The 56,273-nt window shown below is 71.5% G+C and carries 47 protein-coding genes, 1 tRNA gene and 9 pseudogenes (2 of these 57 only partly in view); 25 read left to right on the forward strand and 32 right to left on the reverse strand.

Annotated features, from left to right (window positions below; all coding sequences use genetic code 11):
* The 3 genes in view from WJ438_RS06430 to WJ438_RS06440 are tightly spaced (at most 7 nt apart) and all read left to right on the forward strand, a layout consistent with a single transcriptional unit that may run on beyond the window.
* Nucleotides 1–535: the 3' portion of a glycerol-3-phosphate responsive antiterminator gene (locus WJ438_RS06430; RefSeq protein WP_406729608.1), read on the forward strand. Its footprint begins 125 nt before the window's first position; only the last 535 of its 660 coding nucleotides appear in the window; its start codon lies beyond the left edge, outside the window; the stop codon is at nt 533–535.
* 7 nt (nt 536–542) lie between these two features.
* The gene (locus WJ438_RS06435; RefSeq protein ID WP_406724344.1) at nt 543–845 is read left to right on the forward strand and encodes a putative quinol monooxygenase; all 303 of its coding nucleotides are present in this window, start codon (nt 543–545) and stop codon (nt 843–845) included.
* A complete protein-coding gene (locus WJ438_RS06440; protein WP_406724345.1) occupies nt 842–1,981 on the forward strand; it encodes a zinc-binding dehydrogenase in 1,140 nt (379 codons plus the stop codon). Before WJ438_RS06435 ends, WJ438_RS06440 begins: the two co-directional genes overlap by 4 nt.
* A gap of 429 nt (nt 1,982–2,410) precedes the next feature.
* Here the strand turns inward: WJ438_RS06440 and WJ438_RS06445 are convergent.
* The 4 genes from WJ438_RS06445 to sucC form a co-directional block, all read right to left on the reverse strand.
* A tRNA-Leu gene (locus WJ438_RS06445) sits at nt 2,411–2,495 on the reverse strand.
* Between the two features lie 229 nt (nt 2,496–2,724).
* Nucleotides 2,725–4,266, reverse strand: a complete 1,542-nt coding sequence (locus WJ438_RS06450) for an aldehyde dehydrogenase family protein (protein ID WP_406724346.1) — start codon at nt 4,264–4,266, stop codon at nt 2,725–2,727.
* A gap of 86 nt (nt 4,267–4,352) precedes the next feature.
* A complete protein-coding gene (gene sucD, locus WJ438_RS06455) occupies nt 4,353–5,237 on the reverse strand; it encodes a succinate--CoA ligase subunit alpha (protein WP_406724347.1) in 885 nt (294 codons plus the stop codon).
* Nucleotides 5,238–5,248: 11 nt separating this feature from the next.
* Nucleotides 5,249–6,379, reverse strand: a complete 1,131-nt coding sequence (sucC, locus tag WJ438_RS06460) for an ADP-forming succinate--CoA ligase subunit beta (protein WP_406724348.1) — start codon at nt 6,377–6,379, stop codon at nt 5,249–5,251.
* Nucleotides 6,380–6,594: 215 nt separating this feature from the next.
* Here sucC and WJ438_RS06465 point away from each other — a divergent pair, with 215 nt between their 5' ends.
* The 4 genes from WJ438_RS06465 to WJ438_RS06480 all read left to right on the forward strand — a co-directional run bounded on the left by WJ438_RS06465 (nt 6,595) and on the right by WJ438_RS06480 (nt 13,255).
* Nucleotides 6,595–8,277 (forward strand): thiamine pyrophosphate-binding protein, encoded by a 1,683-nt coding sequence (locus WJ438_RS06465; protein ID WP_406724349.1) that lies wholly within the window; start codon nt 6,595–6,597, stop codon nt 8,275–8,277.
* 28 nt (nt 8,278–8,305) lie between these two features.
* On the forward strand, nt 8,306–9,547 hold the full coding sequence (frc, locus tag WJ438_RS06470) for a formyl-CoA transferase (protein WP_406729609.1): 1,242 nt from the start codon (nt 8,306–8,308) through the stop codon (nt 9,545–9,547).
* A 4-nt stretch (nt 9,548–9,551) separates the two neighbouring features.
* Entirely contained in the window at nt 9,552–11,747 is a 2,196-nt protein-coding gene (locus tag WJ438_RS06475; RefSeq protein ID WP_406724350.1) for an acetate--CoA ligase family protein, read from the forward strand.
* A gap of 122 nt (nt 11,748–11,869) precedes the next feature.
* The gene (locus WJ438_RS06480) at nt 11,870–13,255 is read left to right on the forward strand and encodes an OFA family MFS transporter (RefSeq protein ID WP_406724351.1); all 1,386 of its coding nucleotides are present in this window, start codon (nt 11,870–11,872) and stop codon (nt 13,253–13,255) included.
* 156 nt (nt 13,256–13,411) lie between these two features.
* Here WJ438_RS06480 and WJ438_RS06485 read toward each other — a convergent pair.
* The 10 genes and pseudogenes from WJ438_RS06485 to WJ438_RS06530 all read right to left on the reverse strand — a co-directional run.
* Nucleotides 13,412–13,665: pseudogene (locus tag WJ438_RS06485) on the reverse strand (sugar phosphate isomerase/epimerase); the annotation flags it as partial.
* 320 nt (nt 13,666–13,985) lie between these two features.
* Nucleotides 13,986–14,981 carry a sugar phosphate isomerase/epimerase family protein gene (locus WJ438_RS06490; protein ID WP_406724352.1) on the reverse strand — a complete coding sequence of 332 codons (996 nt, stop codon included), beginning with the start codon at nt 14,979–14,981 and terminating at the stop codon, nt 13,986–13,988.
* A 15-nt stretch (nt 14,982–14,996) separates the two neighbouring features.
* Nucleotides 14,997–16,199: a Gfo/Idh/MocA family protein gene (locus WJ438_RS06495; RefSeq protein ID WP_406724353.1), complete on the reverse strand. Its 1,203-nt coding sequence runs from the start codon at nt 16,197–16,199 to the stop codon at nt 14,997–14,999.
* Between the two features lie 80 nt (nt 16,200–16,279).
* The gene (locus WJ438_RS06500) at nt 16,280–17,329 is read right to left on the reverse strand and encodes a substrate-binding domain-containing protein (RefSeq protein ID WP_406724354.1); all 1,050 of its coding nucleotides are present in this window, start codon (nt 17,327–17,329) and stop codon (nt 16,280–16,282) included.
* A 17-nt stretch (nt 17,330–17,346) separates the two neighbouring features.
* On the reverse strand, nt 17,347–18,366 hold the full coding sequence (locus WJ438_RS06505) for an ABC transporter permease (protein ID WP_406724355.1): 1,020 nt from the start codon (nt 18,364–18,366) through the stop codon (nt 17,347–17,349).
* Entirely contained in the window at nt 18,363–19,880 is a 1,518-nt protein-coding gene (locus WJ438_RS06510) for a sugar ABC transporter ATP-binding protein (RefSeq protein ID WP_406724356.1), read from the reverse strand. Before WJ438_RS06510 ends, WJ438_RS06505 begins: the two co-directional genes overlap by 4 nt.
* A 155-nt stretch (nt 19,881–20,035) precedes the next feature.
* Entirely contained in the window at nt 20,036–21,217 is a 1,182-nt protein-coding gene (locus WJ438_RS06515) for an ROK family protein (RefSeq protein WP_406724357.1), read from the reverse strand.
* Between the two features lie 235 nt (nt 21,218–21,452).
* Nucleotides 21,453–22,130: a GntR family transcriptional regulator gene (locus tag WJ438_RS06520; protein WP_406724358.1), complete on the reverse strand. Its 678-nt coding sequence runs from the start codon at nt 22,128–22,130 to the stop codon at nt 21,453–21,455.
* Between the two features lie 148 nt (nt 22,131–22,278).
* Nucleotides 22,279–23,217 (reverse strand): beta-ketoacyl-ACP synthase III, encoded by a 939-nt coding sequence (locus tag WJ438_RS06525; RefSeq protein ID WP_406724359.1) that lies wholly within the window; start codon nt 23,215–23,217, stop codon nt 22,279–22,281.
* 226 nt (nt 23,218–23,443) lie between these two features.
* A pseudogene (locus tag WJ438_RS06530) lies at nt 23,444–23,636 on the reverse strand (MFS transporter); the annotation flags it as partial.
* A 282-nt stretch (nt 23,637–23,918) separates the two neighbouring features.
* Between WJ438_RS06530 and WJ438_RS06535 the strand changes: the two are divergent.
* From WJ438_RS06535 to WJ438_RS06560, 6 genes are all read left to right on the forward strand, one after another.
* Entirely contained in the window at nt 23,919–24,890 is a 972-nt protein-coding gene (locus WJ438_RS06535; RefSeq protein ID WP_406724360.1) for a 2-dehydropantoate 2-reductase, read from the forward strand.
* Nucleotides 24,887–26,824 (forward strand): molybdopterin oxidoreductase family protein, encoded by a 1,938-nt coding sequence (locus WJ438_RS06540; RefSeq protein WP_406724361.1) that lies wholly within the window; start codon nt 24,887–24,889, stop codon nt 26,822–26,824. Before WJ438_RS06535 ends, WJ438_RS06540 begins: the two co-directional genes overlap by 4 nt.
* 10 nt (nt 26,825–26,834) lie before the next feature.
* Complete coding sequence (locus WJ438_RS06545) at nt 26,835–28,667, forward strand: NAD(P)H-dependent oxidoreductase subunit E (RefSeq protein WP_406724362.1); 1,833 nt, start codon at nt 26,835–26,837, stop codon at nt 28,665–28,667.
* Nucleotides 28,664–29,524: a 2Fe-2S iron-sulfur cluster-binding protein gene (locus WJ438_RS06550; RefSeq protein ID WP_406724363.1), complete on the forward strand. Its 861-nt coding sequence runs from the start codon at nt 28,664–28,666 to the stop codon at nt 29,522–29,524. Before WJ438_RS06545 ends, WJ438_RS06550 begins: the two co-directional genes overlap by 4 nt.
* A 28-nt stretch (nt 29,525–29,552) precedes the next feature.
* Nucleotides 29,553–30,437 (forward strand): formate dehydrogenase accessory sulfurtransferase FdhD, encoded by an 885-nt coding sequence (gene fdhD, locus WJ438_RS06555; protein ID WP_406724364.1) that lies wholly within the window; start codon nt 29,553–29,555, stop codon nt 30,435–30,437.
* Nucleotides 30,438–30,664: 227 nt separating this feature from the next.
* Nucleotides 30,665–31,897 carry a DUF4185 domain-containing protein gene (locus WJ438_RS06560; protein ID WP_406729610.1) on the forward strand — a complete coding sequence of 411 codons (1,233 nt, stop codon included), beginning with the start codon at nt 30,665–30,667 and terminating at the stop codon, nt 31,895–31,897.
* Here WJ438_RS06560 and WJ438_RS06565 read toward each other — a convergent pair.
* Complete coding sequence (locus tag WJ438_RS06565; protein WP_406724365.1) at nt 31,833–32,912, reverse strand: bile acid:sodium symporter family protein; 1,080 nt, start codon at nt 32,910–32,912, stop codon at nt 31,833–31,835. The two genes, WJ438_RS06560 and WJ438_RS06565, sit on opposite strands and share 65 nt — an antisense overlap.
* Nucleotides 32,913–33,091: 179 nt before the next feature.
* On the opposite strand from WJ438_RS06565, the gene WJ438_RS06570 reads away from it, so the two are divergent.
* The 3 genes and pseudogenes from WJ438_RS06570 to WJ438_RS06580 all read left to right on the forward strand — a co-directional run bounded on the left by WJ438_RS06570 (nt 33,092) and on the right by WJ438_RS06580 (nt 35,624).
* A complete protein-coding gene (locus WJ438_RS06570) occupies nt 33,092–33,973 on the forward strand; it encodes a LysR family transcriptional regulator (RefSeq protein WP_406729611.1) in 882 nt (293 codons plus the stop codon).
* A 267-nt stretch (nt 33,974–34,240) separates the two neighbouring features.
* A pseudogene (locus tag WJ438_RS06575) lies at nt 34,241–34,713 on the forward strand (long-chain fatty acid--CoA ligase); the annotation flags it as partial.
* A gap of 42 nt (nt 34,714–34,755) precedes the next feature.
* Nucleotides 34,756–35,624 (forward strand): annotated as a pseudogene (locus WJ438_RS06580) (aldo/keto reductase).
* Between the two features lie 68 nt (nt 35,625–35,692).
* Here the strand turns inward: WJ438_RS06580 and WJ438_RS06585 are convergent.
* Both WJ438_RS06585 and WJ438_RS06590 read right to left on the reverse strand, forming a co-directional pair.
* The gene (locus tag WJ438_RS06585) at nt 35,693–36,574 is read right to left on the reverse strand and encodes a class I SAM-dependent methyltransferase (protein WP_406724366.1); all 882 of its coding nucleotides are present in this window, start codon (nt 36,572–36,574) and stop codon (nt 35,693–35,695) included.
* Nucleotides 36,575–36,744: 170 nt separating this feature from the next.
* Nucleotides 36,745–37,344: pseudogene (locus tag WJ438_RS06590) on the reverse strand (glycoside hydrolase family 6 protein); the annotation flags it as partial.
* A 38-nt stretch (nt 37,345–37,382) separates the two neighbouring features.
* On the opposite strand from WJ438_RS06590, the pseudogene WJ438_RS06595 reads away from it, so the two are divergent.
* A pseudogene (locus WJ438_RS06595) lies at nt 37,383–37,700 on the forward strand (cellulose binding domain-containing protein); the annotation flags it as partial.
* A 251-nt stretch (nt 37,701–37,951) separates the two neighbouring features.
* Here WJ438_RS06595 and WJ438_RS06600 read toward each other — a convergent pair.
* On the reverse strand, nt 37,952–38,710 hold the full coding sequence (locus WJ438_RS06600; protein WP_406724367.1) for a class I SAM-dependent methyltransferase: 759 nt from the start codon (nt 38,708–38,710) through the stop codon (nt 37,952–37,954).
* Nucleotides 38,711–38,715: 5 nt separating this feature from the next.
* Nucleotides 38,716–39,030, reverse strand: a complete 315-nt coding sequence (locus WJ438_RS06605; RefSeq protein ID WP_406724368.1) for a 4a-hydroxytetrahydrobiopterin dehydratase — start codon at nt 39,028–39,030, stop codon at nt 38,716–38,718.
* A gap of 181 nt (nt 39,031–39,211) precedes the next feature.
* Here WJ438_RS06605 and WJ438_RS06610 point away from each other — a divergent pair, with 181 nt between their 5' ends.
* Nucleotides 39,212–40,054, forward strand: a complete 843-nt coding sequence (locus WJ438_RS06610; protein ID WP_406724369.1) for a helix-turn-helix domain-containing protein — start codon at nt 39,212–39,214, stop codon at nt 40,052–40,054.
* Here WJ438_RS06610 and WJ438_RS06615 read toward each other — a convergent pair.
* The gene (locus WJ438_RS06615; RefSeq protein WP_406724370.1) at nt 40,036–40,461 is read right to left on the reverse strand and encodes a hypothetical protein; all 426 of its coding nucleotides are present in this window, start codon (nt 40,459–40,461) and stop codon (nt 40,036–40,038) included. The two genes, WJ438_RS06610 and WJ438_RS06615, sit on opposite strands and share 19 nt — an antisense overlap.
* A 234-nt stretch (nt 40,462–40,695) precedes the next feature.
* Between WJ438_RS06615 and WJ438_RS06620 the strand changes: the two genes are divergently transcribed.
* A complete protein-coding gene (locus tag WJ438_RS06620; RefSeq protein ID WP_406724371.1) occupies nt 40,696–41,559 on the forward strand; it encodes a helix-turn-helix transcriptional regulator in 864 nt (287 codons plus the stop codon).
* Here the strand turns inward: WJ438_RS06620 and dnaK are convergent.
* From dnaK to WJ438_RS06645, 5 genes are all read right to left on the reverse strand, one after another.
* On the reverse strand, nt 41,553–43,442 hold the full coding sequence (gene dnaK, locus WJ438_RS06625) for a molecular chaperone DnaK (RefSeq protein WP_406724372.1): 1,890 nt from the start codon (nt 43,440–43,442) through the stop codon (nt 41,553–41,555). The two genes, WJ438_RS06620 and dnaK, sit on opposite strands and share 7 nt — an antisense overlap.
* Nucleotides 43,443–43,566: 124 nt before the next feature.
* Nucleotides 43,567–44,325 (reverse strand): glycerophosphodiester phosphodiesterase family protein, encoded by a 759-nt coding sequence (locus tag WJ438_RS06630; RefSeq protein ID WP_406724373.1) that lies wholly within the window; start codon nt 44,323–44,325, stop codon nt 43,567–43,569.
* Between the two features lie 295 nt (nt 44,326–44,620).
* A complete protein-coding gene (locus WJ438_RS06635; protein WP_406724374.1) occupies nt 44,621–45,049 on the reverse strand; it encodes an OsmC family peroxiredoxin in 429 nt (142 codons plus the stop codon).
* Nucleotides 45,050–45,203: 154 nt separating this feature from the next.
* Complete coding sequence (locus tag WJ438_RS06640) at nt 45,204–47,228, reverse strand: phage holin family protein (protein WP_406729612.1); 2,025 nt, start codon at nt 47,226–47,228, stop codon at nt 45,204–45,206.
* Nucleotides 47,229–47,422: 194 nt separating this feature from the next.
* The gene (locus WJ438_RS06645) at nt 47,423–47,824 is read right to left on the reverse strand and encodes a hypothetical protein (RefSeq protein WP_406724375.1); all 402 of its coding nucleotides are present in this window, start codon (nt 47,822–47,824) and stop codon (nt 47,423–47,425) included.
* Nucleotides 47,825–47,906: 82 nt separating this feature from the next.
* Between WJ438_RS06645 and WJ438_RS06650 the strand changes: the two are divergent.
* Nucleotides 47,907–48,679, forward strand: a pseudogene (locus WJ438_RS06650) (MBL fold metallo-hydrolase).
* 56 nt (nt 48,680–48,735) lie between these two features.
* Entirely contained in the window at nt 48,736–49,362 is a 627-nt protein-coding gene (locus WJ438_RS06655) for a DedA family protein (RefSeq protein ID WP_406729613.1), read from the forward strand.
* A gap of 3 nt (nt 49,363–49,365) precedes the next feature.
* Here the strand turns inward: WJ438_RS06655 and WJ438_RS06660 are convergent.
* The 3 genes and pseudogenes from WJ438_RS06660 to WJ438_RS06670 form a co-directional block, all read right to left on the reverse strand.
* Nucleotides 49,366–50,627, reverse strand: a pseudogene (locus tag WJ438_RS06660) (aminotransferase class I/II-fold pyridoxal phosphate-dependent enzyme).
* Nucleotides 50,628–50,746: 119 nt separating this feature from the next.
* Nucleotides 50,747–50,893 (reverse strand): hypothetical protein, encoded by a 147-nt coding sequence (locus WJ438_RS06665; protein ID WP_406724376.1) that lies wholly within the window; start codon nt 50,891–50,893, stop codon nt 50,747–50,749.
* A gap of 114 nt (nt 50,894–51,007) precedes the next feature.
* A complete protein-coding gene (locus WJ438_RS06670; RefSeq protein WP_406724377.1) occupies nt 51,008–51,160 on the reverse strand; it encodes a hypothetical protein in 153 nt (50 codons plus the stop codon).
* Between the two features lie 185 nt (nt 51,161–51,345).
* Here WJ438_RS06670 and WJ438_RS06675 point away from each other — a divergent pair, with 185 nt between their 5' ends.
* Nucleotides 51,346–51,738: a DUF2795 domain-containing protein gene (locus WJ438_RS06675; protein ID WP_406724378.1), complete on the forward strand. Its 393-nt coding sequence runs from the start codon at nt 51,346–51,348 to the stop codon at nt 51,736–51,738.
* Nucleotides 51,739–51,831: 93 nt separating this feature from the next.
* Complete coding sequence (locus WJ438_RS06680; protein ID WP_406724379.1) at nt 51,832–52,374, forward strand: type 1 glutamine amidotransferase domain-containing protein; 543 nt, start codon at nt 51,832–51,834, stop codon at nt 52,372–52,374.
* Between the two features lie 46 nt (nt 52,375–52,420).
* Here the strand turns inward: WJ438_RS06680 and WJ438_RS06685 are convergent, their stop codons facing one another.
* Nucleotides 52,421–52,690, reverse strand: coding sequence for a DUF6158 family protein (locus WJ438_RS06685; RefSeq protein WP_406729614.1), 270 nt, complete (start codon nt 52,688–52,690; stop codon nt 52,421–52,423).
* A gap of 146 nt (nt 52,691–52,836) precedes the next feature.
* A complete protein-coding gene (locus WJ438_RS06690) occupies nt 52,837–54,489 on the reverse strand; it encodes an ABC-F family ATP-binding cassette domain-containing protein (RefSeq protein ID WP_406724380.1) in 1,653 nt (550 codons plus the stop codon).
* Nucleotides 54,490–54,679: 190 nt separating this feature from the next.
* Here WJ438_RS06690 and WJ438_RS06695 point away from each other — a divergent pair.
* Together WJ438_RS06695 and WJ438_RS06700 are read left to right on the forward strand one after the other, a co-directional pair.
* Nucleotides 54,680–55,500 (forward strand): annotated as a pseudogene (locus WJ438_RS06695) (class I SAM-dependent methyltransferase).
* A gap of 42 nt (nt 55,501–55,542) precedes the next feature.
* Complete coding sequence (locus tag WJ438_RS06700; RefSeq protein ID WP_279332595.1) at nt 55,543–55,713, forward strand: hydrophobic protein; 171 nt, start codon at nt 55,543–55,545, stop codon at nt 55,711–55,713.
* Between the two features lie 67 nt (nt 55,714–55,780).
* Here the strand turns inward: WJ438_RS06700 and WJ438_RS06705 are convergent, their stop codons facing one another.
* Together WJ438_RS06705 and WJ438_RS06710 are read right to left on the reverse strand one after the other, a co-directional pair.
* The gene (locus WJ438_RS06705) at nt 55,781–56,038 is read right to left on the reverse strand and encodes a gas vesicle protein K (RefSeq protein WP_109376648.1); all 258 of its coding nucleotides are present in this window, start codon (nt 56,036–56,038) and stop codon (nt 55,781–55,783) included.
* 77 nt (nt 56,039–56,115) lie between these two features.
* Nucleotides 56,116–56,273, reverse strand: partial view of a gas vesicle protein gene (locus WJ438_RS06710; RefSeq protein WP_406724381.1) — the 3' portion only. The gene runs 31 nt beyond the window's last position; 158 of the gene's 189 nt are visible here — the last part of the coding sequence; its start codon lies beyond the right edge, outside the window; its stop codon occupies nt 56,116–56,118.

The following is a 56,273-nucleotide window of genomic DNA, read 5'->3' on the forward strand; positions in this document are numbered from 1 at the left end:
CAAGGTGTGCATCGTCGCGTCGCTCACGGTGGGGCAGTTGCCCCAGGTCGTGCCGGCGCTGGGCCGGGCGGGGAAGACCGTGTTCGTGAACGTGGACAGCAGCCCCGGTCTGGCACAGGACCGGGGCGCGCTGGAGTTCCTCAAGAACATGGGCGCCCACGGCGTCGTCAGTACCCGGCTGTCGATGGCGGAGAAGGGCCGGCCGCTCGGCCTGCTGACGATGATGAAGGTGTTCGTCACCGACCGGTCCAATCTGCGCCGCTCCACGGACGCGATCTCGCGCGGGGCGCCGGACCTGGTCGAAGTCATGCCCGCCCCGATCATCGCCCGGATGAGCGCGCAGGCACAGCGCGCGATGTCCCCGTCGGTCGCCGCGGGCTTCGTGGAGACTCCCGCGGACGTGGCGCTCGCCCTGGCCCTCGGGTCCGTCGCCGCCGCCACGTCCGACCCCCGCCTCTGGCACCTGCGCCGGGACCAGCTGCCGCCGGTCCCGCCCGCCGCGATGAAGAGATCCGCCGCACCGTCCAAGGAGTAAGTACCCCATGTCATACGTCGTGGTCGCCCGCTACCGCACCAAGGAGGGCGAGGAGAACAACGTTCTCCCCCTGCTCGACACCATGGCCGCCGCCTCCCGACAGGAGCCGGGCAACCTCGCCTACCGCGTCCACCAGGGCACCGAGGACCCGCGGGCGATCGTGCTGTACGAGGAGTACGTGTCCGAGGCCGACTTCACCGCGCACTGCTCCACCCCGCACTTCCAGGAGATCGTGCTCGGCAAGGTCGTCCCACTGCTGGAGAGCCGTGACGTGCTGCGTTGCGTCCCGCGTCCGGAGGTGCGGGCATGAAGACCCGTGCGGTGGTGCTGCGCGGTGTGTCGTCCGCCCGCCCCTACTCCGAGACCCGCCCGGTCGAGGTGGAGGAACTGGAGCTGGGCGCTCCGCGCGAGGGCGAGGTGCTGGTCCGGATAGCGGCCGCCTCGCTCTGCCACTCGGACCTGTCGGTGGTCAACGGCGACCGGGTCCGCCCTCTGCCGATGGCGCTGGGCCACGAGGCGGTGGGCGTCGTCCAGGACACCGGACCGGGTGTCAACCGGGTCCGTCCCGGTGACCACGTGGCCCTGGTCTTCGTGCCGAGCTGCGGCTTCTGCGCCGACTGCGCGGCCGGACGACCCGCCCTGTGCGCACAGGCCGCTGCGGCGAACGGATCGGGTGATCTGCTGCACGGCCCGTCGCTGCTGACCGACGCCTCCGGCACTCCGGTCCACCACCAGCTGGGCGTCTCCGCGTTCTCCGAGCACGCGGTGCTGGCCCAGGAGTCGGTGGTGCCGATTCCGAAGGACATCCCGTTCGCGGTGGCGTCGATGTTCGGCTGCGCGGTCCTGACCGGTGCCGGAGCCGTCATCAACACGGCGGCCCTGCGCCCCGGCCAGTCGACGGTGGTCTACGGCCTGGGCGGCGTGGGCCTGTCCGCGGTCCTGGGTGCCCGCGCAGCGGGGGCGTACCCGATCATCGCGGTCGACCCGGTCCGGGAGAAGCGTGAGCTGGCTCTGCAGCTGGGCGCGACTCACGCCTGCGCCCCCGGCGAGGCGATCGAGGAGATCCGTGAACTCACCGGTGGTGGGGCAGAGTTGGCAGTGGAGGCGGTGGGGAGCCCCACGGTGATGGCTCAGTGCCTGGCCGCCGTGGCCCGGGGCGGCAAGGCCGTCTCGGTGGGCCTGCCCGCCCCCGACCGGGTGCTGGAGGTCCCGGCCCTGACGTTCGCGGGCGAGGGCAAGTCCCTGCTGGGCTCGTACATGGGCGACGCGGTCCCACGCCGCGACATCCCCAGGTTCCTGGACCTGTGGCGGGCCGGTCTGATGCCGGTGGAGCGGATGCACACGGGCACACTGCCGTTGTCCGACATCAACGCGGCGTTGGAGGAGCTGGCTTCGGGCCGGGCAATCCGTCAGGTCATCGACACGTCGGGCCTACTGGACGCCTGACGCGGTCCCGCGCCCGGCCGATGGCGCCCCTTCCGGTGGCGGGAGGGGCGCCATCGGCGCCTTCCCTCGGTGACCGGGCCGTGCAGGAGGCTACTCGGGTAGCTCGGCCGCGCTGCCCCGGTCTGCGGGAGGACGGGTGAGCCGCGCCGCCGAGCACCGGGTCAAACGGCTTTCAACGCCCTGTGGGTGGTGCTTTCCGTACCGTCCGCGCCGACCGTCGAAAGTGTAGTGGGTGAGAGCGGTCTGGTCGCGCAACAGGCCCGAGGGGTCACTGAGAGTCCCGAAGGCATTGCACGGTGCATTCATGCAGCCGACGCCGACGAGAAAGACCCACTTTACGAATGCCTGAACATCACCATCAGCTAAGAGCGTGCGAAAAGGGCCACGACCGTAAGGTCGAGGCCCTTGCATCCGTATCGTCACTGCGAGTGTCCGAGGGGGGACTTGAACCCCCACGCCCGATAAAGGGCACTAGCACCTCAAGCTAGCGCGTCTGCCATTCCGCCACCCGGACCAGGTGTGCATCGCCTTGCCAGGGGCGTTCCCCTCAGCGACGTGGACAACCATACCAAGGTTTCGCAGTGCCTTTCACCTGCGTTTCCGTGCCCTGGGCAGGGGGTTCGGGCCTGTCGGGCACACCCTCTCGGCAGTCGCACCGTGAGTGGCGGAACAGCTACCCGGGGGCCGCGTCGGCAGGACACCGCCCGCTGCCGACGCGGCCCGGTACCGGTGCCCGGGACTCGTCACGGCATGAGCTGGTACTCCGGGAAGTTGCCCGGCAGCCGCTCCTCCGCCGGGCCCTGCGTCACGGCGCGGACCAGCAGCTCGCCGCCGACGAACGCGCCGCGCCAGGACGCGCCGAACCCGCCGAACAGCTCGTCCCGGTCACCGCGGGAGCGCGGGGTGCCGTGGCCGACCTTGAAGGCGCGGATCTGCGGGGCGAGCCGGTCGTAGGTCGCCCGGTCGTCCGTGGAGAGCGTGGCCACCAGCGCGCCGTTGGACGCGTTCATGGCGGCCAGCAGCTCCGCCTCCGTGTCAACCAGGACGATCGTGTCGACCGGCCCGAACGGCTCCGCGTGGTACAGCGGCGACGACGGGGGCGGACCCAGCAGCGTGACGGGCTGGACGTACGCCGAGGTGTCCTGGCCGGGCAGGAAGCGGGCGTCCGCCTCGTTGCCGTGGTGCAGCGGAACGGCGCCGCGGTCGACGGCCTCGGCGACCTGGTCGCGCAGCTCCTTGGCCTTGGCCGCGTTGATCACCGGCCCGAAGTCCAGCCGCGGGTAGGGGTCCTCGGGGTGCTCCACGGCGAGCGGGTGGCCGATCCTGAGCGTGCGCACCGCGGGGAGGTAGGCCGCCAGGAACGCGTCGAAAAGGTGTCGTTGGACGACGAAGCGTGGGTACGCCGTGCAGCGCTGCTTGCCGTAGTCGAAGAGTTTGGGGACGACCGCTGTGAGCGTGTCCCAGTCCGAGTAGTTCCAGACGCCCCAGGTGTTGAGTCCTTCCTGTTCGAGGATGTGCCGCTTGCCGAGGTCGGCGACGGCCGTGGCCACCGCGGCGCCGGTGTCGCGGCCGCCGACGAAGGAGACGCAGCCGATCTCGGGTGCCCGCAGCAGCGCCTCGGACAGTTCGCCTCCGCTGCCGCTGACGAGGGTCACGGGAATCCCCTCGCGGGCGGCGAGCGCCGAGGCCAGGGTCAGACAGGCGACGCCGCCGTCGGTCGGGGTCTTGGCGATGACCGCGTTGCCTGCCAGTGCCTGTACCAGCATGGCGTGGACAAGCACGCTCATCGGGTAGTTCCAGCTCGCGATGTTGGACACCGGCCCGTCCAGCGGGGCCCGGCCGGCGACGATGGCGTCGATGCCGTCGACGTACCAGCGCACGCCGTCGATGGCCCGGTCGACGTCCGCCTGGGCGAGCCGCCAGGGTTTGCCGATCTCCCAGACAAGGAGGAGGGCGAGCAGTTCACGGTGTTCGGTGAGGGCGTCCAGCGTGGCGGCGACGCGGGCGCGGCGTTCCGGCAGCGGGATGTGCCGCCAGGCGCGGTGCTGGTCGAGCGCGGCGCGTACGGCGTTCCGGGCGGTGACCCGGTCCAGGCGCGGCGGGCCGACGACGGGGCTGCCGTCGACGGGGCTGACGGCGGGCAGCGTGCTGCCGTCGGCCTGCCAGGCGGCGTTCCAGAGGTTGAGGACGCGGTCGTCCCGGAAGGCCTCGGGGGCGACGGCGAGGCAGCGTTGCCAGGCGTCGGTCCAGGAGGTGCCGGCTTTGAGGGTGAGGGTGGATGCCATGCGGTTCACTCCGCTCTCGGTGCACAGTCGAGAGGAGGGGGCCCCTGGGGCCGCCCTTGGTTGGTGTACGGCTGGGCTGGGGTGGATCACCCTCCGGCTTCGAGGACGGCCAGTACGTGTCGTGCCGTTTCCGTGGGGGTGCCGCCCACCCGGACGCCGACGGCTTCCAGGGCGTCCTTCTTCGCCTGGGCCGTGCCCGAGGAGCCGGAGACGATCGCGCCCGCGTGGCCCATGGTACGGCCCTCGGGTGCGGTGAAGCCCGCGATGTAGGCGACGACGGGCTTGGTGACGTGCGCGCGAATGTAGGCCGCCGCGCGTTCCTCGGCGTCGCCGCCGATCTCACCGATGAGGACGACGAGGTCGGTGTCGGGGTCGTCCTGGAAGGCGGCGAGGCAGTCGATGTGGGTGGTGCCGACGACGGGGTCGCCGCCGATGCCGACGCAGGTCGAGAAGCCGATGTCCCGCAGCTCGTACATGAGCTGGTAGGTGAGCGTGCCGGACTTGGAGACCAGTCCGATGCGGCCCGGCTTGGTGATGTCGGCCGGGATGATGCCGGCGTTGGACTGTCCGGGGGTGATCAGGCCGGGGCAGTTGGGGCCGATGACCCGGGTGCCCCGCTGCCGTGCGTGCGTGGTGAAGGCGACGGAGTCGTGGACGGGGATGCCCTCGGTGATGACGACCGCCAGGCCGATGCCGGCGTCGGCCGCTTCGATGACGGCCGCCTTGGCGTGGGCGGGCGGTACGAAGACGACCGTGACGTCGGCTCCGGTCGCTTGTATACCGTCGGCGACCGATCCGAAGACGGGGACGACCCGCTCGTCGAAGTCGACGGTTTGGCCGGCCTTGCGGGGGTTGACTCCGCCGACGACGTTCGTGCCGGCGGCGAGCATCCGCCGGGTGTGCTTCATGCCCTCGCCGCCGGTCATTCCCTGGACGAGGACCTTGCTCTCCTTGGTGAGGTGGATCGCCATGCCCTGTCTCCTCAGGCTGTGGTGGCGAGTCGGGCCGCGCGGCTCGCGGCGCCGTCCATCGTGGTGGCCTGTTCGACCAGCGGGTGTGCGTGTGCGTCGAGGATGGCGCGGCCCCGGGCCGCGTTGTTGCCGTCGAGGCGTACGACGAGCGGCTTGGTCAGCCGGACGGTGTCCAGGGCGCGGACGATGCCGTCGGCCACCGCGTCGCAGGCGGTGATGCCGCCGAAGACGTTGACGAAGACGGACTTCACGGCCGGGTCGGAGAGGATGACCGACAGTCCGTCCGACATGATCTGCGCCGACGCCCCGCCGCCGATGTCGAGGAAGTTGGCGGGGCGGGCTCCGCAGCCGGCGACGACGTCGAGGGTCGACATGACCAGGCCGGCGCCGTTGCCGATGATGCCGACCTCGCCGTCCAGTTTGACGTAGTTGAGGCCCTTCGCCGCCGCGGCTTCCTCCAGCGGGTCGTCGGGGGCCGAGTCCTCCGCGCCCCACCGTGCCTGCCGGAAGCGGGCGTTGTCGTCGAGGGTGATCTTGCCGTCGAGGGCCATGATCCGTCCGTCGCGCGTGCGGACGAGCGGGTTGACCTCGACGAGCAGGGCGTCCTCGCGGACGAGGACCTCCCAGAGCCGGACGAGGACGTCGACGGTCCGCGGCGGGAGGCCCGCCGCCTCGGCGATGCGGGCCGCGGTCGCCGAGGTGACGCCCTCGGCGGGGTCGACGGGGACGCGTGCGACGGCCCCGGGGCGGGTGGCGGCGACCTCCTCGATGTCCATGCCGCCCTCGGCGGAGGCGATGGCGAGGAAGTGGCCGGCCGCGCGGTCGAGGACGTAGGAGACGTAGAACTCGTCCTCGATCTCCACGGGCTGGGCCAGCATGACCTTGCCGACCGTGTGTCCCTTGATGTCCATGCCGAGGACCTGGCGTGCCGTCAGTTCGGCGGCGGCCGGGTCGGCGGCGGTCTTCACTCCGCCCGCCTTGCCGCGTCCGCCGGTCTTGACCTGTGCCTTGACGACGACGCGGCCGCCGAGCCGGCGGGCGATCGCGCGGGCCTGTTTGGGCGCGTCGGTGACCTCGGCCTTCGGTACCGCGATGCCGTGTTCCTCGAAGAGTTGCCTTGCCTGGTGTTCGTACAGGTCCATCTCGGCTCCTGTCTGCGAAGTCGCCGGAAGGTCGCTGGGAGAAGCCGGAGTCCGGCGGGGAAAAGTGCCGCATACCCCCTGGACACCACCCATGGGATGCGGGATAACAAGCTTCATACAGTATTCGTCGACTGTATGCAATGTGCTGCGAGAGCGGTGCGTGAGAGCACTGCGCGAGAGCGTTCCCACCCCCTATGAAGGGACAGGACTTCGCCATGCCCGACGACACACAGGACCTGATCTCCGGCGGTCACCTCGTCGCCAAGGCCCTCAAGGCCGAGGGCGTCGACCGCATCTACACGCTGTGCGGCGGCCACATCATCGACATCTACGACGGCTGCGTGGACGAGGGCATCGAGGTCGTCGACGTACGCCACGAACAAGTGGCCGCGCACGCGGCCGACGGCTACGCACGGATCACCGGCAAGCCCGGCTGCGCGGTCGTCACCGCGGGTCCGGGCACCACCGACGCCGTCACCGGCGTCGCCAACGCCTTCCGCGCCGAGTCGCCGATGCTGCTGATCGGTGGTCAGGGGGCCCTGACCCAGCACAAGATGGGGTCCCTGCAGGACCTGCCGCACGTCGACATGATGACCCCCATCACCAAGTTCGCGGCGACCGTGCCGGACACGGCGCGCGCGGCGGACATGGTGTCGATGGCCTACCGCGAGTGCTACCACGGCGCGCCCGGCCCCTCCTTCCTGGAGATCCCGCGCGACGTACTGGACGCCAAGGTCCCGGCGTCCACGGCGCGCGTGCCGCGGCAGGGCGCCTACCGCGCCTCGACGCGCTCGGCCGGCGACCCCGAGGCCGTCGAGAAGCTCGCCGACCTGCTGACGCACGCCGAGAAGCCGGCGATCCTGCTCGGCAGCCAGGTGTGGACCACCCGGGGCACCGAGGCGGCCACCGAACTCGTCCGCACCCTCAACATCCCCGCCTACATGAACGGCGCGGGACGCGGCACCCTGCCGCCCGGCGACCCTCACCACTTCCAGCTGTCACGCCGGTACGCCTTCTCCCACGCCGACGTCATCGTGATCGTCGGCACGCCCTTCGACTTCCGTATGGGCTACGGCAAGCGGCTGTCGCCGACGGCGACCGTCGTGCAGATCGACCTCGACTACCGCACCGTCGGCAAGAACCGCGACATCGACCTCGGCATCGTCGGTGACGCGGGGCTGGTGCTGAAGTCGGTGACGGAGGCGGCCTCCGGAAGGGTCAACGGCGGGGCGTCCCGGCGCAAGGAGTGGCTGGACGAGCTGCGCGCGGCCGAGCAGACCGCGCTGGAGAAGCGGCTGCCGCAGCTCAGGTCGGACGCCTCGCCCATCCACCCGTACCGGCTGGTCAGCGAGATCAACGACTTCCTCACCGAGGACTCGATCTACATCGGCGACGGCGGCGACATCGTCACCTTCTCCGGGCAGGTCGTCCAGCCCAAGTCGCCCGGCCACTGGATGGACCCGGGCCCGCTCGGCACCCTCGGCGTCGGCGTCCCCTTCGTGCTCGCGGCCAAGCAGGCCCGGCCCGACAAGGAGGTCGTCGCCCTCTTCGGCGACGGCGCCTTCTCCCTGACCGGCTGGGACTTCGAGACCCTCGTCCGCTACGACCTGCCCTTCGTCGGCATCGTCGGCAACAACTCCTCGATGAACCAGATCCGTTACGGCCAAGCCGCCAAGTACGGCAAGGAGCGGGACCGGGTCGGCAACACCCTCGGCGACGTCCAGTACGACAAGTTCGCGCAGATGCTGGGCGGTCACGGCGAGGAGGTCCGCGACCCCGCCGACATCGGCCCCGCGCTGCGCCGGGCCCGCGAGTCGGGCAAGCCGTCCCTGATCAACGTCTGGGTGGACCCGGACGCGTACGCCCCCGGAACCATGAACCAGACCATGTACAAGTGAGGTGACCCCGGTGACCACCGAGACCGCCATGAACGCACGCACCGCCAAGGCGCTTGACGGCATCCGCGTCCTGGACATGACGCACGTGCAGTCCGGGCCCTCCGCGACCCAGCTGCTGGCCTGGCTCGGCGCGGACGTCGTCAAACTGGAGGCCCCGACCGGGGACATCACGCGCACACAGCTGCGCGACCTCCCGGACGTCGACTCCCTCTACTTCACGATGCTCAACTGCAACAAGCGGAGCATCACCCTCAACACCAAGACCGAGCGCGGCAAGGAGATCCTCACCGAGCTGATCCGGCGCTCGGACGTCATGGTCGAGAACTTCGGGCCGGGTGCCGTCGACCGGATGGGTTTCACCTGGGACCGCATCAAGGAGATCAATCCACGGATCGTCTACGCCTCCATCAAGGGGTTCGGCGACGGCCCGTACACCGACTTCAAGGCGTACGAGGTCGTCGCGCAGGCCATGGGCGGGTCGATGTCGACCACCGGTTTCGAGGACGGACCGCCGCTGGCGACGGGGGCCCAGATCGGGGACTCGGGCACGGGCATCCACGTGGTGGCGGGCATCCTCGCCGCCCTGTTCCAGCGGGAGCACACCGGACGCGGGCAGCGGGTGAACGTGGCCATGCAGCACGCGGTGCTCAACCTCTGCCGGGTGAAGCTGCGCGACCAGCAGCGCCTGACCCACGGTCCGCTCGCCGAATACCCCAACGAGGACTTCGGCGACGAGGTTCCCCGGTCCGGAAACGCGTCCGGCGGCGGGCAGCCCGGCTGGGCGGTCAAGTGCGCGCCGGGCGGACCGAACGACTACGTGTACGTGATCGTGCAGCCCGTCGGCTGGAAGCCGATCAGTGAGCTGATCGGCCGACCGGAGCTGGCCGACGACCCCGACTGGGCGACGCCCCGGGCGCGGCTGCCCAGGCTGGGCAAGATGTTCCAGCTGATCGAGGAATGGTCCTCGACGCTGCCCAAGTGGGAGGTGCTGGAGCGGCTGAACGCGCACAACATCCCGTGCGGGCCGATCCTGTCCACCAAGGAGATCATCGAGGACCCCTCGCTGGCCGCGAACGAGATGGTCGTCACCGTCCCGCACCCCGAGCGCGGCGAGTTCGTCACCGTCGGCAGCCCGCTGAAGCTCTCCGACTCCCCCGTCGACGTGGTCGCCTCCCCGCTGCTCGGCGAGCACAACGAAGAGGTGTTCGTCGGCGAGCTCGGACTCGGCGACGAGGAACTGCGTCTGCTCAAGTCGAACGGAGTGATCTGACGTGATGGCCGAGGACCGCACGCTCCGGGTGCGCGCGCTGCTCGACGCGGTGCGCGCCGACGGGCGCACCGCCCTCACCGCGCCCGAGGGCAAGGTGCTGGCGGACGCGTACGGGATCGCCGTACCGGGTGAGGAACTGGCGACGGACGTCGACGAGGCCGTGGCGTACGCGGCGCGGTTCGGCGGGCCCGTCGTGATGAAGATCGTCTCGCCGGACATCCTGCACAAGACCGATGCCGGCGGTGTGATCGTCGGTGTGGAGGGCGCGGCCGACGTGCGGGCGGCGTTCTGCCGGATCGTGGAGAACGCGCGCGCCTACGCCCCTGCCGCCCGGATCGACGGTGTGCAGGTGCAGGAGCTGCTGCCGCAGGGGCAGGAGGTCATCGTCGGCGCAGTCACGGATCCGACGTTCGGGAAGGTGGTGGCGTTCGGCCTCGGCGGGGTGCTCGTCGAGGTGCTCAAGGACGTCACCTTCCGGCTCGCGCCGGTGGACCCCGACGAGGCGCTGTCGATGCTGGACTCGATCCGGGCGGCGGAGGTCCTCCGCGGGGTGCGGGGCCGGGCGGGTGTGGACCGGTGGGCGGTCGCCGAGCAGATCCGCCGGGTGTCGGAACTCGTCGCGGACTTCCCTCAGATCGCCGAGGTGGACCTCAACCCGGTCATCGCCACCCCGGACGGGGCCGTCGCCGCGGACATCCGCGTGATCCTGTCCACCGAGACGCCCAAGGAGCGCCGCCAGTACTCGCGCGAGGAGATCCTGACCTCGATGCGGCGGCTGATGCAGCCGGGTTCGGTCGCGGTGATCGGTGCCTCGAACGAGCCGGGCAAGATCGGCAACTCGGTGATGCGCAATCTGGTCGACGGCGGTTTCGCCGGGGAGATCCATCCGGTGAACCCCAAGTCCGATGACATTCTGGGCCGCAAGGCGTACAAGAGTGTCACGGACGTCCCCGGTGAGGTGGATGTGGCGGTCTTCGCGATCCCCGCCAAGTTCGTGGCCGCGGCGCTGGAGGAGGTGGGGCGCAAGAAGATCCCGAACGCCGTCCTCATCCCCTCCGGGTTCGCCGAGACCGGTGAGCACGAACTCCAGGACGAGATCGTGGCGATCGCCGAGCGGCACGGCATCCGGCTGCTCGGGCCCAACATCTACGGCTACTACTCGACGTGGCAGGACCTGTGCGCCACGTTCTGCACGCCGTACGACGTCAGGGGCGGAGTCGCGCTGACCTCGCAGTCGGGCGGTATCGGGATGGCCATCCTGGGTTTCGCCCGCACCACCAGGACGGGTGTGTCGGCGATCGTCGGGCTGGGCAACAAGTCGGACCTGGACGAGGACGACCTGCTGACCTGGTTCGGGGAGGACCCGCGCACCGACTGCATCGCCATGCACCTGGAGGACCTCAAGGACGGGCGGGCGTTCGTGCGGGCCGCGCGGGAGACCGTGCCGAAGAAGCCGGTCGTGGTGCTGAAGGCGGGACGTACGGCGGCGGGCGCGAAGGCCGCGGGCTCGCACACCGGCGCCCTGGCGGGTGACGACGCCGTGTACGACGACATCCTGCGGCAGGCCGGGGTGATCCGCGCGCCGGGTCTGAACGACATGCTCGAGTACGCGCGCGCGTTGCCGGTGCTGCCCACCCCGAAGGGCGACAACGTCGTGATCATCACGGGGGCGGGCGGCAGCGGGGTACTGCTGTCGGACGCGGTGACGGACAACGGGCTGTCGCTGATGGAGATCCCGCCGGATCTGGACGCGGCGTTCCGGAAGTTCATCCCGCCGTTCGGGGCGGCCGGCAACCCGGTGGACATCACCGGGGGCGAGCCGCCGTCCACGTACGAGGCGACGATCCGGCTGGGGCTGGAGGACCCGCGCATCCATGCGCTGGTCCTCGGTTACTGGCACACCATCGTCACGCCTCCCATGGTGTTCGCCGAGCTCACCGCGCGGGTGGTGGCCGAGTTCCGCGAACGGGGCGTCGAGAAGCCCGTGGTGGCGTCGCTCGCGGGCGACGTGGAGGTCGAGGAGGCGTGCCAGTACCTCTTCGAGCGGGGGGTCGTGGCGTACCCGTACACGACCGAGCAGCCGGTGGCCGTGCTCGGCGCGAAGTACCGCTGGGCCCGCGCGGCGTCAAGGCTGGGGGTCGAAGGCCCCTCCGACAGGGCGGTGGCGGGCGACGGGCGGGAGTCGGGGGGCGGTTCATGAGGTGAGTGAACCGGAGGGCCGGCCGACGGTGCGCGTCGGCCGGCCCGGGACCCGAACGCGCACGAAAGGCATTGGACAGGGGGCGCTGGCCAGAACTTTCGACGCAAGGGGTGCAACACGACATGACAACGACTGATCTACGCACTTCGGTTCCCTACCGGGAGGTGGCGGACGCGAACGGACGCGTCTACCGCCTCGGTGAGACCGACATCGACATCATGGGCCGCAAACGCAAGTGGATGGTCATCCTGCCGTGGATCGGCATGATGGGCATCAGCTCGGCGGAGTACGCGTTCGCGTCCGCCGAGGACACCCTGCACACGGCTCATTCGTGGAGCAGCGCGCACATCTTCTGGATGCTGGGGGTCTGGGTCTTCTTCCAGGCGGCGGTGGCCTTCCCGGCGGGCAAGCTGCGGGAGAGCGGACGGCTGCCGGCCCGCTGGGCGATGATGTGGGGTGCGGTGGGGACCCTGCTGGGCTATCTCTCGCTCGCCTTCGCACCGCATGTGATCGTCGCGTATCTCGGCTTCGGCATGTTCAGCGGTATGGGCGCCGGCATGGTGTACGCGACCTGCGTGAACATGGTCGCCAAGTGGTATCCGGAGCGCAAGGGCGGCAAGACCGGCTTCGTGAACGGCGGTTTCGCCTACGGTTCGGTGCCGTTCGTCTTCCTCTTCACCGGCTTCATGGACCTCACCAACTTCCGCTGGGTGCTGGTCGCGGTGGGTGTGTTCCTGGCCGGCGTGGTGGCGGTGTCCGGCTACTTCTTCAAGGATCCGCCGAAGAACTGGTGGCCGGCCGACATCGATCCCCTGAAGAAGCCGACGGACGCGCGCACCCGGCGCGCGCTGGAGAAGAACCCGCCGGCCGTGCACCAGTACACCCCCATGGAGGCGTGGCGGACCGGCCGGGTGGCGCTGATGTGGTTCTGCCTGCTGTGCACGTCGGGCGTGAACATCTTCGGCATCGCCTTCCAAGTGCCCTTCGGTGACGACGCGGGCTTCGCCGGCGGCATCGTGGCGACCGCCATGTCCCTGAAGGCGATCGTCAACGGCACCGGCCGCGGGGTCATCGGCTGGCTCTCCGACCGTTACGGCCGCAAGCAGTGCCTGATCTTCGTCTGCGTCGTCCTCGGGCTGTCCCAGTACGGCATCCTGTTCTCCGGGAACATCGGGAACCTGCCGCTGTTCCTGGTGTTCTCGTCCATCTCCGGTTTCGGCGGCGGTGCCATCTTCCCGATGTTCGCGGCGATGACCGCCGACTACTTCGGTGAGAACAACAACGCCACCAACTACGGCCTGGTGTACTCCTCGAAGCTGGTCTCCGGTCTGCTCGGGTCCGGCATGGGCGCCGTCGTGGTGGCCACCTGGGACTACGCCGGCGCGTTCGTTCTCGCCGGTTCGATCTCGCTGTTCGCCGGTTGCGTGGCCGTGTTCCTGCACCCCCCGGGGCGGCCGAAGGCCCGCATCACGCCGAACCCGCAGCCGCTCGGTGACGAGGCGGCGTGAGGGTCCCGGTCCGGTGCGAGGGGGCTCGCACAAGGGCGTTCGCATGATCGTGCAGGGCGCCGCACACCGTCCCCGACGGCCCGCGGGCTGAAGCGTCATCCGTACGAGGAGGGCCCTCCCCGGGGTGGGGAGGGCCCTCCTCTTGTCATGCGACGGTCAGCATCGCCTCTCCCTCAGGGAGTGCAGGTGTGCGCTGGAGCGGCGGGCGAAGGCGAACGACTCCTGCGGTTGTCGTGCTCGGCCTGCCAGTGGTGGGCGAGACACTCCCCGCGCAGCCGGGTCACGGCGGAGAGGAAACGCCGGTAGTCGATGTCACCGTCACCGACGTCGACCATCCGGTACCCGTGCTCGACGCCCGGGTCGCTGACGCCGTCCTTGACGTGGAACAGCGGGAAGCGGTCGGGCTGCCTTGCGAAGTCGGGGACGCCTCATGGTGTGGGTGGAGGTAGGTCTGCTTCTGTGCACGAAGTCCCTCCGGGAACGGGGTGGGGCCGTACGGAACGGGTGCGAAGACGTGCGGTGCGTGCGCCGGGGTGCGCCGTCACCCCGGAGGCGTGGGTGGCCTGAGCACTTCAAGGACGGTAACCGCGTTCATCCGAGGCGAGCACCCCTTGGGCCAGGACTGGTCGAACTTTTTCCCCACGCAGGGCAAAGCGGGATTCGGGCAGGTCGGACCGGGGGGCCCGCGGGCGTTGCGGCCCCCTCCCCGACCTGCCGTCGGGCGCGCGGTTCAGCTGTTGAAGGCGGCGTCGAAGGACGCGCTGGGCGGCTCGAAGTCGTACGCCTTCAGCCGGGTCAGCGCCTCCGGGGCGCCCTGGAGCCGGTCCATGCCGGCGTCCTCCCATTCGACGGAGACGGGGCCCTGGTAGCCGATGGAGCGCAGCATGCGGAAGACGTCCTCCCAAGGGACGTCGCCGTGGCCGGCGGAGACGAAGTCCCAGCCGCGCCGGGGGTCGCCCCAGGGCAGGTGGGAGCCGAGGCGGCCGTTGCGGCCGTCGAGGCGCTTGCGGGCCTCCTTGCAGTCCACGTGGTAGATCCGGTCGCGGAAGTCCCACAGGAAGCCGACCGGGTCGAGGTCCTGCCACACGAAGTGGGAGGGGTCGAAGTTGAGTCCGAAGGCCAGGCGGTCGACCGCGTCCAGGGTGCGTACGGTGGTCCAGTAGTCGTAGGCGATCTCGCTGGGGTGCACCTCGTGCGCGAACCGCACGCCTTCGGCGTCGAAGACGTCCAGGATCGGGTTCCAGCGCGTCGCGAAGTCCTCGTAGCCGCGGTCGATCATCGACTCGGGCGCGGGCGGGAACATGGCGACCAGATGCCAGATCGCCGAGCCGGTGAATCCGATGACGGTGTCGACGCCGAGGCGGGCCGCGGCGCGCGCGGTGTCCTTGATCTCGGCGGCGGCCCGCTGCCGTACGCCCTCGGGTTCGCCGTCGCCCCAGATCCTGGCGGGCAGGATGGCCTGGTGGCGCTCGTCGATGATGGCGTCGCACACCGCCTGGCCGACCAGGTGGTTGGAGATCGCCCAGCACGTGAGGCCGTACTTGTCGAGGAGCTGGTGGCGGGAGGTGACGTAGGACGGGTCGGCGAGTGCCTTGTCGACCTCGAAGTGGTCTCCCCAGCAGGCGAGTTCGAGGCCGTCGTAGCCGAAGTCGCGGGCGAGTCGGCAGACTTCCTCCAGAGGCAGGTCCGCCCACTGGCCGGTGAACAGCGTGAAGTTGCGCGGCATCGGTATCCGTCCTCCTCAGGCGGCGATCGGCGTGTAGAGGGAGTTCTTCTCGGCGCTCTCCTCCACGGCCGCGAGCACGCGTTGCACCTGCAGCCCGTCGGCGAAGGAGGGTTCGGGGGTGCGGCCGTCGGCGACCGCGTGGACCAGGTCGCGGGCCTGGTGCACGAAGGTGTGCTCGTAGCCGAGGCCGTGGCCCGGTGGCCACCAGGCGTCCAGGTAGGGGTGGTCGGGTTCGGTGACGAGGATGCGGCGGAACCCCGCGTGCGCGCCGGACTCCGTGCCGTCGTGGTAGGAGAGTTCGTTGAGTCGTTCCAGGTCGAAGGCCAACGAGCCCCGCTCGCCGTTGAGTTCGATGCACAGGGCGTTCTTGCGGCCGGTCGCGTACCGGGTGGCCTCGAAGGAGGCGAGGGCGCCGGAGGCGAAGCGGCCGGTGAACAGGGCGGCGTCGTCGACGGTGACCGGGCCGGTGGCGTCGACGGCGGCCGGTCCGCTGGTGGGCGCGGTGGGCAGCGGCCGCCGGCGGACGAACGTCTCGGTGAGCGCGGAGACGCCCGCCAGCCGCTCCCCCGCCAGATACTGCGCCAGGTCGACGATGTGCGCGCCGAGGTCGCCGAGCGAGCCGGAGCCGGCCTGTTCCCGGCGCAGCCGCCAGGTCAGCGGGAACGCGGGGTTCACCAGCCAGTCCTGAAGGTACGTCACCCGTACGTGCCGCAGGGTGCCGATGCGGTCCTCGGTCACCATCCGCCGGGCCAGCGCGGTCGCGGGCACCCGGCGGTAGTTGAAGCCGACCATCGCCAACCTGCCCTGTTTCTGGGCTTTTTCGGCGGCACGGGCCATCGCCTCGGCCTCGGCGACGGTGTTGGCGAGGGGCTTCTCGCACAGCACGTGCTTGCCCGCGGCGAGGGCGGCCACCGCGATCTCGGCGTGGCTGTCGCCCGGGGTGCAGATGTCGACGAGGTCGACGTCGTCCCGTTCGACCAGGGCACGCCAGTCGGTCTCGGTGTCCGCCCAGCCGTGGCGGTCGGCCGCCGCGCGCACCGCGGTGGCGTCCCGGCCGCAGATCACGGCCAGTTCGGGGCTCAGCGGCAGGTCGAAGAAGCGGCCCGCGGTGCGCCAGCCCTGGGAGTGGGCGGCGCCCATGAAGGCGTAGCCGACCATGCCGACGCGCAGGGGTGGCTTCCCCGCCTCCGCCCCATCTGACTGCTGCGGCTGTGCCATACGGATGTCCTCCTCGTCGTCGTGGCGGGCGGGAGTGGGCCCCGCCCGGTGGGCTGGTCAGGCCCGTGGGGCGGGGCTCGTCACTTGAAGCCGGTGGGCATGTACTGGTCGACGTTCTCCTTGTCGACCACGGCCGAGTAGCAGGTCAGCGATGTGGGGATCTCGAACTCGGCGAGGCCGCCGACGCCCTTGCCCTGGCCGAGGGCGCGGGCGAGGTCGATCGCGGAGGCGGCCATCGACGGCGGGTACAGCACCGTCGCCTTCAGTACGCCGTTGTCCGCCTTGATGGCCTCGAAGGCGGAGAGCGCGCCCGCGCCGCCGACCATCAGGAAGTCGTCGCGCCCGGCCTGCTCGATGGCCCGCAGCGCACCCACGCCCTGGTCGTCGTCGTGGTTCCACAGCGCGTCGAACTTCGACTGTGCCTGGAGCAGCTGGGCCATCTTGGCCTGACCCGACTCGACGGTGAACTCGGCGGCCTGGCGGGCCACCTTCTTGATGTGGGGGTAGTTCTTCAGTGCGTCGTCGAAGCCCTGGGTGCGCTGTTTGGTGAGTTCCAGGTTGTCCAGGCCGGCCAGTTCGATGACCCGGGCGTTCGAGGTGTCCTTGAGCTTCTCACCGATGTAATGCCCGGCGTTCAGGCCCATGCCGTAGTTGTCGCCGCCGATCCAGCAGCGGTAGGCCTGCGGGGTGTTGAAGACGCGGTCGAGGTTGACGACGGGGATGCCGGCGCGCATCGCCTTCAGCCCGACCTGGGTGAGCGCCTTGCCGTCGGCGGGCAGCACCACCAGGACGTCGACCTTCTTGTTGATGAGGGTCTCGATCTGACCGATCTGCTGGGCGGTGTCGTTGGAGCCCTCGGTGGTCTCCAGGGTGACGTCGGAGTACTTCTCGGCGCGCTTCTTGGCCTGGTCGTTGATGGCGTTGAGCCAGCCGTGGTCGGCCTGCGGTCCGGCGAAGCCGATGGTGACCGGCTTGCCGGGCTTGTCGGCGGCGGCCGGCTGGTCGCCTGCGGTCGGCTCCGCGTCGCTCGGTTCGTTGCTGGTACAGCCGGTGACGAGGACACCGGCGGACACGGCGGCGGCTCCGAAGAGCAGCCTTCTGCGGCTCGTGGAAGGCGTCGGCTCTGGCATGGCGGTGAACCCTTTCGTCAGGTCGTGCTCGCGGTACGGCGCTGGACCAGAACGGCGGCGACGATGATCGCGCCCTTGGCGATCTGCTGGACGTCGCTCTGCAGGTTGTTCAGGGCGAAGATGTTGGTGATCGTGGTGAAGATCAGGACGCCCAGCACGGAGCCGACGATGGTGCCGCGGCCTCCGGTGAGCAGTGTGCCGCCGATGATCGCGGCGGCGATGGCGTCGAGTTCGTAGAGGTTGCCGTTCGTGTTCTGGCCGGAGCCGGCCAGGACGATCAGCAGGAAGGCGGCGATGCCGCAGCACAGACCGGACAGCAGGTAGAGGTACAACCGCTGGCGGCGGACGTCGATGCCGGCGAGCCGGGCCGCCTCCGGGTTTCCTCCGACGGCGACGGTGCGGCGCCCGAAGGTGGTCCGGTTGAGCACCAGCCAGCCGATGACGGTGACCGCCGCGAACACCAGGACCAGGGGTGGGATGCCGAGGACGTAGGAGTCGCGTTCACCGAGGTCGAGGACGCCGTCGACGGTGACCACCTGGGTCCGCCCGTCGGTGATCTGCAGGGCCAGGCCGCGGGCCGAGGCGAGCATGGCGAGCGTCGCGATGAACGGGACCATCCCGCCGTAGGCGATGAGCACCCCGTTGACCAGGCCGCAGCCCAGTCCGACGAGGACGGCGGTGAACAGGATGCCGGCGAAGCCGAACTCCTGGGTGGCCACGGTGGTCGCCCACACCGAGGACAGGGCGACGATCGCGCCGACCGACAGGTCGATGCCGCCGGAGGTGATGACGAAGGTCATGCCGACGGTGACGACGCCGATGACGGAGGCCTGGGTGAGGACGAGTTGGAGGTTGCGGGTGTCCAGGAACTCGTCGGGTCTGGTGATGCCGCCGATGAGGACGAGCACGGCGAGCACGCCGAGCAGCGACAGCGTACGGACGTCGGCGCGGAACAGCACGGCGCGCCATGCGGGCGTTTCGCCGGTGGCCGGCACCTTGTCGGTGCGGTCCCGCGGCGGGGAGACGGGCTGCGTCATGACGCCGGGCTTCCTTCCATCACGAGGTCGAGTACACGGTGTTCGTCGAGCTCCCGGGCGGGCGCCGTGTGGACGACGTCGCCTTCCCGGAGCACCAGAACGCGGTCGGCGAGGCCGAGTACTTCGGGCACCTCGCTGGAGACGAGCAGTACGGCGAGGCCTTCGTCCGCCAAACGGCGGATGACCGCGTACAGTTCGGCGCGGGCGCCGACGTCGACGCCGCGGGTGGGTTCGTCCAGCAGCAGCACCCGGCAGCCGCGCAGCAGCCAGCGGGCGAGCACGGCCTTCTGCTGGTTGCCGCCGGACAGGGTGCGCACGGGCACGTCCGGGTTGTCCGGCCGCAGCGACAGCTCACGGGTGGCGGCGCGGGCGGCCCGCAGTTCGGTGCCCCGGTCGATCCAACCGGCGCGTGAGAAGCGGGACATGGTGGACACCGACACATTGCGGGTGACGGACTCCAGCATGAGCAGGGCCTGCGCCTTGCGTTCCTCGGGGGCGAGCCCGATCCCGGCGCGCACGGCGGCGCGGACGCTGCCCGGCCGCAGCGGGCGTCCGTCGACCAGGACCCGGCCGGAGTCCGGTGTGCGGGCCCCGTAGACGGTCTCCAGGATCTCGGAGCGCCCGGAGCCGACCAGCCCCGCGAGCCCGACGATCTCCCCCGGGCGCAGTCGGAGGTCGAGGGGGGCGAACTCGCCCTTGCGGGAGAGCCCTTCAACGGTCAGCACCGGTTCGCCCGTCGGTGGGGAGACGGGCCGTTCGGGGAAGACGTACTCGACGTCGCGGCCGGTCATCAGGGCGACCACCTCGCGGGTCGGAGTGGACTTCGCGGGCAGCCCGCCCGCGACGGCCCGGCCGTCCTTCAGCACGGTCACCCGGTCCCCGATGCGCCGGATCTCCTCGAGGCGGTGCGAGATGTAGACGACGGCGACACCCTCGGCGGTGAGATCGGCGACGATGCGGAAGAGGTTCTCGACCTCGTCCGGGTCGAGCGCCGCCGACGGCTCGTCCATCACGATGAGGCGTACGTCGTGCGAGAGCGCCCGTGCCATCGAGACGATCTGCTGCTGCGCCGCCGACAACTCCCCCACCAGCCGGGCCGGTTCGATCTCCGGGTGCCCGAGCCGGGCCAGCAGCCGGGTCGTCGCCTCCCTGGACGTCCTCGGGCGGACCACGAACCCGGCGGTCGTCGGCTCCTGGCCGAGGTGGACGTTCTCGGCGACCGTCATGTGTTCCACCAGGTCGAGTTCCTGGTAGATGGTGGCGACACCGAGACGCATGGCGGCGATCGGTGAGCGCAGGGTGACCGCTTCTCCGCGCCAGCGGATCGTGCCCGTGTCGGGCTGGTGGGCGCCGGCCAGCACCTTGATCAGGGTGGACTTGCCGGCGCCGTTCTGGCCGAGCAGGCAGTGCACCTCGCCGGCCTGGACGTCGAGGTCGACGCCGTCCAGGGCCCGGACGCCGGGGAACGACTTGGTGATGCCGGACATGCTGAGCAGCGGTGGTTCGGGTGCCATGCGGATTCCCCTCGGCGGGCGTGCGGGCCGGTGTCAGGGCGCGGTCGGGCCAACGTTGTCAGAGCAGGGGTGGAGCGGCGGAGCCGTACGTGGTGCCGGTGCGCTGTTCCGTGCGGTGAAAGCGGTGCGAACGGTGCGGTGGAGCCGTGGGCTGCTTACGCGGGTGAGAACAAGTGGTCGCTGATGAGCCGGGCCGCGCCGATGACTCCGGCGGTGGGGCCCAACTCCCCCAGGACGATGGGCAGGTTGCCGGTCGCCAGGGGCAGCGACTGGCGGTAGACCTGGGTGCGGATGGCGGCGAGCAGGGTGTGGCCGAGACCGGTCACACCGCCGCCGATCACCACCAGGCCGGGGTTGAAGAAGCTGACCAGGCCGGCGATGACCTGGCCGGTGCGGTTGCCGCCCTCGCGGATCAGATCGAGGGCGGTGGCGTCCCCCGCGGCGGCCGCGGCGGCGACGTCGACGGCGCTGAGCGTGCCGTTCGTCTCCAGGCGGCTCGCGAGTTCGGCGGAGAGCCGCTGCTCGGCGGCCTCCATGGCGTCCCGGGCGAGGGCCGAGCCGCTGAAGTGGGCCTCCAGACAGCCCCGGTTGCCGCAGGCGCACGGGCGGCCGTCGGGTACGGCCTGGATGTGCCCGATGTCGCCGGCGCTGCCCGTCGTACCGCGGTAGACCTCACCTCCGACGACGATGCCGCAGCCGATGCCGGTACCGATCTTGACGCAGAGGAAGTCGCCGACGGTGCGGGCGACGCCCGCGTGCTGCTCCCCCATCGCCATCAGGTTCACGTCGTTGTCGACCATGACCGGGCAGCCGAGGTCCTGGCTGAGCGCCTCCCGCACGGGGAAGCCGTCCCAGCCGGGCATGATCGGCGGTGCCACCGGGATGCCCTCGGGGAAACGGACCGGGCCCGGGACGCCGATACCGGCGCCGTCGAACTCCTCGGCGAGGCCCGTGGCCTTCAACTTCGCGGCCATGGCCAGGACTTGTTCGAAGACCGCGACCGGTCCGTCGCGTACGTCGATGGGCTGGTTGAGGTGCCCGAGGATCTCCAGTTCGGCGTTGGTGACGGCGACGTCGACCGAGGTCGCGCCGATGTCGACACCGAGGAGACGCAGGTGCGGGTTGAGGCGGATGTTGTGGGAGCGCCGCCCGCCGCGCGAGGCGGCGAGTCCGTCGGCCACGACGAGTTCCGTCTCCAGCAGCCGGTCCACCTCCACGGCCAGCTTCGACCGGGAGAGGTCGACCTGGTCGCCCAACTGGGCACGGGAGTGGGGACCACCGTCGCGCAGCAGCCGGAGCAGTCGGGCCTGATGCGCGTTCGCGGGTCGTGCGGTCATACGTCTCACGAACCCCTCCCCGCCTCGATCGGCCTGTGCGCGCCGGATTCCGGCCACGTGCGTGGCGTGCTTTCGGAGGGAACGTAGCAGCGGCTGCCGGAGGGGGAAGAAGTCGCGCAGGAATTGGCCCCTACTTTTTCCACTCACAGGACAAAGGGTTCGCGTGGAGTCGCGCGGACCCCTTCCCGCGGCCGGGTTCCCGCGTCCTGGAGGTGTCGTCAGGACGTCGGTGCCGTCAGGACTTCACCTGCGCGAGGTACGAACGCCGGGTGTGCTCGGTGTGTTCACGCATGAGCCGCTCGGCCAGCTGCTCGTCGCGGTTGACGATGGCGGCGATCAGGTCGCGGTGCTCGGCCCAGGACTTCCCTCCGCGCTGCCGGGCGACGGGGGTGTGGTACCAGCGCACGCGGCGGCCGACCTGGGCGGCGAGTTCGGCGAGGACCGCGTTGCCGGCCAGGTCCATGATCTTGGCGTGGAAGCGGGCGTTGAGGACGACGGCGGCGTCCACGTCGTCGGAGGCGACGGCCTCCAGGCCCTGCGCCAGGATCTCCTCCAGGGCCTCGATGCCCGCGCTGTCGGCGTTGAGCGCGGCGAGCCTGGCGGCCTCGGCCTCCAGCAGCGTACGCACGGTGAGGAGTTGGTCGGCCTCCCGCTCCGTCGGCTCGTGCACGAACGCGCCCTGTGCGGGGCGCAGATCGACCCAGCCCTCGGTGTTCAGCCGCTGCAGCGCCTCGCGCACCGGCTGCCGGGAGACCCCGAGGTGGCCGGCGAGCTCGCTCTCGACCAGATGCTGGCCGGGCTGGAGGGCGCGCGTGGTGATGAGCTCGAGCAGTGCCTCGTAGACCCGGTCTCGTAGCGGTCCCGGTCGTTCGAGCTTGGGCACCGCCCCCTGGGGCAGTCCGGTCGACAGCATCGCGGTCCCCCTCCCCTCGGCAGCCCGCGCCGACCGCACGGCCGGTCGTTCGGCGCCGCCAGTAGTGATTGTCTTTCGTCTACAGTCTACGGCGCCCCTGTGCCAGGGAGAGGTGGAGCCGACCGCGTCACACCCGTACGAGGGATCCTCAGGGGCAGCGGATGACCTGCCCCGCGTACGACAGGTTCCCTCCGAAGCCGAAGAGCAGGACCGGGTCGCCGGACGACACCTCGCCCCGCTCGACCAGCTTGGCGAAGGCGAGCGGGATGCTCGCGGCCGACGTGTTGCCCGACTCGGTGACGTCGCGGGCGACCACGGCGTTGACGGCGCCGATCTTGAGCGCGAGGGGTTCGATGATCCGCAGATTGGCCTGGTGCAGCACCACCCCGGCGAGTTCCTCCGGCGTCAGCCCCGCCTTCTCACAGGCCTGGCGGGCGAGGGCCGGCAGCCTCGTGGTCGCCCAGCGGTACACGCTCTGTCCTTCCTGCGCGAACCGCGGCGGCGTCCCCTCGATCCGCACCGCGTTGCCCATCTCCGGCACCGAGCCCCACAGCACGGGCCCGATCCCGGGTTCCTCGGCCGCCTCGACGACCGCGGCGCCCGCCCCGTCGCCGACGAGCACGCAGGTGGAGCGGTCGGTCCAGTCCGCCACCTCGGACATCTTGTCGGCGCCGATGACCAGTGCGCGGCTCGCCGCGCCGGCCCGCACGGTGTGGTCGGCGGTGGCCAGCGCATGGGTGAACCCGGCGCACACCACGTTGACGTCCATCGCGGCCGGCCCGGGGATGCCGAGGCGGGCGGCGACCCGGGCCGCCATGTTGGGCGAGCGGTCGATCGCGGTGGACGTGGCGACCAGCACCAGATCGATCTCCGTGGGGGTGCGGCCGGCCGCCGCCAGCGCCTTGGCCGCGGCGTGTGCGGCCAGTTCGTCGACGGGCTCCTCGGGGCCCGCGATGTGACGGGTGCGGATGCCGACCCGGCTCGTGATCCACTCGTCGCTGGTGTCGACCAGGCCCGCCAGCTCCTCGTTGGTGAGCACCCGGGCGGGCTGGTAGTGGCCGACGGCGGCGATGCGCGAGCCGATCATGGGTGGATCCCCTCGTGTTGCGGTTGCGGGATCCTCCAGTCTGGTCAGTGACTGATGGGTACACCGACAGGTGATGCGACAGGAATCGGGCGCCGGGCTTGTCGGCTTCGGTCAGGCCCGCGGACGTCCGGACACGCGTCCCGATGTGCCCGGACACCGCCCGTCATCCGGTGGACAGTCGTGTCGCCTTTCGTACGAGTGCGTACAGCCCGCAGGCGAGCGGCGCCCCCGCCCACAGCCAGGCGCAGGTGATCAGCCAGTACTGCCCGGTGGCCGTGCCGAGGGCGGAGAGCAGGAAGCCGGATGAGGAGCGGATGAGGGCGACCGTCGTCGCCCAGCCCGGCCCCTTGTGCTCCACGGGGGTTCCGCCGAACGCGGCGGACAGCCCGAGCATGACGGTGCCGAGCGGGAAGGGGCAGCGCGCTCCGGGTGCCGCCGAGGCCGGAGGACTCGTGAAACCCGGACGGCGGGGAGGTCCCGGGTGGGTGGAAACCCGTCGGGTCGACGGTACGCGGTGAGCGGTGAGCGGTATGCAGTCTGCGACGAACGAGCGGACCGACCGGTATCCGAAATGCGGGGCGTGCGCGAACCCTTGCCGCGACCATCTCCATACTGTAGACAATATTTCGTCGACATAAGTCGAATTCGGCCGTCGGCATCCACCTCCGCGGTACTCCCTCGACCGAACGGAGCGTTCCCCAGTGAAAGTGGCAGTTCTCGGCGCCGGGGCCATCGGCGCCTACGTCGGCGCCGCGCTCCATCGCGCGGGTGCCGATGTGCACCTCGTCGCCCGTGGACCGCACCTGGCGGCCATGAGGCAGCACGGCGTGCGGGTGCTCAGCCCACGCGGCGACTTCACGGCGCGCCCCCACGCGACCGACGACCCGGCCGAGGTCGGCCCGGTCGATTACGTCTTCCTCGGCCTCAAGGCCAACGCGTACGCGGCGTGCGGGCCGCTGATCGCACCCCTGTTGCACGACACCACGGCGGTCGTGGCCGCCCAGAACGGCATTCCCTGGTGGTACTTCCACCGGCACGGCGGCCCCCACGAGGGCCACCGCGTCCAGAGCGTGGACCCCGGCGGCGCGGTCAGCGCGGTGCTCGCGCCGGAGCGGGCCGTCGGCTGTGTCGTCTACGCGGCCACCGAGCTCGAAGGGCCCGGCGTCGTACGGCACTTGGAGGGCACTCGGTTCTCGATCGGAGAGCCCGACCGCAGTGTCTCCGCGCGCTGCCTCGCGTTCAGCGGGGCGATGGTGGACGGCGGGCTGAAGTGCCCGGTGGAGCCCGACCTGCGCGGCGACATCTGGGTCAAGCTGCTCGGCAACATCTCCTTCAACCCGATCAGTGCCCTCGCCCGCGCGACCATGCGGCAGATGTGCCTGCACGGCGGTACCCGCAGGGTCATCGAGATCATGATGACCGAGACGCTCTCGGTCGCCCGTGCCCTCGGCTGCGAGGTCGGCGTGTCCGTGGAGCGCCGGCTGGCCGGCGCCGAGCGCGTCGGTGACCACCGCACGTCCACGCTCCAGGACCTGGAGCGCGGCAAACCGCTCGAGCTCGACGTACTGCTCGCCGCCGTCGTCGAGTTGGCGGAGATCACCGGCGTGGAGGTGCCCACCTTGCGCACCGTGCACGCCATTTCGGACCTGCTCGCGCTGAGGAGCGCCGTATGAAGAGCACCAGGAAACGCGACCGGAGCCCGAAGACCTACACCAGGCTCACCCATCCCCTGGTCCGCGACTCGCGCGACGAGCCGTTCCGGCGGGCCACCTGGGACGAGGCCCTGGAACGGGCCGCACGGGGAATCGGCGCCGCGCGCGGCGCGTTCGGGATGTTCTCCTGTGCCCGCGCGACCAACGAGATGAACTACGTGGCGCAGAAGTTCGCCCGGGTCGTCATGGGCACCCACAACGTCGACTCCTGCAACCGCACCTGTCACGCCCCGTCCGTGGCCGGGCTGTCGGCCGCGTTCGGCTCCGGTGGCGGGACCTCGTCGTACGAGGAGATCGAGCACACCGACGTCATCGTGATGTGGGGTTCCAACGCCCGCTTCGCGCACCCGATCTTCTTCCAGCACGTGCTGAAGGGCATCCACAACGGCGCCCGTATGTACGCGGTCGACCCGCGGCGGACGTCGACCGCCGAGTGGGCGGAGAGCTGGCTCGGGCTGAACGTCGGCACGGACATCCCGATGGCGCACGCGATCGGCCGCGAGATCATTCACGCCGGTCTGGTCAACGAGGCGTTCGTCCGGGGGGCGACCACCGGCTTCGAGGAGTACCGGGCACTCGTCGAACCGTGGACGCTGTCCCTCGCCGAGAAGGTGACGGGCGTACCGGCCGCCGGGATAAGGGAGTTGGCGCACGCCTACGCCCGCGCCGAGCGCGCCCAGCTGTGCTGGACCCTCGGCATCACCGAGCACCACAACGGCACCGACAACGTCCGCGCCCTGGTCAACCTCTCGTTGCTCACCGGCCATGTCGGCCGCTACGGCGCCGGTCTGCAGCCGCTGCGCGGCCAGAACAACGTGCAGGGCGGCGGCGACATGGGGGCGATCCCCAACCGGCTGCCCGGCTTCCAGGACATCCTCGACCCCGGGATCCGGCTGAAGTTCGAGTCCGCCTGGGACACCGTCCTTCCGCCGCGTTACGGGATGACGCTGACGGAGATGTTCGAGGCCATGGACGACGGTTCACTGCGGGCCGTCTACTGCATCGGTGAGAACCCGGCGCAGTCCGAGGCGGACGCCGATCAGGCGGTGCGGCGGCTGAGCGGGCTGGACTTCCTGGTGGTGCAGGACATCTTCCTGACGAAGACCGCCGAACTCGCGGACGTCGTCCTGCCGGCGACCGCGGGGTGGGCGGAGACCGACGGCACCACCACCAACAGCGAGCGCAGGGTGCAGCGCGTGCGCAGGGCGGTGGTGCCGCCCGGTGAGGCACGCGAGGACATCGACATCATCTGTGCTCTCGCCACCCGCCTCGGCCACGACTGGAAGTACGCCGACGCCGAGGCCGTCTGGGACGAACTCCGTTCCGTCTCCCCCGACCACCACGGCATGACCTACGGACGGCTGGACGAGCACCAGGGCATCCAGTGGCCCTGCCCGAGCACCGACGCCCTCGAACCGCCGTATCTGCACGGCAGGTTGTGGGACCCGGCCCCGGAGCGGCGGGGCAGGCCCGCGCCGTTCGGGATCGTGCAGCACGACCCGCCGGTCGACCTCACCGATGAAGAGTACCCGATCCGGCTCACCACCGGGCGTCGGCTCGACTCGTACAACACCGGTGTGCAGAGCGGCGGTTACTCCTCGCCCCTGCGGCGCGGCGAGGCCGTCGAGCTGTGTCCGGAGGACGCCGAGCGCTACGGGGTGGCGGTCGGCGAGGAGGTGCGGGTGACGTCCCGGCGCGGGTCGGTGCTGGCCCCGGTGTGGGTGGACACCGCGCTGCGGCCGGGGCTCGCCTTCATGAGCTTCCACTTCCCCGACGAGGTGGACACCAACGTGCTGACCATCGAGGCCAACTGTCCCATCGCCGGGACGGCGGAGTTCAAGGCCTCGGCGATCCGGATCGAGAAGCTCCCGGCCCCCAGCCATGTGATCCAGTGAGGTGACGTAAGTGGACCTGCGCTTCGGTGACAGCAAACCGACGGACGAGGAGCGGGCGGCGGTCGACGCGCTGCTCGGTCCTCCCGAGTCCTCGTGGGAGGGGGCCGACCGCGACGGGACGAGGGCCGCCGATCTGAGGTGGGCCCGTGGCGGGCGGGAGGCCCGGGACCGCCGCGACCAGCTGCTGCCGGGGCTGCACGCGGTCAACGACCGGGTGGGCTGGATCAGCGAGGGCGCCCTGGACTATCTGTGCCGGCGGTTGACGGTGCCGCCGTCGGAGGCGTACGGGGTGGCCACGTTCTACGCGATGTTCTCCGTCAAGCCGCGTCCGGCGACCGTGCTGCACGTGTGCACGGACCTCGCGTGCGCGGCGGCCGGGGCCGGCGCGCTGTGCGCCGGGATCGAGTCGCGGCTCGGGCCCGGCAGTGGGGTGAGCGTCGAGCGCAGCCCCTGTCTGGGCCTGTGCGAACGCGCCCCGGCGACCCTGGCGATCAGGGCCGGGGAGCCGGTGCGTACGGCGGTGTCGGCGCCGGCGACGGTGGACTCGGCGGTGCTCGCGGCGAGCGCGCCCGACGCGGCGCCCGACGAGCCGGCGGCGGCGATGGCGGTGCCCCAGGCGGGGGATCCCTCGCTGACGCTGCTGAGCCGGGTCGGCGCGGTCGACCCGGAGTCGCTGGACGACTACCGCGCCCACGGCGGCTACGCGGCCCTGCGCACGGCCTTCGCGCTGGGTCCGGCCGGGGTGATCCGGGAGGTCACCGACTCGGGCCTGGTCGGACGGGGCGGCGCCGCCTTCCCCACCGGCCGCAAGTGGCAGGCCACGGCGTCCCAGCCGGACCGGCCGCACTACCTCGTGTGCAACGCCGACGAGTCCGAACCCGGGACCTTCAAGGACCGGGTGATCATGGAGGGTGATCCGTACGCGCTGGTGGAGGCGATGACCATCGCCGCGTACGCGACCGGCGCGCACAAGGGGTACCTCTATCTGCGCGGTGAGTACCCGCGAGCACTGGACCGCATGCGGCACGCCATCGACCAGGCGCGGGCGCGCGGCCTGCTGGGCGACGACGTCCTGGGCCAGGGGTACGCCTTCGACATCGAGATCCGGCGCGGCGCGGGCGCGTACATCTGCGGTGAGGAGACCGCGCTGTTCAACTCCATCGAGGGCTACCGGGGCGAGCCCCGCTCCAAGCCGCCTTTCCCGGTGGAGAAGGGCCTGTTCGGCAAGCCGACGGTGGAGAACAACGTCGAGACACTCGTCAACGTCCTGCCCATCCTGACGAGGGGTGCCCCGGCGTACGCGGCGATCGGCACCGGGCGGTCCACCGGCCCCAAGCTGTTCTGCGTGTCCGGCAGCGTCGGCCGGCCCGGGATCTACGAACTGCCGTTCGGCGCGACGCTGGGCGAGCTGCTGGAGCTGGCCGAGGTGCGCGACGGGCTGCGGGCGGTGCTGCTCGGCGGGGCGGCCGGCGGCTTCGTGCGCGCCGACGAACTGGACATCCCGCTCACCTTCGAAGGCACCCGGGAGGCGGGTACGACGCTCGGCTCGGGGGTCGTGATGGCATTCGACGACACCGTGCCGCTGCCCCGGCTGCTGCTGCGCATCGCCCAGTTCTTCCGCGACGAGTCCTGTGGGCAGTGCGTGCCGTGCCGGGTCGGGACCGTACGCCAGGAGGAGGCGCTCACCCGGATCGTGGAACGCACCGGCTCCGGCGCCGCCGGTGACATCGCCCTGCTGCGCGAGGTGGGCAGCGCGATGCGGGACGCCTCGATCTGCGGTCTGGGCCAGACCGCGTGGAACGCCGTGGAATCCGCCATCGACCGTCTGGGGGCCTACGAATGACCGTGACACCGCTGGGGATTCCCCGCCGCCTGCTGGAGTTCACCCTGGACGGCGAGCCGGTCCGGGCGCCCGAGGGGTTGACGATCCTGGACGCCTGCCGTGCGGCCGGCAAGGACGTACCGACGCTGTGCGAGGGCGACACGCTGACGCCGAAGAACGCGTGCCGCGTGTGCGTGGTGGAGGTCGAGGGCTCGCGCACGCTGGTCCCGGCCTGCTCGCGCAAGGCCGAGCCGGGCATGGAGGTGCGTACCGGCACCGAGCGGGCCCGGCACAGCCGGAAGGTGGTCCTCGAACTGCTCGCGTCCTCCGTCGACCTGTCGACGACCCCGCGGGCCGCCGAATGGATCAAGGAGTACGAGGCGAAACCGGACCGCTTCGGCCCGGACGCGGCCCGGGTCGACGAGGAGCCGAGGGTCGACAACGACCTGTACGTGCGCGACTACGGTAAGTGCATCCTCTGCTACAAGTGCGTGGACGCCTGCGGCGACCAGTGGCAGAACTCCTTCGCGATCTCGGTCGCGGGCCGTGGTTTCGACGCGCGGATCGCGGTCGAACACGACGGTCCGCTGACCGACTCGGCGTGCGTGTACTGCGGGAACTGCATCGAGGTGTGTCCCACGGGCGCCCTGTCGTTCAAGTCGGAGTTCGACATGCGGGCGGCGGGTACCTGGAACGAGGCGGCGCAGACGCGGACGACGACGGTGTGCGCCTACTGCGGAGTGGGCTGCAACCTCACGCTGCACGTGCAGGACAATGAGATCGTGAAGGTCAGCTCACCGCACGACAATCCGGTGACCCACGGCAACCTGTGCATCAAGGGCCGCTTCGGCTATCAGCACGTACAGAACCGGGACTGACACCAGGAACCGACCAGGGACTGGGGACATGGGACGAGTCACAGAACGACGCAAGGTGGTCCGCATCCGCGACGGGGTGGTGTCCACCCGCCCGGACACGCTCGTCACCGAGGAGCCCATGGAGATCCGGCTGAACGGGAAGCCGCTGGCGATCACGATGCGCACCCCGGGCGACGACTTCGCGCTGGCCGTCGGCTTCCTGGTCAGCGAAGGCGTCCTGGCGGCCACCTCCGATCTGCGGAACGTCGTGTACTGCGCCGGGGCCACGTATGGGGGCACCTCCCGCTCGAGTGGAGCCGAGAGTGGGAGAGGTTCGAACACGTACAACGTGGTCGATGTGCAGACCGCGCCGGGCGTGGCGATCCCGGACATCACGCTCGAGCGCAACGTGTACACGACCTCGTCCTGCGGTCTGTGCGGCAAGGCGAGTCTGGACGCGGTGCGCACCACGACCCGCCACCCGATCGCCGACAGCCCGCCCCTGCGCCTCACCCCGGAGCTGCTGGCCGGTCTGCCCGACCGGCTGCGCGCCTCCCAGCGGGTCTTCGACCGGACGGGGGGCCTGCACGCGGCGGCCCTGTTCGACGAGGACGGCGAGCTGCTGGACGTGCGGGAGGACGTGGGCCGGCACAACGCGGTCGACAAGCTGGTCGGCCGCGCGCTGCAGAACGGGGACCTGCCGCTGTCCCGGACCGTCCTGATGGTCTCCGGCCGGGCCTCCTTCGAGCTGGCGCAGAAGGCGGTCATGGCGGGCATCCCGGTGCTGGCGGCCGTCTCCGCGCCGTCCTCGCTGGCCGTGGACCTGGCGGCGGAGACGGGGCTGACCCTCGTGGGGTTCCTGCGGGGCAGTTCCATGAACGTGTACGCGGGTGAGGACCGTATCGCCCTGCGGACCGCGGTCGCCCAGGGCTGACCGGTTCCCCGCGGCACGGCGGCGGGGTCCCTCCCGGCGGGGAGCGCCCCCTGCGCCGTGGGGGCCCCGTCTCGATCCGTGGCCACCGCGCCACGCGCCCGGTGGTCCGGGCCGGGGCCACGCGCCATGGACCCGGGCCACGCCTGCCACTAACGTCCCGGAGCGTGCCCGACGACACAGCACGCGCACGCGAACGAGCGCGGATACGAGCAGGCGTACGAGCAGGAGTGCGCTTACGGGGGAGGACGGCGACCAGGACACGCCTGGCGCTCGCGGCGGCGCTGGCGCTGGTCCTCGGCGCCGTGCTGCTCTCCGTCCTGCCGGAGAACGACGACCGGCTGCGGAACGACGGCGTCTGCGCGCCGCACACCGTGGCCTCCTGGGCGGCGGAGGAGGCCCTCACCGCCGAGTTCACCCGCTACGGCGACGACGCCGCACGCACCGACGACTGGACGGGCGGCGACGGCACCCACTCGGTGCGGCTGCCCGACGGCCGGCTGCTGTGGCTGTTCTCCGACACCTACCTGGGCCGCGTGCACGGCCCGCCCAACCCGGTCGGCGAGTCCTACGCCTGGCGGGACACCACCGCGCCGCTGGTGCGCAACTCGGCCGTCCTGATGCGCGACGGACGGCTGGAGACCACCCTCCCCGCCCCGCTCTTCCCCGACCCCGCGCCGGACCAGTGGCGCTGGCCGGTTGCCGCCCGGGTCGAGCCCCGCTCCCCCGGTTCCGCGGAGCGGGTCGTCCGGGTCGTGCTGTGGGTGCGTACGGCCGGGCAGTCCCCGTGGATCTACGGCGTGCCCACCGCCACCGAGGTCGCCACGCTCTCCCTGCCCGATCTGCGCCTGGAGTCGGTGGTGGAGGTGCTCGACCAGCGGAATGTCCCCGATCCGTCCCGCCGGGTCCTGTTCGGCACCACCCTGGTCGAGGAGGACGGCTGGACGTACGTCTTCGGCGGCGACGACGGCCGGGCCGCCTCCCGCGGGGCCTCACACGCGCACGTGGCACGGGTTCCGGAGGGCGGGCTCGCCGATCCGGCGGCCTGGGAGTACTGGAACGGCTCGGCGTGGCAGACCCGCGCCCGCCCGCGCCCGGTGCTGGGCGACGGACACCGCACCGGCGTGGGCAGCGCCTTCTCCGTGGTGCGGGACGGCGGGACGTACGTCCTGTTCACGATGGCCACGGGCGTCAAGGGGCTGACCACGGTGGCGTCGTACTGGTCCTGCTCCCCCACCGGCCCGTGGCACGGGCCGGCGAAGGAGTTCAGTCCCGCGCTGCCGCAGGGCGGGACCGCCGCCTACAACCCGCAGACGCACCCGGAACTGAGCGGCGACGGACGGTTGGTGCTCAGCTACGACGTCAACCTGCTCGAGCCGTCCGGCGCCGCGGTGCTGCTCAGCCGGAACGTGTCCCTGTACCGGCCCCGGTTCGTGACGATCCGACTGGGGTCGGGACGGTGACGTCCTCGCCCGGGTCCGCCCCGGGGTCCTCGGCGGGTGCCTCGTCGGCAGGGTCGTGCGAGCGGCGTTTGGCGATCACCGCGCAGACCATCAGCTGCATCTGGTGGAACAGCATCAGCGGCAGCACGGCCAGCGAGGCCTGCGCGCCGAACAGCACGCTCGCCATGGGCAGTCCGGCGGCCAGGGACTTCTTCGAACCGGCGAACTGGATCGCGACCCGGTCCGCCCGGCCGAACTTGAGCGCCTTGGCGCCGTACCAGGTCAGCAGCAGCATCACGGCGAGCAGTACGGCCTCGACGGCGAGCAGGCCGCCCAGCCGGGCCGGGCTCACCTGGTCCCAGACGCCCCGCACCATTCCCTGGCTGAACGCGGTGTAGACGACGAGCAGGATCGAGCCCCGGTCGACCAGTCCGAGCACCTTGCGGTGGCGGGTGACGAACTCCCCGATCCAGCGGCGCAGCACCTGCCCGGCGACGAACGGCACCAGCAGTTGCAGCACGATCTTCGTCACCGAGTCGGCGGAGAACCCGCCGACACCCCCGCCCAGCAGCGCCGCCGCGAGCAGCGGGGTGACGACGATGCCGACGAGTGAGGAGAAGGAGCCGGCGCAGATCGCGGCGGGCACGTTGCCGCGGGCGAGGGAGGTGAAGGCGATGGACGACTGGATGGTGGACGGGACGAGCGTGAGAAAGAGCAGGCCCTGGTACAGGGGATCGGTCAGCAGGACCGGGACGAACCCGCGGGCGACCAGGCCGAGCAGCGGGAAGACGACGAAGGTGCAGGCCAGGACGGTGCCGTGGAGCCGCCAGTGCCTCAGTCCGTCCAGTGCCTCACGGGTGGAGAGCCGGGCACCGTAGAGGAAGAAGAGGAAGGCGATGGCGGCGGTGGAGGCACCGGAGGCGAGATCGGCGCCGGTTCCGCGCGCCGGGAGCAGTGCGGCCAGGCCCACCGTCCCGAGCAGGAGCAGGATGTACGGGTCGATCGGGATCCGACTCGACCAGTGCGGGCGTTTCACAGTGCTTCACTTGCTCCACTCACTCGGGGACTCTTCGAGTCGCTCGGGGATCCTTCGAGGCTCCGCCGGGCGAGCACGGGAAGCCCCTCTCCATCCTGCTCCCTCCTTCCGTGATCGGGAATCCCGTATACTGCTCTCACTGTCATCGCGTTCCGCGATAACCTGCCGGCGTGGAGGAGATGTACGACCCGACGCAGCTGCGGACGTTCCTTTCCGTGGCGCACACGCTGTCCTTCACCCGGGCCGCTCGGCGCCTCGGGCTGCGGCAGTCGACGGTCAGCCAGCATGTGCGGCGCCTGGAGGACGCCACCGGGCGACAGCTGTTCACCCGGGACACCCACTCCGTGGAGCTCACCGAGGACGGCGAGGCGATGCTCGGCTTCGCGCGGCGGATCCTGGACGTACACGAGCAGGCGGCACAGTTCTTCGCCGGCACCCGGCTGCGCGGCCGGCTGCGGTTCGGCGCGTCGGAGGACTTCGTACTGACCAGGCTGCCGGAGATCCTGGAGCGGTTCCGCTACGAGCACCCGGAGGTCGACCTGGAGCTGACGGTCGAGCTGTCGGGCACGCTGCACGAGAAGCTGGCCGCGGGCGAGCTGGACCTGGTGCTGGCCAAGCGGCGGCCGAAGGCTCCCCGGGGCGAGCTGGTCTGGCGCGACGAGCTGGTGTGGATCGGCGCGCAGGGGCTGCGCCTCGATCCGAACCGTCCGGTGCCGCTGATCGTCTATCCGCCGCCGGGCATCACCCGGGAGCTCGCGCTGCGGGCCCTGGAGCGGCAGGGCCGTGAGTGGCGGATCGTGTGCACCAGCAGCAGCCTCAACGGCCTGCTCGCGGCGGCCCACGCCGGACTCGGCGTGATGGTGCACTCACGCGGGCTGATCCCGCCGGGGCTGGTGCGGATGCCGGACCGGACGGGGCTGCCGGAGCCGGGCCGGGTGGACTTCGCGGTGGTGCACGGCCGGCGGCGCCCCTCGGCGCAGGGTGCGGCGCACGCGCTGGCGGCGGCGATCCTGGCGGGCGGAGACCGGCTGCACCGCGGCGGGCATCACCCGGACCGGTGACCGGGAGCCGGGCCCCGCGCACCGGCACCCCCGACAGTTCCGACACCCCGGCGCACCGGTGGAGAGATTCGGTGGAGATTACGGCGCCGAACCTTACCCAATGGTCAGGATTCTGTCCGACCCTTCCCCATGTGAGCGCATTTCCCCGCGCCGACGGCCCTGGCCCGCGCCCCGGTCGTTTTCCGCCTCCCTCCCGCCCCCTGGCCGGGCGGGGCAGCTCTCACCGCGCTGTGCGGGGGGTCACACACGTCACTCCATTCGAGCGCGGCCACCGGTGACCTGGGCTCCCTGGACGAGGACGGCTACCTCACCCTCACCGGGCGCAAGAAGGAGATCCTGGTGACCTCGGGCGGCAAGAGCCTCTCGCCGGGGCTGCTGGAGGAGCGGGTGCGGGGCCATCCGCTGGTCAGCCGGTGCCTCGTCGTCGGCAACGCCCGCCCGTACGTCGCCGCCCTGGTCACCCTGGACCCGGAGGCGGTCGCGCACTGGCCGGCGATGCGCGGCAGGCCGAGCCTGTCGCCGGCCGGGCTGGTGCGCGACCCGGACCTGGAATCGGAGGTGCGGCGGGCGGTGGCCTCGGTCAACACCCTTGTCTCGCAGCGGAGTCGATCCGTGCGTTCCGCATTCTGGCGCAGCCGTTCACCGAGGAGCACGGGCTGCTCACGCCGTCGTTGAAGTTGAGGCGCAGGGCGATCGAGAAGGCGCACGAAGGGGAGGTGGAGGCGCTGTACCGCGCGTGAATCGTGCCGTCCGGAATGCATCGGGAGCCGTGATCGTTGACGATGGGCGTGTCATCCGATCACAAATCGAAGGATCGAGAGCTCGTGAGCAAGGTCCCCCCGATCACCCTGAACAACGGCGTCGAGATGCCCCAACTGGGCTTCGGCGTCTGGCAGGTGCCGGACGCGGAGGCCGAGACGGCCGTCGCGGCGGCGCTGGAGGCGGGCTACCGCAGCATCGACACCGCGGCGGCGTACGGCAACGAGGAGGGCACGGGCAGGGCGATCGCGGCCTCGGGGGTTCCCCGCGAGGACCTCTTCGTCACCACCAAGCTCTGGAACAGCGACCACGGGTACGACTCCACGCTGCGTGCCTTCGACACGTCCTTGTCCAAGCTCGGTCTGGACCATGTGGATCTGTACCTCATCCACTGGCCGACGCCGGCCGGGGCCGCTACGTCGACACGTACCGGGCGTTCGAGAAGCTGTATGCCGAGGGCCGGGTCCGCGCCATCGGCGTGTCGAACTTCCAGCCCGAGCACCTGGAGCACCTGATCGCCGAGACGTCGGTCGTACCGGCGGTCGACCAGATCGAGCTGCACCCGCATCTGCAGCAGCGCGCCGCCCGCGAGTACCACGCGGAACAGGGCATCGCCACCGAGGCCTGGTCGCCGCTGGGCCAGGGCAAGGGCCTGCTGGAGGTCCCGGCGATCGTGGCCATCGCGCGGAAGCACGGCCGTACTCCCGCCCAGGTCGTGCTGCGCTGGCACATCCAGCTCGGCAACATCGTCATCCCCAAGTCGGTGACGCCGTCCCGCATCAAGGAGAACATCGACGTCTTCGGATTCACTCTGGACGCCGAGGACCTCGCGGCGATCAGCGCCCTCGACGAGGACCGCCGTCTGGGCCCGGACCCGGCGACGCTGAACTGACCCGCTGGTCTCCGAGGCGCGAAACGCGGCGGCCCCCCGTACTGCCTGGGAGGCCGCCGCGTTCTTCGCTAGACCGGCCGGACCGCCGTGTGGACGGTGTGGGCGGCGAGGACGAAGACATCGGGGCGGTGGTGCAGGCTCGCCGCGTCGTCCGGATCGAGGAGGCGGTCGAGGGTGGCGCGGTCCTCGGCGTCCAGACCGTCGGCGAGCCTCTCGCGGACGCGGCCCAGGGTGGCGACGACGTAGGCGCGGGCGCGGTCCGTGACCGGGGCGGGGAGGTCGAGGAGGAAGGTGCGGGAGCGGGCGTGGTGCAGACCGGCCGCGGTCAGCAGCGCCTGCCAGTCCTCGGTGTGCGCGACGGCGCCGGGCAGTTCGGCCCGCATCCGGGTGAACCACTCGTCCTCCACGGCGTCGACGCGGGCCTGCAGTCCGGGCCGGCCGATGCCGATGTCGCGCGGCAGGAACCGGGCGGGCAGTCCGCCCTCCATCACGGCCAGCGTGCCGCCGGGCGCGAGCCGCCGGGCATAGGCGGCGAGCGCGGCACTCTGGTCACCGAGGTGGTGCACGCTGCGACTGGCCCACAGCAGGTCGGCCGGGTACTCCAGTTCGTCGAGCACCTCGGGCAGTTCACCGACGAGGGTGCCGAAGCGGTCGGCGGCGCCGTGCCGGGCGGCCCGGTCCGCGGCCCGCTCCAGCAGCGGTGCGGAACCGTCGACGGCCACGATCCGCGCCCCTTCGAAGACCTCGGCGAACAGGCACGAGATGACGCCGGGCCCGCTGCCCGCGTCCACGATCAGCCCCGGTTCGGTCACCTCCTTCGCGAGCCAGCCGAGGGCCCGCTCGTACAGCGGCGTGAACAGTTCGGCCTGCGATTCGAGCAGGGACGCCATCTCGGCCCAGTCGATGTCGGTGTCCGTGTGGTCGTGCTTGTGGTGATGGTGATGCGCCATGGTGGTCAGCCTCTCCGCTCGGATGCGGACAGGGTGCGCCGACGCACCGGGGAGAGGCCAATGCTGTTGCCGCTCCCGCAAAACGGTTTCCCGGAACGGGTTGGTCCGCCGGGACCGAGGGACCGGGCCGCGCGCTCGGACCCGGCCCCGGCGGACCAGGGGTCGGCCGGTCAGGACAGCGGCGGGCACGCGTTCCGCATCAGCTGCTGGAACTGTGCCGAGAACCAGTGACCGGAGACCGGGGCGTCCGGCAGGGCGCCGGTGAGGTTGTTCCCGTTGCGCGGGGTACCCGCGTAAGTCGGGTCGCACATCCGGTCGAATCCCTTGCCCTCGTCGTTCGGGATGGCCTTGCCGGCCCCGTCGGACTCACCCGAGGGCTTCGTCCACACGTAGGCGTCGATACCGCTCTCCGGTGCCGCCTTCGGGCGTTCGCCGAGTCCGGCGCCCGACTGGTTGCACCAGTTGCCGATGTGGATGCGGCGGTCGTACCGTCCGCCGTCGACGTAGGTGTCCACGCTCGTCGACGCGCCGGGTCCGGTGGGCCGGTCGCTGCCGCCCCAGCCGTTGCGGGAGGTTTCGATGAGCATGCCGATGTTGGTGTCGAAGCCGGTCGAGACGAGTTCGTTGCGGAAGGCCTGGGCGAAGCCCAGCTCGTCGACGTACCGGTTCCAGTCGACCCACTTGGACTCACGGACCGACTTGCCAGCCACGGAGTCGTTGAGGGTGAAGTTGTTCTCCTTCAGCGCACTGTAGTTGGCGGTATTGGTGATGATCGACTCCCGCTCAGGCGGCGGCCGTCCAGTGCGGTGTGGACTACCGGACCAATGACCGGGGTTCGGGCTTCACCGCGGACCTGACCCTCACCAACCGTGCCGCGGAAGCCATCGACGGCTGGACCCTCACCTACGACTACGCGAGCAACCAGCAGCTCGTGAACGGCTGGAACGGCGGCTGGAGCCAGTCCGGGAAGACCATGACCGTGCGGAACGCCGGGCACAACGGACGGATCGCGGCCGGCGACGCCGTCATCACCGGTGCGCAGTTCTCCCACAGCGGCAGCAACGCCGCGCCCGCGTCCTTCGCCCTCAACGGCACCCCCTGCACCGGGGCCCACCAGCCACCGGTTCTGGGCCCAGGCCGACATCGCCCTGGCCATGGGCTCGTACGCGGAGCTGCTCGAACAGCCCCCGCCGGCTTTCCGCGTGCCGGCCCCGGCACCTGACGTCGGGGCACGGCGGTGAGGACCGCGGGAAGGGCGTGCCGGCGTCCGCGTTGCCTGTGGGTGCTTCACGAGACGGGACCTTCAGAGAGGACGAATGGGTTCCGCCCCTCAGTCGCCACCGACTCCACCCGGGTTGCCGCACCCCGTACGGGGGTTCATCCGTCCCCGGGCGCCGGCGGCTTTCGGAACGCCCGTAGCTGGAAGACCGGGTCCGGGCGGGGGCGGTCCTGGTCGGGGAGGGCGGCGAGGCCGGTGGCGAAGGCGTCGGCGCGGGGATCGCCGGGGGGCAGGGTGACGAACCAGCCGCGGCGCAGGTCGGCGATGGTGCGGCGGGGACTGCGGCCCTGGCCGTGCCCCCGGAACACGGCCTGTCCGGCCGGGACCAGACCGTGTTCGGCGGCACAGGCCGTCACCTCTGCGGCGGCGTCGCACACCGGGCTGCGCGGGCGGGCGGAGAGGACGGCGTCGATGTCGCTGCCCACATTGTGCGAGGCGGCCTTGTCGACGGTGGTGACGTAGACCCCGCCGGGCCGCAGGACCCTGGCGCACTCGCCGACGAGGGTCCGTACGTCCTCCGGGCCGGACTGGAGGTGCAGCAGCCACACGCTGACGACGGCGTCGAGCCGGGCGCCGCCGAACGGCAGCCGGCGGCCGTCGGCGCGGACCACGGCGCCGGGCAGTCGGGCCGCCGCCATCCGGGCCATCGCCGGCGCGAGGTCGACGCCGGTCACGCGCAGGCCGACGCGGGCGGCGGGGAAGCGCCGGGTCACGATGCCGGTGCCGCAGGCAATGTCCAGCAGATCCCGCGCGCCGGCCGGTACCAGGTCCAGTACCGCCGCTGCGGCCGTGGCGGCACGGGGCTCACCGCCACGTGAGGCGTCGTACCGCTCCGCTTCCTCGTCGTAGTCGAGCACACATCTCAGTGTGCACCGTGACCGGACGCCAAGTCCTGCACTCTGCGCGCCAGTTCGATGTCCTTCGCGGTGACGGCGCCGCCCGCGCTGTGCGTCTGGACGGCGAGGGACACGGTGTTGTAGCCGAGGGTGAGATCGGAGTGGTGGTTCAACTCCTCCTGCACCTGAGCGACGTGGACGACCATCGCCGTCGCCGCGAAGTGGGAGCCGAGCCGGTAGGAACGGACGAGGCGGCCGCCGTCGAGCGCCCAGCCCGGCAGGTTGGCCAGCCGCTCCTCGATCTCCTTCGGCGACAGCGGTTCGGCGGATTCGGCGGGCATGGGCTGCGCTCCTCCTCTGTCCCCCTGTGACGTGCCCCCCTGTGACGGTCGGGGCTCTGTGTGTCCAGCGTGCCACAGGAAGTGCCGCGAGGCCCTGGCCAAGGGGTCCGGAGGGAGGGCGGGGAGGAGGTCGGGAAGGTACGGCTCCCGCGTACGGCGCCCTCTCGGCTACCGTCCCGGCATGAGCACTCTCCTGACCGGTACCACCCCTGCCGCTGCCGGAGGCGTGGGTCCGCTGCTGCGGGCCTGGCGGGAGCAGCGACGGGTCAGCCAGCTGGAACTCGCGCTGCGCGCGGACTCGTCCGCCCGGCACATCAGCTTCGTCGAGACCGGCCGCTCCCGGCCCAGCGAGGAGATGGTGCTGCGGTTGGCCAAGCACCTGGACGTCCCGGTGCGGGAGCGCAACACGCTGCTGTTGTCGGCCGGTTACGCACCCCGGTTCCCCGAGACCCCGTTGGACGATCCGGCGCTGGACGCGCTGCGTGAGGGCATCGAGCGGCTGATCGGCGGATACGAGCCGTATCCGGCGCTGGTGGTGGACGCGATGTACGACGTCGTGGCCGCCAACCGCGGGGTCATGACGCTGTTCGACGGGGTGCCGGAGTCGCTGCTGGCACCGCCGCTGAACGCGGTGCGGCTCACGCTGCACCCCGACGGGCTGGCGCCCCGGATCCGGAACCTGCGGGAGTGGCGCGGGCATCTGCTGGAGCAGATGGAACGGCAGATCGCGCTCCGCCGGTCCGCACCGCTGCGGGCGCTGTACGAGGAGGTCGCGGCGTTCCCGGTGCCGGAACCCGAGCCGGGCGAGGGGGTCGGGAACGCGTACGGGGAAGAACGGGCCGCTCCTGTCGCGTACTTCGCGCTGCCGATGCTCATCGAGCACAAGGGCCGGCTCCTGTCGTTCGTGTCGTCGATCTCCACCTTCAACACTCCGATGGACGTGACCGTCGCCGAACTGGCCGTGGAGACCCTCCTCCCGGCCGATCCGGAGACGGCCGAGTACCTTCAGTCCTGGCTGAGTTGACGGGTCTTCAAGGCCATGTGCTGGAGCAGGGCGAAGCCGGCCACCACGAGCGCCTGGAGGACCGCCCAGACCGCGCCCGCGGTACTCGGCGTGAGCCAGAGGGCGAGCGCGGCGAAACTCACCGCCGCCCAGGCGAGGTTGGCCTCGACGACGGCCCGCACACCGAGCGTCGGCGGGTGCCTTCGTGAGGCGAGCAGGCCCACACCGGCGGCGTACACCGCGAGGAAGGCGCCGACGCCGAGCAGCAGGCCGGAGCCGGTGCCGAGGAAGCGCCCGAGCGGGCCGGAGACGGCGAGGTAGGCGAGCGCGTTGGCGCCGGTGACAGCGGCGTCGAGGGCCAGGAAGCGGCGCAGCACGGACTGCGGCTCGGAGGTCCGGGCGAGCACGGCGAGCTGGGTCGCGGACATGACGAATCACCCTCCGTCGGGGTCGGTTGCGGTGACTGGGCCGGGTTCCGGGCCGGAGTGCGCCGGCCCGGAACCCGGTGCGTCCACGATCCCGCCCACGGTGGGTCGCGGTCGATTACCCGGGAGGTAATGCCCCGGACGCCCGGGAACAGGGGCGCCCGGCCGTCACCCGTGAGAGGGTCGGTCCGGCATGACAGACTGAACCCGTGTCCGGGGGCGTTGGGGAGACGTGGCGTGAGTGAACGACGGGCCGCACCCACCGTGGGCCAGGTGGTGCTCGGCAGGCGGCTGCAGGAGCTGCGGGAGACGGCGGGTCTCACCCGTGAGGAGGCCGCCCGGGTCCTGCGGGTGGCGCCCGCGACCGTACGGCGGATGGAGATGGCCGAGGTCGCGCTGAAGATCCCGTACGTCCAGATCCTGCTGACGGCCTACGGGGTGCGGCAGAGCGAGGCGGCCACGTTCATCGGGCTCGCGGAGGACGCGAACCGTCCGGGCTGGTGGCAGCGGTTCCACGACGTGCTGCCCGACTGGTTCAGCCTGTATGTGAGCCTCGAGGGCGCCGCCCGCATCATCCGGTCCTACGAGCCGCACTTCGTGCCGGGGCTGCTGCAGACGGAGGACTACGCGCGTGCCGTCCTGGAGGCCGGGACGATCGGGAACCGGGGGCCGGAGGCGGTCGAGCGGCATGTGTCGCTGCGTCTGGAGCGGCAGCGGCTCCTCGAGCGCCCGGATCCGCCCCACCTGTGGGTGATCATCGAGGAGACGGTGCTGCGGCGGCCGGTGAGCGTGGACGGCCGGGTGATGCGCGACCAGTTCGACAAGCTGCTGAAGTGGTCCGAGCGGGACCGGATCACGGTTCAGGTCGCCGAGTTCGCCGACGGCCCGCACCCGGGGACGTACGCGCCGTTCTCGCTGTTCCGTTTCGCCGAGCCGGAGCTGCCCGACATGGTGTTCACCGAGTATCTGACCGGCGCCCTGTACCTGGACTCCCGCAAGGAGGTCTCGGCGCATCTGGAGGTCCTGGACCACATGGTGGCGCGGGCCGCCACCACCCAGCACACCCAGAAGCTGCTGCGGGAGTTCCGGGACAGCTACTGAGCACCGCCGCGCCCGGCCTGTCCGCGGTGCCCGTCACGTCCGTCGTTCTCGTCGTCGACGATCTCGGCGTCGACGACGCCTTCCTCCTCCTGCGGTGAGGTGTGCTGCCCGGCGTCGCCGGTGGGCGCCTGACCGGCCTGGGCGTACATCGCCTGGCCCATCTTCTGACTGACCGTGGCGAGTTTCTCGACACCGGCGCGCAGGGTGGCCGTGTCGGCGGACTGCTCCAGCAGAGGCTTGAGCTCCGCGACGGCGGCCTCGACCTCGGACTTGGTGTCCGGGGGGATCCTGTCGCCGTTGTCCCGGATGAACTTCTCGGTCTGGTAGACGAGTTGCTCGGCCTGGTTACGGGTTTCGGCGGCTTCGCGGCGCTTGCGGTCCTCGTCGGCGTACTGCTCGGCCTCGCGCATCATGCGGTCGATGTCGTCCTTGGGAAGCGCCGAGCCGCCGGTGACGGTCATCTTCTGTTCCCGGCCGGTGGCGAGGTCCTTGGCGGAGACGTGCATGATGCCGTTGGCGTCGATGTCGAAGGCCACCTCGATCTGCGGGATGCCGCGCGGCGCCGGGGGCAGACCGGTCAGGTCGAAGACGCCGAGCTTCTTGTTGTACGCCGCGATCTCGCGTTCACCCTGGTAGACCTGGATGCCGACCGAGGGCTGGTTGTCGGTGGCCGTGGTGAAGGTCTCCGAGCGCCGGGTCGGGATGGTCGTGTTGCGTTCGATCAGTTTGGTCATGATGCCGCCCTTGGTCTCGATACCCAGGGACAGCGGGGTGACGTCGAGGAGCAGTACGTCCTTCACGTCGCCGCGGATGACGCCCGCCTGAAGGGCCGCTCCGACGGCGACGACCTCGTCCGGGTTGACGCCCTTGTGCGGGTCCTTGCCGGTGAGTTCGCGGACCAGGTCGGTCACGGCGGGCATCCGGGTGGAGCCGCCGACCAGGATGACGTGGTCGACCGCGGAGAGCTTGACACCGGCGTCCTTGACGGCCTGGTGGAAGGGTGTCTTGCAGCGTTCCAGCAGGTCGGCGGTGAGTTCCTGGAACTGGGCCCGGGTGAGTTTCTCGTCGAGGTGCAGGGGGCCCTCGGCGGAGGCGGTGATGTAGGGCAGGTTGATCGTGGTCTCGGAGGAGGAGGACAGCTCGATCTTGGCCTTCTCCGCCGCCTCGCGCAGCCGCTGCACGGCCATCTTGTCCTGCGTCAGGTCGATGCCGTAGTGGTTCTTGAAGCGCTGGGCGAGGTGCTCGAGGAGGCGCTGGTCCCAGTCGTCGCCGCCTAGGTGGGTGTCGCCGTTGGTGGCCTTCACCTCGATGACGCCCTCGCCCATCTCCAGCAGCGACACGTCGAAGGTGCCGCCGCCCAGGTCGAAGACGAGGACGGTCTGCTCGTGCTCCTTGTCCAGGCCGTACGCGAGGGCCGCCGCCGTGGGCTCGTTGATGATCCGCAGGACCTTCAGCCCGGCGATCTCCCCGGCCTCCTTGGTCGCCTGCCGCTGGGCGTCGTCGAAGTAGGCGGGCACGGTGATCACCGCGTCGGTGACGTCCTCGCCCAGGTACGCCTCGGCGTCCCGCTTGAGTTTCTGCAGCACCCGCGCGGACAACTCCTGCGCCCGGTAGCGGGTGCCGTCCACGGAGCCCTGTTCGGGGAAGTGCCACTGTCCGTCGCCCATGTGCCGTTTCACGGAGCGCGCGGTGCGGTCGACGTTCGTCACGGCCTGCCGCTTGGCGACCTCGCCGACGAGCACCTCGCCGTTCTTGGCGAAGGCCACCACCGAGGGTGTGGTCCGCGCGCCCTCCGCGTTGGCGACGACGGTGGGTTCACCACCCTCCAGCACGGCCACCACCGAGTTCGTGGTTCCCAGGTCGATTCCGACCGCACGTCCCATCGCTGTCCCCTTCCGCCAGGGCACACCTCTTTTGGACCTCAAGGCTTCCAGCACAAAACTTGAGCGGGCTGTTGTCAATAGTTTACGTGGACTGTTTGTCAACCGCTCGTTTCGGCGGCCACGGTCACCCGTTTCGTCCACCGCCGCGCGGCGCGGTGGGCGGGGCGGCGCGCAGTTCCACGGCGCGCCGGGGCCGGTCGGTGATGAGGACGTCCACGCGCGGGTCGGTGAGGAAACCGCGCATCGGGGCGTCGTCGTTGACCGTCCACACCATGGTGAACAGGCCGTTGCGGGCCGCCTCGCGCAGCGCCCCGGCGCGGGCGAGCCGCCGGTGCGCCGCGATCCCGTGGGCGCCGCAGGCGCGGACCCGGCGCAGGGGCAGCAGTTCGCTCAACCGGGTGCGCGCCAGCCGGGCCCGCGGGATCCCCGTGCCGTCCCGGCCGAGGGACAGCACGGTGCGCACGCCGGGGAAGGCCGCGGTGATCGCGGCCACGGAACGGTCCTCCAGGCTGGTGGCGACGAAGCCGTCCCGGCCGAGCAGGGAGATCGCCCGGTCGATCAGCTCCCGCTCGTGACCGGTCTCCTTCAGGTCGAGATGCCCGACGAGTTTCCCGGCGATCAGATCCATGACCTCGTCCACGACGGGGACGCGGTGCCCGGTGCGCGCGCAGAGCTCGGCGTGGGTGAGCGCGGACAGCGGCGGGCCGGTGCGTCCGGCGCGGGAGTCGTGGTGGACGACGAAGACCCCGTCGGCCGTGCGCCGTACGTCGAACTCGACGTACTCCGCACCGGACCGCAGGGCGTCCTCGTAGGCCTCCCGGGTCGCGGGGGCGGCGCGTTCGGAGCCTCCCCGGTGGGCGGAGACGGCGGGCCGTGGCGTCATACGGGGCGGCTCCCTGACATCGGCTCCCGGAGGGGGACGCGGCGCAGGCCGCCCCGACGGGACGGCCTGCGGGTGTACCACGGGGCCAGGGCCTGTCCGTCGGATCCTGCCGCAGACGCGGGGTCCGGCACGCCCTCCCCCGGGCTCTCGACGAGCTCGAGCAGGGGACGCCCTCCCTCGCGTCGACGCCCTCCTCCGCCTTGCAGCTGGACGCTCCCCCATCGCCCCCGCTCACCTGCGCTGATGGGCGCCGCCGATTTCCTGCGACCTGATCCGCCGGACAAGCCCTAGCGGGTCAGGAGAGCTTCGCCGTCAGCGTGATCTCGGTGCCCGTCAGGGCCTGGCTGACCGGGCAGTTGACCTTGGCGTCCTCGGCCGCGGCGCGGAAGGCCGCCTCGTCCAGGCCGGGGACGGTGGCCTCGACGATGAGGTGGATGCCGGTGATGCCCTCGCCGGGCACGAAGGTGACGTCGGCGGAGGTCACCAGGCGGGTCGGCGGGTTGCCGGCCTTGTCGAGGATGTTGGAGAAGGCCATCGAGTAGCAGCTGGAGTGCGCGGCGGCGATCAGCTCCTCGGGGCTGGTCTTGCCGTTCGCCTCCTCCGCGCGCGACGCCCAGGTGACAGGCTGCTCGCCGATGCTGCCGGAGGAGTCGAAGGTGACGACCCCGCTGCCCTTGAAGAGGTTGCCTTCCCAAACGGTGTGTGCGGAGCGCGTGGCTGCCATGACGCATCCTTTCGAAAATGTCCGGCCGTGTGTCCGGCCCGTGCTCTGTCCGGGGCGCCCGAGTCAACCGGGATTCCCGCCCCCATCCGATCACACTACGGCTCAACCCACCCGGAAGACCTGCCCCCCACCCGGAAGACCTGCCCTCTCGGGGTCATGCCGCGCGTTCCTGGTCGGGGCGGGGGCGGGTCGGTTGGGCGAAGTCGCCGGACTCGGCCAGCCAGCGGCGCAGCACCCGGTGGACGTGTTCGGCGCCGGCGAGTTCGGTGGTGTCGGCGACCGGTGGGGACAGCGCGACCGGGGACAGCAGGAAGGGGCGGGACTGGGCGCCGCCGAGGCCGCCGTGGGAGCCGATCTGCTCCTCGAAGGCGAGGACCTCCCCGGTGGCGGGGTCGTGGAAGGAGTTGACCATGATGTCGGCGGTGTGCGGGAAGGAGTGGGTGCGGCGTATGACGTCTGCGGCGCCCGGTCCGAACGCGGCGAGGGGCCCGGGGGCGTCGTCGAGTGCGTCCAGGGGGATCTCCGCGCCGTGCGCGCCGAGGACGACCCCGCCGTGCCGTTCGCTGCGGACCAGCAGGAAGCCGATGCCGGGGTGGTTCGCGAGGGTCGGCAGCAGCGCTGGATGGCGGGCGTCTATCTCCTCCTTGCTCATCCGGTGCGGCACGTCCGGGAAGGAGACCAGGCCGAGGTTGCCGGAGGCCAGCACGACGGGCTCCGAGCGGCGGGTGGGACGGTACTGCTCGACGCCCTCCTCGACCGGCCGGTGCAGGGCCGCGCGCACCGCCGCGCGGGCCTCGGCGCCGCTGCGGGTGCGCCGCGCGCGGCGCGGTACGGGCAGTCCGCAGCCTGCCCGGACCAGGTCGCCGAGGGTGAGGCCGTAGCGGGCGCGGAAGGTCTCGCCGGGGCTCTGGCCGTGGTCGGAGAGGACGATGATCCGGTACGGGCGCGGGGCGTGCTCGGCGACGTGCTCGATCAGGGCGAGGGAGCGGTCGAGGCGTTTCAGGACCTTCTCGGCGTCCCGGCTCGCGGGGCCGGAGTGGTGGGCCACCTCGTCGTAGGCGACCAGATCGGCGTAGACGGAGGTGCGGCCGGCCAGCAGGTCGCCCACGACGGCGGCGACGACCACGTCCCGCTGGACGACGGTCGCGAAGGCCCGCACGAACGGGTAGAGCCCGCCGCGGGACACACGCGGGAACTGCTTGGCGTACCGGGCCCGGGTGGACTGGGCGATTTCGCGGATCACCTCGGCGCCGAAGGACAGGGCGGTGCGCACGGCGTTGGCCGGGTCGGAGAAGTAGGCGAAGTAGCCCGAGCGGGAGCGGTTCTCCCGGGTGCGGCGGCGTGCGGTGATGGACAGCACCAGGGCCTGTTCGCCGGCGCCGCCGCTGAACAGGTTGCCGCGGCTGGCGCCGTCGGCGGCCAGCAGCCCGGCATGGCCTGCGTGCCGGGCGGCGCGCCGCTGGAGCGCCACGGCGCTGGCGGGCCGGTTGCAGACCACCACCTCCCGGCGGTCCTTCTCGTACCAGCGGAAGGCGGGGACGTCGTGGTTGCTGCCGTGCAGGATGCCGAGCTGACTGGCGCCGGTCTGACTGGACCAGTCGGTGCGCCAGGGAGTGAGCCGGTGGGAGGCGGGACGGGCGTCGTCGGCGCCGAGCCAGCGGGCGACGGTCGGCATCAGGCCCCGGTCGACCGCGTGCAGCAGGACGTCGTGGCCGACGCCGTCCAGTTGCAGGAAGACGGTGCCGTGGGTGGCCGGGACGGGCGGCGCGGAGCCGCGGCGGCGGTCGGCGAGCCGGTAGAGGCGGCGGCGGTAGGCGTCGTCGTCGCGCACGGCGAGGGCGGCTCCGGTGGCGGAGGCGACGGCGGACATCACGGCGGCGACCACCACCGCGGTCTCCCACGCGGCGGTCCCGCGTTCGACCGGGTTGAGCCGCAGCGCCAGCAGCAGCAGCGCGCCGTTGAGGAAGAACACCAGCAGGCCGAGGACGAGCGCCGGTACGAGCAGCAGCAGGCGCACCAGCAGCGGCCACACCAACGCCGACAGCAGGCCGAAGGCGCCGGCGCCGAGCGCGGCGGTGACCGCGATGTCGGTGGCGCTGTCGCCGTCGGCGGAGCGCAGCCGGAAGTCGGGGAGGAGGCCGGCGAGCACCAGCATGGTGAGGGTGGCGACCACCCACACGGTGACGCTCCGCCCGATCTGACTGGCGACCCGTCGCCATCGCACGCCACCCACGCCCAGCCCACCTCACGTCCCGGCTCGTCGCCGCCACCAGCCAGGGTGGCCTGCGAGCCGGCCCCGCCCGTACCCACCCTGTCACAACGCCCGGATGTGCCGTTTCGTCCCGGAGGGTCCCGGGGAGGGCCGGGTGCGGCTCAGCGGCCGTCGTAGCCGGCCGTCGGCATGGACAGTCGTCGGTGCACCCGGGCCTTCATCGCGGCGTCGTACGACGGTTCGACGTGGCCGACGGTCTCCACCCGCACCCCGCGCCGCGCGCACTCGGCGGTGAACTCCTCGGCGGAGGCCAGGGCACTCTCCAGCACCCGGCGGCTGGGCGCCACGAACAGATCGGTGCCCGGCCGTACGCCGTCCCACAGAAGGCTGTGGTCGGGGCGCAGTCCCCGCACCAGCAGTTCCCGGGCCACCACGTAGCCGCGTTCGCAGGCCCAGCGGGCGCACATCGCGTGCTGACTGCGGGAGTCCACGAGGAAGGGATCGGCGTCCAGTTCCTCCAGCGGTGTCAGACTCGCGATCGCCGTCACCCGCACCGGTCCCATGGCGTCCCCCTCACCTCCGGACTGCGTCGCCGACCCTACTCCTGCGCGTAGGCTTCGGGGAGTCGTGGAAGGGGGCGAAGAGGTGCCGGTGGAGATCACCTGGTGGGGTCACGCCACCTGCACGGTCGAGGACTCGCACACCCGCGTGCTCACCGATCCCCTGTTCGCCCGCCGGCTCGCACATCTGCGGCGGCGGCGCGGCGGCGTGCCACCGCCGGGCGCCCGGCACGCGGACGTGGCGCTGGTCTCCCATCTGCATGCCGATCATCTGCATCTGCCCTCGCTGGCGCTGCTCGCCCCGGGCACGCGCCTGCTCGTGCCCCAAGGCGCACGCCGTGCGGTGCCGGGGCTGCGCCGGCTCACGCATCTCGACGTGAGCGAGGTGGCGCCCGGGGACGCGCTGACGGTCGGCGGTCTGGTCGTACGGGTCGTGACCGCCCGGCACGACGGGCGGCGGCTGCCGCTCGGACCGCCCCGCTCCCCCGCGCTCGGCTACGTCGTGGAGGGTGAGGCGCGCACGTACTTCGCGGGCGACACCGGGCTGTTCGACACGATGGCCGAGGAGGTCGGGCCGGTCGACGTGGCACTGCTGCCGGTGGGCGGCTGGGTCCGTATCTCGGTGAGGGGCACCTGGACGCGGCGCGCGCGGCCGAGGCACTGGCCCGGCTCGGGGCGCGCAGCGCGGTGCCGGTGCACTACGGCACGTACTGGCCGATCGGCATGGACGCCGTGCGTCCGCACGAGTTCCACTCGCCGGGCGACGAATTCGTACGACGGGCTGCCGAGCAGGCGCCGGGGGTGCCGGTGCACCGGTTGGGGCACGGGGAGAGCGTGCGCCTGAGGGTCCCACGGTGATCCTGCCCGCCGCCCTGGTACAGGCGGCCGGTGCGCCTGTGTCCGCCCTGGTCGCCCTGACCGCGCTGTCGACCGTGCCGGCGACCGTGGTTCCGGCGTCCACCCAGCAGGCGATCGGGTATCCCTCGCTGTTCCTGCTGGTGCTGATCGGGGCGCTGGTGCCGGTGGTGCCGACGGGGGCGCTCGTGAGTTCGGCGGCCGTGGTCGCCTTCCACCGGATGGCGCCGATCTCGATGGTGCTGGTGTTCGCGACGGCGGCCCTGGCCGCGTTCCTCGGGGACATCGCGCTGTACTGGCTGGGGCGGCGCGGGATGCGGTCGCGGAACGGTTCGCGCTGGCTGGAGGCGATCCGGGCGCGGGCGCCGGAAGACCGGCTGGCGCAGGCGCAGACCAAGCTCACCGATCACGGCGTGACGGTGCTGGTGCTGTCCCGGCTGATGCCGGCGGGGCGCCTTCCGGTGATGCTGGCCTGTCTGATCGCCGAGTGGCCACTGCGCCGCTTCGTCCGCGGCAACCTGCCGGCCTGCCTGGCCTGGGCGTTGACGTACCAGTTGATCGGCGTCCTCGGCGGCTCGCTGTTCGAGAAGCCCTGGCAGGGCGTGCTCGCGGCGGTCGTCCTGACCGTCCTGATCAGTGCGGCCCCGAGCCTGTGGCGGCACCTGCGGGGCCCGGCGTCGCGGTGACTCTCAGCGCTGAGCCTCGTCGCGGAGATCGTCGAATACCGTCTTCAGGTGGTTCAACGCGCCTCGCACGTGCGGAAGTTCCAGTGGTGCGGATGATCCGAGACATTCCGCGCGCCGCTCGGCGGTGTCGCCGAGCAGGGGCGCGGTGGACAGCCGTACGCGCGGCGCCTCGAGGTCGTCGCCGAAGCGGTGGCCGCCCGGCGCGGGCATGCCGAGCCGCCCGGTGAGGAAGTCCTCCAGTTCCTGGGCGTCGCCGACGCCGTGCGCGGTGAGTGCGGGGGCCAGCGGCGTGAGGTCGACGTAGAGGTGCCGTCCGGCCTGCGGGGGCGGGCCAGGGCTCCCGCGGCGACGACCGTGTCCCGCGCGGCGGCGGCCACGCGCGCGTGCAGACGTACGGCGGCGGCCGTCCGCGCGGTGACCGGTTCCGGCTCGGCCAGCGCGTAGGCCACCGCGGCGGCGACCGGGGCTGCCACACGCGCGTCGAGCGTGGTCAGTACGTCGAGCACGCGCGCGTGGAGCGCGCCGCCGTCCGCGCCCGCCGGGAAGCGGGCGACCGCGGCGGGCCAGCCCGACGGAAGCAGGGCGCCCGCCAGGTTGGTGACCACGGTGACGTGTTCGGGCAGCATCTCGGCGGGGCTGAGCAGCACGGTGTCGCGCGGTGCGTGCAGGGTGTCCCGCCAGGTCTCGTCGCTGACCAGATGGAGCCCCTCGGCGACGGCGGCCTCAATGGTCTCGTGCAGCAGTTCGGGCGGGGCGACGGTGGCGGTGGGGTCGTCGGCGACGGAGAGCACCAGCAGACGCGGGTCACCGCCCTCGGCGCGCACCCGCCGCACGGTCTCCAGCAGGGCGTATGGATCGGGGACGCCGCCGCTCTCGGGGGGCGTCGGCACTTGGAAGGCGGGGCGGCCGAGCAGCCGGGCTTCGGGAGCCCACCAGGCGGCGCAGGGCCGGGGGACCAGTACGTCTCCGCCGAGGGCCGCGGTGAGCGCCATGAGGAGGACGGGCGCGCCGGGGGCGACGGCCACCCGGTCGGGGGACGCGGGCAGACCGCGCCGGTCGCCGTGGCCGCACGCGGCGTCCAGCAGGGCGGGACCGCCGCCGACCGGCTCGGCCTCCGCGCGGGACGCGGCGGCGGCGAGGACGGCGGCGAGTTCGGGCAGGACGGGCAGCCCGTCCTCGGGCAGTGCCGGTCCGAAGCGAACAGGGCCGTGCCCGACCGGACCGTGCTCGAGGGGGCCGTGCCCTCCGGGGTCCGTCCGCCGCATATGTACCTCCGCGCAGTGTCTGGTACCCCGGCGTACCCAAGGGGGTCACCCGAGTCGGTCACCCGAGTCAGTACCCACGGTGCCACTCCGCGCGGATGGCCGCGGGCCGCTCGGGAACATCAGCGGCTCGTACGCGCGGTCCTGGCGCGGTACAGCCGGTGAGCGGCGGCGCCGAACGCGCCCGCGACCAGCAGGCCGCCCGCGGCCAGAGCGGGCACGGAGGCGGTGAACCCGCCGCCCGTGCCGACGTGGGCACCGCCCCGCACCCCTCACGGCCCGCCGTCCGCGGCACCGCGCGCGGCCGGACACCATGGGCGGGACGGACACGCTCGAGCGGGTGAAGTGCCGGGCACCCGGCGCGCCCCGGCCCGGCCGGTCGCTCAACGGCTGCCGGCAGTGCCCCTGTCGTGAGGTGCGGGGACACCGTCGGGATCCTGTTCCCACATGCCGGGCAGCACGAGGTCCTCGTAGCGGCCCAGCATGAGCAGTACGCCGAGCATGAGCGGGGGGATGAGCACTGCGAGCACCGCCATTGGCCGGTCCTTTCCCAGGAGGGGCGTAGGGGGCGAGGAATCGGGTCTCCCGCCGCCCCCGGCACAAACCCCCCGTTTGCGCGGGAACCCGGCGGCACCGGCGGCACCGATCCGCCGCCCGAACCCCGTGTCGGCCTCCGCCGGCCGGGTACGCGGTGCAGACCCCGAGCCGTCTGGAGAGAGACATGCAGCGAGGCAGTGACCGGCTGAGCGTTCACCGCGACGAAGAGATGAAGCACGAACTGCAGGGTCTGCTCAGGTCAGGGCACCCCACCCGGACCGAGGAGTGGAACGACCCGGAGCCGTTCGCAGAGGACGACCCCGCGGTCGCGTACGGCCCGGTGACGCCGAACCGTGGGCCGACGTCACTGGAGTCGGTGCGGCTGGAGCTGGCCAGGATCCTGAACCGGGGGTCGTTCCCCGCGGGCCCGCGCGAGCTGATGCGCACCCTGGACCGGCGGCACGCGCCCGACACCCTCGTCGAGGCGCTGGGTCGGCTGCCGCGACAGGCACGCTACGGCAGCGTCCAGGAGCTGGCCGAGGCACTGACGCGGTCCCCGGAGGAGGACAACCCGTAGCCGGCCGATCCGATCCCGCACGCCCCGGGTCCACACGATCGTCGGCCCACTTGAATGAACATGAACGTCTTGTACGAAAGGACGTAGTTCCCCATGCGTATCGCATTCCTCGTCGCGACCGAAGGCGTCGAGCAGGTCGAGCTGACCGAGCCGTGGGAGGCGGCAGTCGGCGCCGGTCACGAACCCGTGCTCGTGTCGACGCGGCCGGGCAGCATCCAGGCGTTCGACCACCTCGACAAGGCGGACACCTTCCCGGTGCAGGAGGTCGTCGGCGACACGTCCGCCGACTCCTTCGGCGGGCTGGTGCTGCCGGGCGGGGTGGCCAACCCGGACTCGCTGCGCACGGACGAGAAGGCCGTCGCGTTCGTTCGGGACTTCTTCGCACAGGGGCGGCCCGTCGCCGCGATCTGTCACGCACCCTGGACCCTCATCGAGGCGGACGTGGTCCGCGGGAGGGAGCTGACCAGTTGGCCGAGCCTGCGGACCGACCTCCGCAACGCCGGCGCCACCTGGGTCGACGAGCAGGTGAAGATCTGCGACCACGGGCCCGCCAAGCTGGTCACCAGTCGCAAGCCGGACGACCTCAAGGCGTTCTGCGAAACGTATCTGGAGGTGTTCGCCGCGGAAGCGGCCTGACAGACCCAGTGGAAGCCGGGGCCCGCATGGAGCGGGTCCCGGCTTCTCACTGGGTCTGGCAGGTGCCCGGGGTCGTGGGTGTCGCCTTGTCCGCGCCGCTCCGCTCCCGGGCCCCTTCGCGGGTGCGGCCCGCCGCCACCGGGCGGCGCGGATTGCGGCGGAGGTACTCGCCCTCCAGCTGCGCCATACGGTCGTTGTGGACCCGCAGTGCGTCGTTGGAGCCGTACAGCAGCGTGTCATGACGCGTGCGGTGGATGTTTTCCAGCTCCTTCATGAGCTGCTGATCGTCCAGGCGGTTCGGCTCGACTCCGGTCATCGTGATGCCCCGCTCGTGGTAGGCGTACCTGCGGTCCGGATACCCGCCCGGGGAGGCCACGGGTCCCGCGTCCCTGCCTCCACTCTACGAACATCCCGGTCCGCGAACATCCCGGCCCCCGGGCCCGCGCCCACGGAGGCGGGCGGCTACCGGGCCCGTTCCACGCGGCGCTCGTCCCACACGGGTTCCGGGGTCTCCCGGACCCTGCCGTCGCTGCCGAAGACCAGGTAGCGGTCGAAGGAGCGGGCGAACCAACGGTCGTGCGTGACGGCCAGTACCGTGCCCGCGAAGGCCTCCAGGCCCTCCTGCAACGCCTCCGCCGACTCCAGGTCCAGGTTGTCCGTCGGCTCGTCGAGCAGCAGCGCCGTGACGCCTTGGAGCTCCAGCAGCAGGATCTGGAACCGGGCCTGCTGGCCGCCGGAGAGCCGCTCGAAGGACTGCTCGGCCTGACCCGTCAGTTCGTAGCGGCGCAGCCGGGACATGGCGGCGCCCCGGTCCTGGGCGTGCTCCTTCCACAGGATGTCCAGGAGCGTGCGGCCCTCCAGCTCGGGGTGCGCGTGGGTCTGCGCGAAGTGTCCGGGGACGACGCGGGCGCCGAGCCGCCAGTCGCCCGTGTGCGTCACGTCATCCCCGGCGAGCAGGCGCAGGAAGTGCGACTTGCCGGAGCCGTTGGAGCCGAGGACGGCGACCCGTTCGCCGTAGAAGACCTCCAGGTCGAACGGTTTCATCAGGCCGGTGAGTTCGAGTCGTTCGCAGGTCACCGCGCGCACTCCGGTACGGCCGCCCTTCAGGCGCATCCTGATGTCCTGCTCGCGCGGCGGCTCCGGCGGCGGTCCGGCCTCCTCGAACTTGCGCAGCCGGGTCTGGGCCGCCTGGTACCGGGACGCCATGGCGGGGCTGACGGAGGCGGCCTGCCGCAGGTTCAGCACCAGCTTCTTCAGCTGGGCGTGCTTCTCGTCCCACCGCCTGCGCAGTTCCTCGAAGCGGGCGAAGCGTTCGCGTCGGGCGTCGTGGTAGGTGGCGAAGCCCCCGCCGTGCACCCAGGCGTCGGCGCCGGTGGGGCCCGGTTCGAGGGAGACGATGCGCTGGGCGGCGCGGGCGAGCAGTTCGCGGTCGTGGGACACGAACAGCACGGTCTTGCGGGTCTGCTCGAGCCGTCCCTCCAGCCAGCGCTTGCCGGGGACGTCGAGGTAGTTGTCGGGCTCGTCGAGGAGCAGGACCTCGTCGGTGCCGCGCAGCAGCGCTTCGAGGACCAGGCGTTTCTGCTCGCCGCCGGAGAGGGTGCGTACCTGGCGCCACTGCGCCTTGTCGTACGGGACGCCGAGCGCGGCCGTCGTGCACATGTCCCACAGCGTCTCGGCCTCGTAGCCGCGTGCCTCGGCCCAGTCCGCGAGGGCCTGCGCGTACCCCAGTTGGGCGGCCTCGTCGGATGGGGGCACCTCCCAGGCCCTTGAGGCACTGGGGGAGGTCAGGAGGGCGTGCTCGGCCTTGTCGACGGCATGGGCCGCTTCGCGGATCCGTGGAGTGGCGACGGAGACGAGGAGGTCGCGCACGGTCGTCTCGTCCCGTACCGAGCCCACGAACTGGCGCATGACGCCGAGACCGCCGGTGACCGTGACGGAGCCGCCGTGCGGCTTCAGTTCGCCGGCGAGGAGGCGCAGGAGGGTCGTCTTGCCCGCTCCGTTGGGTCCCACGAGGGCCATGACGGCCCCTTCGCCCACCCGGAAGGACACCTCGCCCAGGAGCGCCCTTCCGTCGGGGAGGTAGTACTCCAGACACGCGGCTTCGAGATGACCCATGGGACGCGATTGTCCGGGGCGTCGGCGCAGGTGGCAAGCGGTTTTGTCCGTCGGGCGGGCGGAGCGTCCGCCGCACACCGGCTCGCCCGGCATATGAGACACGGGTCTCACGGTGCGGCCGGAGTGCGTACCGTGACGGTCATTGCCGAAGACGGGTACGCCACGACGGACGAGAAGGGACGGGCTCACCATGCCGCCATCGCGGGAGACCGCCGTCTACACCCACGGGCACCACGAGTCGGTGCTGCGGTCGCACACCTGGCGGACCGCCGCCAACTCGGCGGCGTACCTCCTCGGGGTGCTGACTCCCCGTATGCGCATCCTGGACATCGGATGCGGGCCCGGCACCATCACCGCGGACCTGGCCGGGCTCGTCCCCGACGGGCACGTCACCGGTCTCGACCGGGCGCCGGGCATCCTGGAGCAGGCCCGCGCCACGGCGGCCGAGCGCGGTCTGACGAACACCGCCTTCGCGGTGGGCGACGTGCACGCGCTGGACTTTCCGGACGACACGTTCAGTGTGGTGCACGCCCATCAAGTGCTCCAGCACGTGGGGGATCCGGTGCGGGCGCTGCGCGAGATGAAGCGGGTGACCAGGCCCGGCGGGTTCGTCGCCGTCCGTGACGCGGACTACGCGGCGATGACCTGGTACCCCCTGTCCCAGGGCATGGACGACTGGCTGGACCTGTACCGGCGGGTGGCTCGGGCCAACGGCGGCGAACCGGATGCCGCCGGCGGCTGAAGTCCTGGGCTCTGACGGCCGGCTTCACGGACATCACCGCGACCTCGGGCACCTGGACCTACTCGACCGTCGAGGAACGGGCCTGGTGGAGCACCCTGTGGGCGGACCGCACGGTGGCGTCGGGCTACGCCGAGCGTGCCACCGAGCAGGGCCACGCCACCGGCGAAGAACTGCGGACCGTGGCGGCGGCATGGCGGGAGTGGGGCACGCGGGAGGACGGATGGTTCAGCGTGCTGCACGGAGAAATTCTCTGTCGCAAGGAAGCCTGAAACGAGAATTCCGGGCAACCAGAATGGCAGGAGGTTGACATTATGGTTCCCATTCTGCTCGTTCTGCTTCTGGCCTTGGTTCTTTTCGGTGCCGGTTTCGCGGTAAAGGTGCTCTGGTGGATCGCACTGGCGGTTCTCGTCGTGTGGTTGCTGGGATTCTTCATGCGCAGCACATCGGCGAGCGGCGGTAGGGGCCGCTGGTACAAGTGGTGAGATGACAGGTGGCCCGGGGCCGGGAATTTCCCGGCCCCGGGCCACCTGTCATCGGGCGGCCGGGGGCTCAGTCCCGCGGCAGCAGCGGTCCGAGCGGCCCGAGGTCCAGATTCAGGTCCTCGGGCCGCAGTCCGTAGCGGTCACGCAGCTCCGTCATCCGCTCCTCGAGCAGCATCAGGGTGAGGCCTATGCGCTCCTCCTGCTCCTCCGTCAGGTCGCCCTCGTCGAAACGGCGCACCGCCTGGCGCTCCATGAGCTGGCGCAGCAGTTCCACGACGGTGAGCACCAATTTGACCAGGTCGCGCTCGACCGTGTCCGGCTCCAGGTCGAGTCGGTTGCGCCGGCCATGCCCCTCGCGCCGGCTTCCGTGCGGCTCGCCGTGATGGTCGTCGGGGGTGGCCGTCAACTCAACTCCTCGAAGGGCGACGGAACGTTCGCGTTCACCGAGCTGATGAGCGCGTTGAGGTCGATGCGGACCAGGTCGACGTCCGCGATGCGCAGCGTGATGTCGCCGGTGATGACGACGCCGCCGGCCAGGAGCCGGTCGAGCAGGTCCACCA

Source organism: Streptomyces sp. GD-15H (genome assembly GCF_045291515.1).
GTDB lineage: Bacteria > Actinomycetota > Actinomycetes > Streptomycetales > Streptomycetaceae > Streptomyces.

Coding starts and splice junctions, on each gene's coding strand:
- WJ438_RS06435 (WP_406724344.1), top strand. CDS start 543: ATGTCATACGTCGTGGTCGCCCGCTACCGCACCAAGGAGGGCGAGGAG.
- WJ438_RS06440 (WP_406724345.1), top strand. CDS start 842: ATGAAGACCCGTGCGGTGGTGCTGCGCGGTGTGTCGTCCGCCCGCCCC.
- WJ438_RS06450 (WP_406724346.1), bottom strand. CDS start 4,266: ATGGCATCCACCCTCACCCTCAAAGCCGGCACCTCCTGGACCGACGCC.
- sucD (WP_406724347.1), bottom strand. CDS start 5,237: ATGGCGATCCACCTCACCAAGGAGAGCAAGGTCCTCGTCCAGGGAATG.
- sucC (WP_406724348.1), bottom strand. CDS start 6,379: ATGGACCTGTACGAACACCAGGCAAGGCAACTCTTCGAGGAACACGGC.
- WJ438_RS06465 (WP_406724349.1), top strand. CDS start 6,595: ATGCCCGACGACACACAGGACCTGATCTCCGGCGGTCACCTCGTCGCC.
- frc (WP_406729609.1), top strand. CDS start 8,306: ATGAACGCACGCACCGCCAAGGCGCTTGACGGCATCCGCGTCCTGGAC.
- WJ438_RS06475 (WP_406724350.1), top strand. CDS start 9,552: ATGGCCGAGGACCGCACGCTCCGGGTGCGCGCGCTGCTCGACGCGGTG.
- WJ438_RS06480 (WP_406724351.1), top strand. CDS start 11,870: ATGACAACGACTGATCTACGCACTTCGGTTCCCTACCGGGAGGTGGCG.
- WJ438_RS06490 (WP_406724352.1), bottom strand. CDS start 14,981: ATGCCGCGCAACTTCACGCTGTTCACCGGCCAGTGGGCGGACCTGCCT.
- WJ438_RS06495 (WP_406724353.1), bottom strand. CDS start 16,199: ATGGCACAGCCGCAGCAGTCAGATGGGGCGGAGGCGGGGAAGCCACCC.
- WJ438_RS06500 (WP_406724354.1), bottom strand. CDS start 17,329: ATGCCAGAGCCGACGCCTTCCACGAGCCGCAGAAGGCTGCTCTTCGGA.
- WJ438_RS06505 (WP_406724355.1), bottom strand. CDS start 18,366: ATGACGCAGCCCGTCTCCCCGCCGCGGGACCGCACCGACAAGGTGCCG.
- WJ438_RS06510 (WP_406724356.1), bottom strand. CDS start 19,880: ATGGCACCCGAACCACCGCTGCTCAGCATGTCCGGCATCACCAAGTCG.
- WJ438_RS06515 (WP_406724357.1), bottom strand. CDS start 21,217: ATGACCGCACGACCCGCGAACGCGCATCAGGCCCGACTGCTCCGGCTG.
- WJ438_RS06520 (WP_406724358.1), bottom strand. CDS start 22,130: ATGCTGTCGACCGGACTGCCCCAGGGGGCGGTGCCCAAGCTCGAACGA.
- WJ438_RS06525 (WP_406724359.1), bottom strand. CDS start 23,217: ATGATCGGCTCGCGCATCGCCGCCGTCGGCCACTACCAGCCCGCCCGG.
- WJ438_RS06540 (WP_406724361.1), top strand. CDS start 24,887: ATGAAGAGCACCAGGAAACGCGACCGGAGCCCGAAGACCTACACCAGG.
- WJ438_RS06550 (WP_406724363.1), top strand. CDS start 28,664: ATGACCGTGACACCGCTGGGGATTCCCCGCCGCCTGCTGGAGTTCACC.
- fdhD (WP_406724364.1), top strand. CDS start 29,553: ATGGGACGAGTCACAGAACGACGCAAGGTGGTCCGCATCCGCGACGGG.
- WJ438_RS06570 (WP_406729611.1), top strand. CDS start 33,092: ATGTACGACCCGACGCAGCTGCGGACGTTCCTTTCCGTGGCGCACACG.
- WJ438_RS06585 (WP_406724366.1), bottom strand. CDS start 36,574: ATGGCGCATCACCATCACCACAAGCACGACCACACGGACACCGACATC.
- WJ438_RS06605 (WP_406724368.1), bottom strand. CDS start 39,030: ATGCCCGCCGAATCCGCCGAACCGCTGTCGCCGAAGGAGATCGAGGAG.
- WJ438_RS06610 (WP_406724369.1), top strand. CDS start 39,212: ATGAGCACTCTCCTGACCGGTACCACCCCTGCCGCTGCCGGAGGCGTG.
- WJ438_RS06615 (WP_406724370.1), bottom strand. CDS start 40,461: ATGTCCGCGACCCAGCTCGCCGTGCTCGCCCGGACCTCCGAGCCGCAG.
- dnaK (WP_406724372.1), bottom strand. CDS start 43,442: ATGGGACGTGCGGTCGGAATCGACCTGGGAACCACGAACTCGGTGGTG.
- WJ438_RS06630 (WP_406724373.1), bottom strand. CDS start 44,325: ATGACGCCACGGCCCGCCGTCTCCGCCCACCGGGGAGGCTCCGAACGC.
- WJ438_RS06635 (WP_406724374.1), bottom strand. CDS start 45,049: ATGGCAGCCACGCGCTCCGCACACACCGTTTGGGAAGGCAACCTCTTC.
- WJ438_RS06645 (WP_406724375.1), bottom strand. CDS start 47,824: ATGGGACCGGTGCGGGTGACGGCGATCGCGAGTCTGACACCGCTGGAG.
- WJ438_RS06670 (WP_406724377.1), bottom strand. CDS start 51,160: ATGGCGGTGCTCGCAGTGCTCATCCCCCCGCTCATGCTCGGCGTACTG.
- WJ438_RS06675 (WP_406724378.1), top strand. CDS start 51,346: ATGCAGCGAGGCAGTGACCGGCTGAGCGTTCACCGCGACGAAGAGATG.
- WJ438_RS06680 (WP_406724379.1), top strand. CDS start 51,832: ATGCGTATCGCATTCCTCGTCGCGACCGAAGGCGTCGAGCAGGTCGAG.
- WJ438_RS06685 (WP_406729614.1), bottom strand. CDS start 52,690: ATGACCGGAGTCGAGCCGAACCGCCTGGACGATCAGCAGCTCATGAAG.
- WJ438_RS06690 (WP_406724380.1), bottom strand. CDS start 54,489: ATGGGTCATCTCGAAGCCGCGTGTCTGGAGTACTACCTCCCCGACGGA.
- WJ438_RS06700 (WP_279332595.1), top strand. CDS start 55,543: ATGGTTCCCATTCTGCTCGTTCTGCTTCTGGCCTTGGTTCTTTTCGGT.